38 protein-coding genes and 1 pseudogene are annotated in these 42,421 nt (G+C 66.1%); 21 read left to right on the forward strand and 18 right to left on the reverse strand.

Translation table 11 applies throughout. The features are described from left to right. Positions 1-6: 6 nt before the first annotated feature. Complete coding sequence (locus VGV37_RS06855; RefSeq protein ID WP_326878897.1) at positions 7-330, reverse strand: helix-turn-helix domain-containing protein; 324 nt, start codon at positions 328-330, stop codon at positions 7-9. A gap of 138 nt (positions 331-468) precedes the next feature. Between VGV37_RS06855 and VGV37_RS06860 the strand changes: the two genes are divergently transcribed. The 5 genes from VGV37_RS06860 (at position 469) to VGV37_RS06880 (ending at position 5,470) form a co-directional block, all read left to right on the forward strand. Further along, positions 469-963 (forward strand): hypothetical protein, encoded by a 495-nt coding sequence (locus VGV37_RS06860; RefSeq protein ID WP_326878898.1) that lies wholly within the window; start codon positions 469-471, stop codon positions 961-963. A gap of 725 nt (positions 964-1,688) precedes the next feature. Next, positions 1,689-2,264 carry a hypothetical protein gene (locus VGV37_RS06865; protein ID WP_326878899.1) on the forward strand — a complete coding sequence of 192 codons (576 nt, stop codon included), beginning with the start codon at positions 1,689-1,691 and terminating at the stop codon, positions 2,262-2,264. A gap of 1,072 nt (positions 2,265-3,336) precedes the next feature. Beyond that, positions 3,337-3,903 carry a hypothetical protein gene (locus tag VGV37_RS06870; RefSeq protein WP_326878900.1) on the forward strand — a complete coding sequence of 189 codons (567 nt, stop codon included), beginning with the start codon at positions 3,337-3,339 and terminating at the stop codon, positions 3,901-3,903. A gap of 57 nt (positions 3,904-3,960) precedes the next feature. After that, positions 3,961-5,040 carry a hypothetical protein gene (locus tag VGV37_RS06875; RefSeq protein ID WP_326878901.1) on the forward strand — a complete coding sequence of 360 codons (1,080 nt, stop codon included), beginning with the start codon at positions 3,961-3,963 and terminating at the stop codon, positions 5,038-5,040. Positions 5,041-5,182: 142 nt separating this feature from the next. After that, complete coding sequence (locus VGV37_RS06880; protein WP_326878932.1) at positions 5,183-5,470, forward strand: RidA family protein; 288 nt, start codon at positions 5,183-5,185, stop codon at positions 5,468-5,470. A 57-nt stretch (positions 5,471-5,527) separates the two neighbouring features. Here VGV37_RS06880 and VGV37_RS06885 read toward each other — a convergent pair whose 3' ends face one another. Further along, entirely contained in the window at positions 5,528-7,012 is a 1,485-nt protein-coding gene (locus tag VGV37_RS06885) for a PEP-CTERM sorting domain-containing protein (protein WP_326878902.1), read from the reverse strand. 118 nt (positions 7,013-7,130) lie between these two features. Then, positions 7,131-7,403, reverse strand: coding sequence for a hypothetical protein (locus VGV37_RS06890; RefSeq protein WP_326878903.1), 273 nt, complete (start codon positions 7,401-7,403; stop codon positions 7,131-7,133). Between the two features lie 313 nt (positions 7,404-7,716). Between VGV37_RS06890 and VGV37_RS06895 the strand changes: the two genes are divergently transcribed. Together VGV37_RS06895 and VGV37_RS06900 are read left to right on the forward strand one after the other, a co-directional pair. Next, positions 7,717-8,025 carry a putative quinol monooxygenase gene (locus tag VGV37_RS06895; RefSeq protein ID WP_326878904.1) on the forward strand — a complete coding sequence of 103 codons (309 nt, stop codon included), beginning with the start codon at positions 7,717-7,719 and terminating at the stop codon, positions 8,023-8,025. Beyond that, positions 8,022-8,309, forward strand: coding sequence for a hypothetical protein (locus tag VGV37_RS06900; protein ID WP_326878905.1), 288 nt, complete (start codon positions 8,022-8,024; stop codon positions 8,307-8,309). The genes VGV37_RS06895 and VGV37_RS06900 overlap by 4 nt, the downstream gene beginning before the upstream one ends. Positions 8,310-8,328: 19 nt before the next feature. Here the strand turns inward: VGV37_RS06900 and VGV37_RS06905 are convergent, their stop codons facing one another. Beyond that, entirely contained in the window at positions 8,329-9,474 is a 1,146-nt protein-coding gene (locus VGV37_RS06905) for a glycosyltransferase family 4 protein (protein WP_326878906.1), read from the reverse strand. Positions 9,475-9,699: 225 nt separating this feature from the next. Between VGV37_RS06905 and VGV37_RS06910 the strand changes: the two genes are divergently transcribed. Then, the gene (locus VGV37_RS06910; RefSeq protein WP_326878907.1) at positions 9,700-11,643 is read left to right on the forward strand and encodes a nucleoside-diphosphate sugar epimerase/dehydratase; all 1,944 of its coding nucleotides are present in this window, start codon (positions 9,700-9,702) and stop codon (positions 11,641-11,643) included. Positions 11,644-11,663: 20 nt separating this feature from the next. Continuing rightward, positions 11,664-12,029 carry a hypothetical protein gene (locus VGV37_RS06915; protein WP_326878908.1) on the forward strand — a complete coding sequence of 122 codons (366 nt, stop codon included), beginning with the start codon at positions 11,664-11,666 and terminating at the stop codon, positions 12,027-12,029. A 3-nt stretch (positions 12,030-12,032) separates the two neighbouring features. Here VGV37_RS06915 and VGV37_RS06920 read toward each other — a convergent pair whose 3' ends face one another. After that, entirely contained in the window at positions 12,033-12,656 is a 624-nt protein-coding gene (locus tag VGV37_RS06920) for a LysE family translocator (RefSeq protein WP_326878909.1), read from the reverse strand. A gap of 119 nt (positions 12,657-12,775) precedes the next feature. Here VGV37_RS06920 and VGV37_RS06925 point away from each other — a divergent pair, with 119 nt between their 5' ends. Continuing rightward, on the forward strand, positions 12,776-14,869 hold the full coding sequence (locus tag VGV37_RS06925) for a phosphocholine-specific phospholipase C (protein WP_326878910.1): 2,094 nt from the start codon (positions 12,776-12,778) through the stop codon (positions 14,867-14,869). 29 nt (positions 14,870-14,898) lie between these two features. Here the strand turns inward: VGV37_RS06925 and VGV37_RS06930 are convergent, their stop codons facing one another. From VGV37_RS06930 to VGV37_RS06945, 4 genes are all read right to left on the reverse strand, one after another. Beyond that, the gene (locus tag VGV37_RS06930; protein ID WP_326878911.1) at positions 14,899-16,074 is read right to left on the reverse strand and encodes a hypothetical protein; all 1,176 of its coding nucleotides are present in this window, start codon (positions 16,072-16,074) and stop codon (positions 14,899-14,901) included. Positions 16,075-16,170: 96 nt separating this feature from the next. Beyond that, positions 16,171-17,736 (reverse strand): cisplatin damage response ATP-dependent DNA ligase, encoded by a 1,566-nt coding sequence (locus tag VGV37_RS06935; protein ID WP_326878912.1) that lies wholly within the window; start codon positions 17,734-17,736, stop codon positions 16,171-16,173. Between the two features lie 9 nt (positions 17,737-17,745). Beyond that, complete coding sequence (locus VGV37_RS06940; RefSeq protein ID WP_326878933.1) at positions 17,746-18,165, reverse strand: nuclear transport factor 2 family protein; 420 nt, start codon at positions 18,163-18,165, stop codon at positions 17,746-17,748. After that, the gene (locus VGV37_RS06945; protein WP_326878913.1) at positions 18,165-19,184 is read right to left on the reverse strand and encodes a ligase-associated DNA damage response exonuclease; all 1,020 of its coding nucleotides are present in this window, start codon (positions 19,182-19,184) and stop codon (positions 18,165-18,167) included. Before VGV37_RS06945 ends, VGV37_RS06940 begins: the two co-directional genes overlap by 1 nt. A gap of 62 nt (positions 19,185-19,246) precedes the next feature. On the opposite strand from VGV37_RS06945, the gene VGV37_RS06950 reads away from it, so the two are divergent. Next, on the forward strand, positions 19,247-21,688 hold the full coding sequence (locus VGV37_RS06950; RefSeq protein ID WP_326878914.1) for a ligase-associated DNA damage response DEXH box helicase: 2,442 nt from the start codon (positions 19,247-19,249) through the stop codon (positions 21,686-21,688). Positions 21,689-21,709: 21 nt separating this feature from the next. Here the strand turns inward: VGV37_RS06950 and VGV37_RS06955 are convergent, their stop codons facing one another. Next, positions 21,710-22,516 carry an alpha/beta hydrolase gene (locus VGV37_RS06955; RefSeq protein ID WP_326878915.1) on the reverse strand — a complete coding sequence of 269 codons (807 nt, stop codon included), beginning with the start codon at positions 22,514-22,516 and terminating at the stop codon, positions 21,710-21,712. Between the two features lie 24 nt (positions 22,517-22,540). Between VGV37_RS06955 and VGV37_RS06960 the strand changes: the two genes are divergently transcribed. The 3 genes from VGV37_RS06960 (at position 22,541) to infC (ending at position 26,455) form a co-directional block, all read left to right on the forward strand. Then, entirely contained in the window at positions 22,541-23,767 is a 1,227-nt protein-coding gene (locus VGV37_RS06960) for a glycosyltransferase family 4 protein (RefSeq protein WP_326878916.1), read from the forward strand. Between the two features lie 113 nt (positions 23,768-23,880). Next, positions 23,881-25,818 (forward strand): threonine--tRNA ligase, encoded by a 1,938-nt coding sequence (gene thrS, locus VGV37_RS06965; RefSeq protein ID WP_326878934.1) that lies wholly within the window; start codon positions 23,881-23,883, stop codon positions 25,816-25,818. A 100-nt stretch (positions 25,819-25,918) separates the two neighbouring features. After that, complete coding sequence (gene infC, locus VGV37_RS06970) at positions 25,919-26,455, forward strand: translation initiation factor IF-3 (protein WP_326878935.1); 537 nt, start codon at positions 25,919-25,921, stop codon at positions 26,453-26,455. 641 nt (positions 26,456-27,096) lie between these two features. Here the strand turns inward: infC and VGV37_RS06975 are convergent. The 3 genes and pseudogenes from VGV37_RS06975 to VGV37_RS06985 form a co-directional block, all read right to left on the reverse strand. After that, positions 27,097-27,420: pseudogene (locus VGV37_RS06975) on the reverse strand (IS66 family transposase); the annotation flags it as partial. A gap of 473 nt (positions 27,421-27,893) precedes the next feature. Continuing rightward, positions 27,894-28,193, reverse strand: a complete 300-nt coding sequence (locus VGV37_RS06980) for an AzlD domain-containing protein (protein WP_326878917.1) — start codon at positions 28,191-28,193, stop codon at positions 27,894-27,896. After that, a complete protein-coding gene (locus tag VGV37_RS06985) occupies positions 28,186-28,824 on the reverse strand; it encodes an AzlC family ABC transporter permease (protein ID WP_326878918.1) in 639 nt (212 codons plus the stop codon). The genes VGV37_RS06980 and VGV37_RS06985 overlap by 8 nt, the downstream gene beginning before the upstream one ends. Before the next feature lie 98 nt (positions 28,825-28,922). Here VGV37_RS06985 and VGV37_RS06990 point away from each other — a divergent pair, with 98 nt between their 5' ends. Beyond that, positions 28,923-29,531 carry a CGNR zinc finger domain-containing protein gene (locus VGV37_RS06990; protein WP_326878919.1) on the forward strand — a complete coding sequence of 203 codons (609 nt, stop codon included), beginning with the start codon at positions 28,923-28,925 and terminating at the stop codon, positions 29,529-29,531. A gap of 7 nt (positions 29,532-29,538) precedes the next feature. Here the strand turns inward: VGV37_RS06990 and VGV37_RS06995 are convergent, their stop codons facing one another. Next, positions 29,539-30,348, reverse strand: coding sequence for an SDR family oxidoreductase (locus VGV37_RS06995; protein ID WP_326878921.1), 810 nt, complete (start codon positions 30,346-30,348; stop codon positions 29,539-29,541). 116 nt (positions 30,349-30,464) lie between these two features. Between VGV37_RS06995 and VGV37_RS07000 the strand changes: the two genes are divergently transcribed. Beyond that, a complete protein-coding gene (locus tag VGV37_RS07000) occupies positions 30,465-31,412 on the forward strand; it encodes a GlxA family transcriptional regulator (RefSeq protein WP_326878922.1) in 948 nt (315 codons plus the stop codon). Here VGV37_RS07000 and VGV37_RS07005 read toward each other — a convergent pair. From VGV37_RS07005 to VGV37_RS07015, 3 genes are all read right to left on the reverse strand, one after another. Continuing rightward, a complete protein-coding gene (locus VGV37_RS07005) occupies positions 31,399-32,631 on the reverse strand; it encodes an MFS transporter (protein WP_326878923.1) in 1,233 nt (410 codons plus the stop codon). The two genes, VGV37_RS07000 and VGV37_RS07005, sit on opposite strands and share 14 nt — an antisense overlap. Positions 32,632-32,752: 121 nt before the next feature. After that, positions 32,753-33,223 (reverse strand): DUF302 domain-containing protein, encoded by a 471-nt coding sequence (locus VGV37_RS07010; RefSeq protein ID WP_326878924.1) that lies wholly within the window; start codon positions 33,221-33,223, stop codon positions 32,753-32,755. Between the two features lie 111 nt (positions 33,224-33,334). Next, on the reverse strand, positions 33,335-34,921 hold the full coding sequence (locus VGV37_RS07015) for a peptide ABC transporter substrate-binding protein (RefSeq protein ID WP_326878925.1): 1,587 nt from the start codon (positions 34,919-34,921) through the stop codon (positions 33,335-33,337). Positions 34,922-35,234: 313 nt separating this feature from the next. On the opposite strand from VGV37_RS07015, the gene VGV37_RS07020 reads away from it, so the two are divergent. Both VGV37_RS07020 and VGV37_RS07025 read left to right on the forward strand, forming a co-directional pair. Then, positions 35,235-35,654: a VOC family protein gene (locus VGV37_RS07020; protein ID WP_326878926.1), complete on the forward strand. Its 420-nt coding sequence runs from the start codon at positions 35,235-35,237 to the stop codon at positions 35,652-35,654. 15 nt (positions 35,655-35,669) lie between these two features. Beyond that, positions 35,670-38,543, forward strand: a complete 2,874-nt coding sequence (locus VGV37_RS07025) for an ATP-binding protein (RefSeq protein WP_326878927.1) — start codon at positions 35,670-35,672, stop codon at positions 38,541-38,543. On the opposite strand, the gene VGV37_RS07030 is transcribed toward VGV37_RS07025, so the two are convergent. Continuing rightward, positions 38,540-38,947, reverse strand: a complete 408-nt coding sequence (locus tag VGV37_RS07030; RefSeq protein WP_326878928.1) for a VOC family protein — start codon at positions 38,945-38,947, stop codon at positions 38,540-38,542. The genes VGV37_RS07025 and VGV37_RS07030 overlap by 4 nt on opposite strands. Before the next feature lie 141 nt (positions 38,948-39,088). Between VGV37_RS07030 and VGV37_RS07035 the strand changes: the two genes are divergently transcribed. Genes VGV37_RS07035 through VGV37_RS07045 form a run of 3 tightly spaced genes read left to right on the forward strand, consistent with a single transcriptional unit; the run spans position 39,089 to position 42,232 of the window. Further along, entirely contained in the window at positions 39,089-39,823 is a 735-nt protein-coding gene (locus VGV37_RS07035; RefSeq protein WP_326878929.1) for a metallophosphoesterase family protein, read from the forward strand. Positions 39,824-39,858: 35 nt separating this feature from the next. Further along, positions 39,859-41,421 carry a flavin monoamine oxidase family protein gene (locus VGV37_RS07040; protein WP_326878930.1) on the forward strand — a complete coding sequence of 521 codons (1,563 nt, stop codon included), beginning with the start codon at positions 39,859-39,861 and terminating at the stop codon, positions 41,419-41,421. A 10-nt stretch (positions 41,422-41,431) separates the two neighbouring features. Then, the gene (locus tag VGV37_RS07045; RefSeq protein WP_326878931.1) at positions 41,432-42,232 is read left to right on the forward strand and encodes a PrsW family glutamic-type intramembrane protease; all 801 of its coding nucleotides are present in this window, start codon (positions 41,432-41,434) and stop codon (positions 42,230-42,232) included. The last annotated feature ends 189 nt before the right edge of the window (positions 42,233-42,421 follow it).

Here is a 42,421-nt window from a genome sequence, read left to right on the forward strand (position 1 = left end):
GGCTGTTCATGCGGCGCGCTCCCGTTGGACATTGTTCGGTTGGGAGGGCGTGGTATTCTTGTCCGGTCGCGTGTTGGGCAAGCGCTGGCCGTCCCTGTCGTACCGCTCCGCGAACAGCTTCGCCGGAGTGGTGCCGAGGGCATCGGCAATCGCTACCTCGATACGGCTGGACGGGGTCATCAGAGCGTTACTGACCGCCTGATGAGACACGTCGAGCTGTTGCGCGATCCGGCGGAGCGAGTTGCCCCGGAGCCGAAGCTGATAACAAACCCATGCCCGCCGTTCGGCGGGATTTTTTGGGATGTCAAAGGTTGACTGTGCGATGGACATGGCAGGGAAGGTAGCCCGGATTTGGGCCATACAGCAAGCCCAGATTTGAGAAATTCGGACTTCCAAGTTCACAAATGGCCCAATTTTGGGCTGTCAGAGATTTACTCAATTAAAACAATGTGTTGAAAGAACTTGGAGATGGATCAGAAACGCAGCGCAAAACCTCCCACTTCCCCCGGAGATCTGGGAAGGCGCTTGATCGCTGTTGCGCGAGCCTTTGGCGGTCAGGGGATCGTGGCAAGTGCCATGGGAATTTCTCTCTCCCAATTCAAACGATATGCCGCCGGAGAGAACCAGCCCACATTTGAATCGGTATCAAATCTGAGCCTCGACCTAGGGGTTCGACTTGAGTGGCTGGCGTCTGGCCAAGGTTCGATGATGGCTGACGACAAAGCCAGCGTATCGAGAACCGCGGAAGATGACGTCGAGCTGTCTTCGAAAGACGCGGAGCTGATCATCAGCTGCTTCATCGCCGTGACCGAACTGCTCGACGAATCGAACGTTGTCGTGGAGCGGGATCAGAAAATTGTGCTGGCCCACAACATGTTCCGACGCGAAAAAGCCCGCTTGGCCACTCAAAATGAGGAGCGGAAAGCCTCCCTCGTGCACGCTCGCGTCGAAAACCATTCGTAAAGTCTTCTGGGGGATTGTCACCCTGGGTTACGCCCGCTATGTTCTCTTTATGTTCTTTTCGCGTACGTTCGGAGCTTGCGTTGGACCTTGTTCGATCACTCAAGAATCTTCATTTTCCCGGCCTTTTCAGTGACTTGCACATGAGAAAGGCAGAGGCGCTCGACGGCACGATCGAGGACGTTTCTGCGGATTTCTATGGATGGCAACCTACCCGTTCGCCGGGTATTTTTCGGCGCACAGAGACGATGACCGCCACTGTTGCGCCAGCCTTCAGCGAGGCAGTGCCAAATTTCCCGTCAAATTGGACTGATCGGCGCCAATCGGTGCCAAATCGCCCGACGAGGGTCGGTCACATGGAAGTGAGCGTTCCTGCGGGGTGCGCGGTCATTCCGATCCTTCGCCCCTGTGTCATTACTGGCGTCTGCCCATAGTTTGGTACACAAACTGGTACACAGCGATGGCAAAGAGACGCATGAGTGTAGCGCGCCAATCGCTTTGGCACAAAATAGCGGTCGCTTTGACACAGCTCGGTTTCGCCCTGACATCAAGGTCCGGTGACGACCCAACAACGCCGTTCAGCAAGATTTTCACGCTCCCTGATTCCAGACGTTCTTTAGCTGCCGCTTGCACAGCTTTTCCGCGTACCCGCGCGCAGGTTGCGCTATTGTGGCTGGGAGAATATTTACGCTGCAACGCAGTCGATGCACAGCCAGGGCGACAATGTAATGGAAGGACAATCCCGAACCGTTTCGCCGCTCGCGTTTTACCTCGGAATATGGGCCTTCCCGCTGAGCATACCCTTCATCTTCGGCGTGCTGTTTATGGCGATGTCGCTGATTTTTCTCTTAGCGTATTCCCTGATGCTGCTCGTCCCGATCGCGCTTCTTGTTTTCGGAAACATTGTCTTCGAGAATATCAAGGCGCGACAGTGGCGAAGGTCATGCGCCACTATCCTGGCCGCGACATACATGCTTGCCGGTATATATTTTCAGTCCCTGCTCTGGGCACCACTCTATACGGCGGGGCTCTGGGCCGGTTTCTTGCCGCTTTATTGGGTCTACGACGGGAAGGTCCAGGCGATCCCTGACAACAAAAGCCCTCGCTTTCTGGTGATCCACGGCGGGGGCGAGGATGGGCTCTTTGGTCATGCGCTCATTTACGACGAGAGCGACCGGATCGCCAGACGGGGCGTTGACGGCTTACCAGTTGGATGGGCCGACCGTTGGAACATTGAGGCGTGCGACAGTACGACCCGTTTGGTCGGCCATTATTATACCTGCAGTTTTCACAACGAAATCTGACAGCTAGCGGTGAACGCGTTTCGAAAATGGGCGACACAAGGGCCAACATCTACGAATGGCTGGCCATCTTCACCGACAATCCGCCGGCCGGAATCGACCCAAGTAGGGCATACAGCGAGCTTTGACCCCGATCTCTGAAGCGGACATAGCCTTGCTTGATAGTTCCGGCTAGGCGATCACCGAATCCTTATCGGCCCCTCGGGAAGCGTATCGAGATATTCGGCGATGGCCGCAATCGTCGCCGTTGCTCTCGGAAGGGATGAGGTGGCAGGAGCGCTCCCAAGCCCCATGTGCACCGTCTCGATATGGATCAAATATGAAGCGATCTCGGAGGTCGGCTGCCCTCGTCTTAGTCGCCCGACCACCTGCAACAGATAAGCGTCGTATTCGTCGTCGCAGCCTTCATGCCGAACGTCCCGGAGCCCGATCGGGTCCCATAGTTCCCAGCCGATGTCGCGCAAGCGTGAGAGTTGAACCGCCGGAGCCGATGTCATGGCAAGAGGATGCCGAACGTGTCATCCCATTTCCATTAACATCGTGAGTGCGATGGTTCGCCCGCCCGCCCATGCTCGATAGCGACCATTCGCTCCCCAGCCCGAGCCGCCGGTCCAGTATCGACCCAACAACGCCGTTCGACCGACTTTGATGCTTCCTCGAAAGCCGACATAATGCTGACGGTCGCCGCAGTCCTGCCGGGGGAAGAAATGAAGGAAATCACGCTCGACGCCTCGACGTGGCGCCATCGAGAAGATTTCTACGATGCCCCTGCTCCCAGCTATCGGCGCGTCTGCTTGGCACGGTCGGAATCTCGATGCGCTCGCTGACAGCTTCGGCGGAGATGACATTCTCGCTATACGCGGGCCATTCCGAATTAAGATCGTAAATTCCCGTTCGGCGCCGGTAGAGCTACGTAGCTACCTATCCGAGTTCGAGGGCATGATGGCGGATCTTCGGAAGGACAGTGATCATGACTTAGTCCTCGAATAGCCGCTGACGACCCATTGAAGACGCTCCCCGTGGATTTCGCTCATCCAGATTGCAGACGTTCGCCCGCTCGCCATAGGATGTGGTTATGCCGAAGTATCAACCCATCAGCGTGCCTGTACCGTTAAAAGCGAGCGTGAGCGACCTCGTGGATTTTCGATGGGGCACGGCGGGCATCAGCGCGGATTTCATCATTCCAGGCAACAACACTCATCTGCTGCGCGTGGCGTTCGATCGGCAGTGCATCGTCAGGCTTTTGGACGAAATGCCGCTCAGTACCGAGAATGATGACGGTCCGACTGCGGGTTTGGTTTCTGAGAACTTCGCCTACATCGTCGAGGGAAGCGTCTTTTCGCGGATCCAATCGGATGCTTGGAAAATCGCTCTCCCGTCCGCAACGCACTATCGTTTCGTCACTGGCTGGGCATGCATGGACGTCTTGTCGTCGTCGGTCCCTTCGTTCGTGCTTGTTGCTCGGTCAAGCGTCGATGAGGTGCAGGCCGCAGCCCGCGTCCTTGATCGAGATGGTCGCTTTCATGGTTGGTGGCCCAAAACCACGGCCGCCTATGACGACCTAGATCCGATCGGAAAAGATGAGTTCGAATCGGTAGTTGAGCGAATGCTGATGGCAGCTGCTCGTACCCGAAACGGCTAGCCTCGCCGAAGAGGATCTACTTTAGATCCGAAGCAGGCCCACACACATGGGGCTTAAATGAGAATCAAAAGCAATTTGAGGAGCTACATTCGCTCGTATCTCGACAAGCCCTCGCGCCCCTTCGTTCCTGTGTTGGCGGCAACATTCCTTGGAGCGATCGCTGCGGCACTCCCAACCATAGTTCTCACACTGAACAGAATAGAAGAACCCTGGAACATTGTTGTTGCTTCCGATGCGCTTGCTCTCGCCGAACTGACCTACATCGGGACCTTGGCGCACGCTCTTGTGCTTGGTTTGCCGAGCTTTCTGCTATTGCGATCGAAAGGCCATATCGGAGTCGTCGCTTGCGCCTGTGCCGGGCTTGTCATCGGCGCGGCTCCATTCGGTGCCCTAGGATTGCTCTCTATGCTGGGCATGCAGAATGCGTCGAGCGGAGGCAAGCCAACCGTTGTCAATCATGTCCCGACGCTTGCAGGTTGGATCGAGTACGCCTCTGCCGTGGGATTTGCCGGTCTCATCGGTCTCGTCGGCGGCGTGACCTTCGGGGCCGTCATCCGGTGGTGTGGTGTACGGCCGTGTGCTGCGAACCGAGATCAAGCAATTCCGAGGACGCCCGCATGGCGCTCGCCGATCGTCTGCTCGATAGCAATCCTTCTAACCGTCACTATGTTCGCGCTACCGCACTTCGTGCGCGATACCAGCTGCCATAACCTCTTCCGCGATGGTCGGACTTCCGTTGGGCCGCAGATCGTTGCAGACGTAGATCTGGCACCCAATGACTGGTCCACGCTTCGGCAGACATTCACCGAGTTTGGCGGCGCGAATGGACTAGCATTTCGCAGCGACGAAGGTATTCGAGACGGGCGACTGATGTGGCGTACGCTGGGCCTCTGCAACGAGGCCGGCGTGACCATCGTTGCCAGGGATCAGCCATGGTTGAAAGATATCCATTCCCCCGCTGCTAAGCGCGGAATGGAACTTGAGATCTTCGAATTGAAGTCGGGGTCAGACTGGCGGGTCTTAACGCACGACCTCCTAGATAAGCTCGAAATGCAATGGCCTGCACGGATCAGCTATCGCGGACAGCATGGCAGCCCCATCCCAAGAGAGGAAGCGATGAAGGGGCGGGCAGAGTGACGCAAAAGGCCGGGGTACGCGTCGGACAGACCGGCGAGAAGCCTGCCGCTCGTCAGTAACCCTCGTTAAAACGAGGCAGGGAATGTCCATAATAGCCTCCGGCTCCTGAAACCGGACGGACTGGAATCCACCCAAAATCGACATCCAGCGGTCACGATCGCCCGGTGATGATCACCTTGAGGCGCAGACGCGGCTGGTCTATGCCAACATGAAGGCCGTGCTGGACGAAGCGGACATGGGTTTCGCCGACGTGGTCAAGACGACCATCTTCCTGGTTGATCCGAAAGACCGTGCCGCCTTCTCCGCCGTGCGCGCCGAGGCGACGGGCGGGATCAAGACCGCATCGACGCTCGTCTATGTCGCAGGCCTGGTGCTGCCCGACCTGCTCGTCGAAGTCGAAGCCGTTGCCGTCAAGGCAGTGACGGCGTAACGCCTACGCCTCCAGCGCAAGGAGGCGCTCCCTGCCTCGGCCCTGCCCATGTTGGCGTCAGGCCTGGCGACGGTTCCGCAGGCCCAGCAGCAGGACCAGCGATCCCCCTAGCAGCGCCAGGCTGCCCGGTTCCGGCACCGCCTGCGGCGCGAAGGAGACGCCGCGGATGTTGGTGTCCGGCGCCGCGGTGTCGAGTACCTGGAAGCTCTCCCCGGCGCCGGTGGTGCCGGTCAGGCTGTCGGTGATGCCGTAGAGGTAGGTCTGGTCCAGGTCGCCCAGGGTCGCGTTGGTCGCGAACAGCTCGACCGAATTGCCGATGACCTCGCCGGTCAGGCCGATCAGGCCGGTCGTGCCGCAATCGATCTGGTTCGCCCCGCAGGCCGTGGTGTCGGCGACGAAGTTCAGCAGGCCGGTCGACAGCGTATATTCCAGCACCCAGCCGGTGCCGTTGAAGATCCACTTCTGCAGGCCGCCGTCGCTCAGCCCTTGCGTAGCGCCGCCCGATCCGTTGTTGTCGCCCTTGGGATTGCCGCTGTCGGCGACATAGAGCGTGGTGGTGTTGGCGAAGAAATAATTTTCCGGGCTGAGGTAGATCTTGCTGCCGCCGAGGCCGGCATCGATGACGTTGAGCTGGGACGAGGACGTCGTCTGGTACTTGCTCTTGAGGCCGCCCAGGATCGATGCGGTCGCGGCACTGGTCGGCAGGTTACCGGCCGTGCCGTAGCTCGAAATGTTCTCGTGCACGCCGCTGCCCTCGGTCGAATCGGCCGACAGATAGAGCTGGCCCTTCTGGATCGAGACGGCCCGCGCGTCGAAGCTGGTGTCGATCGCGGTCGCCGTCGTGGCGCCGCGCTTGGCGAAGAACAGGCCCTGGGTCGTGGTGTCGGATTTGTTGAAGCCCTGGCCGGAAATATAGAAGGACGAGCCGTCGACCGTGGCCACGCTGCGCGGATTGTTCTCGTTGAACACGCCGGTCAAGGCGGTCGAGGTATCCACGCTGCCGTTGGCGCCGATCAGCGCCACAACCCGCGGGACGACCGTGGCGGTCGTGACGCCGGAGCCGGCCGAGCCCGGGAAGCCTGCCACGCTGGCGGTCTGAGCCAGCGGATAGCAGGCACCGGCATCGCCGATGCAGCCCTTGGTGCCGCCGCCGTAGCTCTGGGCATTCGCGTTGAAATTGGCGGCGTTCACGCCATAGCCGGCGATCGTCAGAAACTGCCCGTTGGCGGACAGCTGCAGCGTGCCTTCCGAGGACGAGCCATATTCGCCGGAGATCGCAGAGTTGGTGACGCCGTTGCTGGTGGTCGTGGTCTGCGGCAGCACCAGCTGGCCGACCGCGGCACCGGAGGTGGTAACTTCCTGCAGCGTGATCGGCGCGGCCTGGTTATCACTATAGGTCCCGGTGCCGCCGCCGTTGCCATAGACGCTGATGACGAGGTCGCCCGGCGTGAAGGAGCCGATCGTCTGGGCCGCTGCCGGCACCGCGCCCATCACCGCCAAGGGTGCCAAAATGCTCAAGCCCAGCCAGTGGGCATTCTTCATCCGCGACATCTTCGCCCCGCTTCAAATTGCTTGTCCCGTACAGGGGCAGCAACCTAGCGAGCGACCGCGAAGCTTTTATGACGAATTGTATGTTTTCCCCGGCCGGCGGACCGCCGCCTCAAGCGCTGCGCCGCTGATCCAGCAGGCTGCCGTCCATCAGTTCTACCTTGCCTGTAGGATCCGACGGCGTTTCCTTGGCCGGGTCCAAGGTGAACTGCGTGTCGGTCGGGCGCGTGGTGTCGAACGGATTGCAGACCCAACGGCGCCAGACCATCCGGCCCCAGGCCACGCCACGGCGACGGCGCCAGCCGAGTGCCACGGGATACCAGGCGAACCATCGTTCCCAGGGACCGGTCGCCCAGGGGCCGGGTGCGGGTGACGGACGTTTCATTCGATATCGCTCATCCTGCCACGAAGGTTCTGTCGAAATTCATCGCGAGCCGTCTAAACCGTCGAAGGATACGCGCCTTCGTGACAAACCCGTAGCAAATCCCGTCGGCCGGCCGCCGGTTGCAGATGGCCTCTCCCAAACTCTTGAAATTGAAGGCTCCGGCAGAACCGCTGGAACGACGGCTCCGTTCATTCCGGCCGGGCAGCGGTGGGACTCGGGGCCGCAGGCGCGATCGGACGGCTCGTCGCATTGCCGGATCGGACAGGGTCCGCTAGGCTCCGCCGCGTTCCATTCTGTTTCTTCCGAGGGGCTCATGCCGCAGATCGCCATCATCGTCGAGTTCGAGACCCTGCCCGGCCAACAGGCCGCCTTCGAGGCGATCATCCGCGAGCACGCTCGCCGTACCGTTTCGGACGAGCCGGGCTGCCTGAGGTTCGACGTCCTGCATCTGGTCGACGAGTCCGGCGCCCGCGTGCCGAACAAGCTGCTGGTCAACGAGCTCTATGCCGATCGCGCCGCCGTCGTGGCCCATCGCGCGTCCGAGCGCATGCCCAAGGTCGGCGCGGCACTGGCGCCGCTGGTCGCGAGCCGGCGGTTGATCGAGGCCGAGGTCGACGCGTGACATCCCGCTGGTGCGCGGCCCTGGCGGCGGTCTGGCTCGCCGGCACGGCGCTGCCGGCCGGCGCCGCAGCCCCGACCGACCAGGCGACGAAGCGCTGGAAGCAGTCGGACGCCTGCATCGCCGACGCGAATAAACAGGTGCCGGATCACAACGAAGCGGCACTGCGCAAGCGCGACACCCTGGTCGACGCCTGCTTCAAGGCCCACGGCCTGCCGCCCCGCTCCGGCCTCACGCCCTCGGATGAGACGAAGCCCCCGGTACCCGACAAGGCGCCGCCCGGCTGAACACCCGGATCCGTCTCGGCTATTTCGGCGCCTGGACCTGGTCGTAGACCCGGAGCATGCCGGCCTGGACCCGGGCGTCGGCGAATTCGGCGAGCGCCTTGGTGCGGGCGGCCTCGCCCATGCGGCGGCGCAGGTCCGGATCGCGGGCAAGCTGTTTCAAGCGGTCGGCGACCGCCGCATCGTCGTCGACCGGGACCAGGAAGCCCGTCACGCCATCGACCAGCGCCTCGCGGCACCCCGGCATGTCGGTCGTGACCACGGGGCGCGCGCACGAGGCCGCCTCCAGCAGGGTCTTGGGCACGCCCTCGCCATAGCGTGACGGATAGACCGCCATGTGGCTCGCCTGCCAGAACGAGGCGACGTCGGCGATATGGCCGACCCATTCGACCAACCCCTCGGCGACCCAGCCCTCGACCTCTTCCTGGGTGTGGGAATCGGCGCTGCCCTTGTCGGTGCCGCCGGCCAGCAGGAAGCGGATCGGCACGCCCTCGGCGCGCAGCCGGCGCATGGCGGCGACCGCGACCGCGGGCCCCTTGTCCCGCACCAGGCGGCAGGCCATGGCGACGATCGGCACGCCCTCGGGCTCCGGCACCGGGGCGAAGCGGTCGGTGTCGACGCCGCAGCTGCAGATCAGCGCCACCTGGTCCTGCCGGATCGCACCGCCGGCGGCCAGCCGCTCGCCGTCATCGGGATTTTCGAGCGTGACCAGCGACCCGTAGCCGCCCATGGCGAGGCCCAGGGTCGCCAGCACCGGGCGGCGCAGCAGGCGTGCCTTCAGGCGCTGCGAGGTGAAGACATAGCCGAGGCCCGCCACGGTCGAGACCCGCGCCCTGACGCAGGCCAGCCGCGCCATCAGCCCGCCGTAGATGATCGCCTTCAAGGCGATGGAATGGACGACGTCGGGACGCTCGCGCCGGAACAGGCGCCATAGCATCCACAGCGACTTCACCTCGTTGCGCAGCAGGCCGCCGCCCCGGCGCCAGGGCAGCGCCACGACCGTGAAGCCCAGTCGGCTCAGCACTTCGGCATGGGCCTGGACGCGGGCGCAGACAATGACGCGATAGCCCGCCGCCAGGGCCGCCTGACCGATCGCCAGGCGATGCAGCCAGAAATACCAATCCTCGGTCACGACATAGATGAGTGTTTTCTGGCGGTGCGGAATCATGAAGGCCTTGGTTTGGTGCGATACCGGCTAGACCATCCGGCCGAATTCCCGCCTGCGGACGCGTGACGGTGGAGGGGTGGCGGGAAAGGCGCGGGAGTATCATCGAACCGCCGGGCGAGATCAAGCCGCGCACCCGGCGCGGTCCTGCATTCTGCCGGGCTGTACCCGGCCCCCGCTTTTGCTATGGTCGCGCCCGTGTCGCGTTCGGCGTTTTGGACATCTCGGGTGAAGCGGATCAATCGGACCCTTTTGGCATTGCTGCACGACGCCGTCATGACGGCGCTGTCGCTCGTGCTGTCGCTCTATCTGCGCCTCGGCGACGATGTGGCGCTGCTCGACCAGGGCATGGTGCTGCAGGACATGGCGCTGTTCACGGTGATCGTGCTCGTGTTCCTGCGCGTGACCGGGCTCTATCGCGGCATTTGGCGCTACGCCTCGCTGAACGACCTGTTCGCGATCGGGAGGGCTGTGACCGTCTCGGTGTTAGTCTATACGCTGGTCCTGTTCCTCACGACCCGGCTGCAGGGCCAGCCGCGCTCGACCCTCGCCATCAACTGGTTCGTGCTGATCGGCCTGCTGTCCGGCCCGCGCATCCTCTATCGCCTGTTCAAGGACGGCCGGCTGGACCGGATCTTCGAGCGCGACGCCCATCGCCGGGTGCCGGTGCTGCTGGTCGGTGCCGGCGACGGGGCGGAGCTGTTCGTGGCCGAGATGCATCGCGACCGGCGCTCGAACTACGACCCGATCGGCATCATCGGCCTGAACGACGGCCGGGTCGGGCGCTCGATCCACCGGGTGCCGGTGCTGGGCACGATCGACCAGCTGACCCAGGCGGTGGAAAAGCTGACCGATACCGACCGGCGGCCCCAGCGCATCATCCTGACCAACGACCTGATCGACGGCGCGCTGATCAGCCGGGTGGTCGAGCAGGCCTCGGCCCTCGGCCTCGACATCGCGCGCATGCCGCGGGTGACCGAGTTGAAATCCGGCGCCGGCCAGGAATTGGAGATCCAGCCGATCGCGATCGAGGACCTGCTGGGCCGGCCACAGCGCGTGCTCGACCGCGAGGCGATGGCCCGCCTGATCCAGGGTCGCCGCGTGCTGGTGACCGGGGCCGGCGGCACCATCGGGTCCGAGCTGGTGCGCCAGATCGCGGCTTTGGCACCCACGCACCTGACCCTGGTCGACAGCGCCGAGTACCAGCTCTACCTGATCGACCTGGACCTGGCCGAGAATTTCCGCGCCCTGCCCCGCACCGCCAGCCTGGGCGACGTGCGCGACCGGCGCCGGCTCGACGAGATCATGGCCGAGGCCCGGCCGGAACTGGTGTTCCACGCCGCCGCCTACAAGCACGTGCCGATGGTCGAGGCCAATCCGACCGAGGGCGTGCTGACCAACGTCATCGGCACGCGCAACCTGGCCGAGGCCTGCCGTACCGCCGGCGTCGCCGCCATGGTGATGATCTCGACCGACAAGGCGGTGCATCCGACCAACGTCATGGGGGCGACCAAGCGCCTGGCCGAATGCATCTGCCAGGCGCTCGACCTCGCCGGCCGGGCCAACGGCCAGTCTCCCAAGACCCGCTTCGTCACCGTCCGCTTCGGCAACGTGCTGGGCTCGACCGGCTCGGTCGTGCCGCTGTTCCGCCGCCAGCTGCAGGCCGGTGGCCCGCTGACCGTGACCCACAAGGACGTGCAGCGCTTTTTCATGACCGTGCGCGAGGCGGTCGAACTGGTGCTGCAGGCCTCGACCGTCGCCGTGTCGGACCATCCGCCCGAAGGGTTGGAGCGCGGCGGCATCTTCGTTCTGGAAATGGGCGACGCGGTCAAGATCGCCGACCTCGCCCGCCAGATGATCCGGCTCGCCGGCCTGGTACCGGACCGCGACATCAAGATCGAATATGTCGGCCTGCGGCCGGGCGAGAAGCTCTATGAGGAGCTGTTCCACGAGGCGGAGCCGCCGGTCAGGACCGGCGCCGACGGCATCCTGCTGGCGGCACCGCGCACCGCCGACTACGCGGTGCTGGCGCGTACCCTGGACGAGATGGAAGAAGCCGCCCGCGCCCGCGACGGCGCGCGCGTGTTGGCGCTGCTGGGCCACCTGGTGCCGGAACTGCAGCGCGAACCCGGACAGCAGGCACTGCCCAAGCTGACCGCCGGCCCCACCTGAACCCAACGACGGATCGTTTCATGCAGAACATCGATCGGCTGTTCTTCGGCACCGCCATCCTGCTCGGCCTCGCCGGCATGGCCATGGGCATCGAGATGGGGATCCGCCAGGATTTCACCCTCACTCCCGTCCATGCCCACATCAACCTGCTCGGTTGGGTCTCGATGGCACTCTATGGTCTGGCCTATCGCACCGGGATGGTCCGGCGCGACCGCTGGGCGGCCGTGCAATACGGGCTGGCGCTCGCCGGGTCGATCCTGATGCCCGCGGGCCTGTATTTCGCGATCGTTCAGGACAATCACGCCGTGATCGCCGCGGGCTCGCTGCTGGCTTTCGCCTCGCTCGCGTTGTTCGGCATCAATTTCCTGCGCACTCGCGCCGAGTAAAGCTCAGGCCGCCTTCTTCCACGCCGCCGCGAACAGCCCGGCGCCGATCAGCATCGAGCCGCCGACGCGGTTGACCCGGCGCTGGATCTCGGGCCGGCGCACCGCCCGGCGGGCCGCAGCGGCGAGCAGCACGTACCCGACGGAGTTCAGGGTCGCCAGCACCAGGAAGGTGATCTCGAACAGCACCATCTGCGGCACGACCGGGGCGGAGGCCACGAAGAACTGCGGCAGGAAGGCGACGAAGAACAGGATGCTCTTCGGGTTGAGCGCCGTCACCGCATAGGCGTGCAGGAACATGCGCCAGGACTTGGTCTCGGCCGCCGCGGCCGTCGCCATGTCGCCGACCGGCATGCGCCACAGCTTGACGCCGAGGTAGATGAGGTAGGCCGCGCCGATCCAGCGCAGCCCGGTGAACAGCGCCGAGGAGGTCGCGAGCAGCACGCCCAGACCCAGCATCGAGGCGGTCATCGCCGTGAAATCGCCGAGCGCCACGCCCGCCGTGGTCGCGAGCCCCGAGCGGCGCCCCTGGCCCAGGGCATAGGAGACGACCAGCAGCACGGTCGGCCCCGGAATGGCCAGCATGATGGCGGAGGTGACGGCGAAGGCGAGCCAGTGATCGAACGACATCGGAGGATCCATCTCTAGGAAGCGGCCGGTCGATCAATCCATGGGTGCCGACCGAGCGCAACCGGTTTCCACGGGCTCGAAATCCGTTAGGGTCAGTCGCGTGGCAAAGCGGGGCGACGATGGCGAGGAAGACGCGGCGGGGATTTCTGAAGCTGACGGCCGGCGGTGCGCTGGCGGCCAACCCGCTGCCGGGCGCGATCGCGCGCGCTCTGGCGGTGCCGGCGACCCGGCGCACCGGTACGATCGCCGACGTCGAGCATATCGTGGTGTTCATGCAGGAGAACCGTTCGTTCGACCATTACTTCGGGCACCTGCGCGGGGTGCGCGGCTACAACGACCGCTTTCCGATCCCGCTGCCGGACGGCCGGCCCGTCTGGTTCCAGCCGCGCCAGATGCAGCCGGACGAGACCGTGCTGCCGTTCCATCTCGATACCGGCAGCACAAGCGCCCAGTGCCTCGAGTCGCTCGATCACGGCTGGACCCGGACCCATAGCGCGATCGACGGCGGCCGGTACGGACGCTGGCCCTCGTTCAAGACCGACATGACCATGGGCTACCACCAGCGCGCCGACATCCCGTTTCACTATGCGCTCGCCGACGGCTTCACGGTCTGCGACCAGTATTTCTGTTCCCTGCCCGGCCCGACCCATCCGAACCGCATGTACCTGATGACCGGCATGGTCGACCCGACCGGCACCGGCGGCGGCCCGCAGATCGACAACAACGACATCGTGCAGGCGCCGAAACTGCCGCCGCTCGGCTGGACGACCTATCCGGAACGGCTCGAAGCCGCCGGCATCTCCTGGCAGGTCTATCAGCAGGGCCTCGACCTCAACGACGATTTCGACGGCAATTACGGGCTGAACGTGCTCGCGAACTTCCGGCAGTTCATCGAGGCGCCGCCCAATTCTCCGCTCCGTCGGCGCGGCCTGACGACCCGCCGGTTGGAGGCGTTCACAGAGGACGTGAGGAGCGGCAGGCTACCGCAGGTCTCGTGGCTCCTGCCGCCGGCAGCCTTTTCCGAGCATCCCCATTTCATGCCGGCCTATGGCGCCAACTATACCGCGCGGATCCTCGATGCGCTGACCGCCAACCCGGAGGTCTGGAGCAAGACCGTGCTCCTGGTCATGTATGACGAGAACGACGGGTTCTTCGACCATGTGCCGCCGCCGCAGCCGCCGACGCCGGTGCTGCCGGGCAAGAGCACGGTTGCGACCACGGGCGAGATCCACGACCGGGTCAATCCGGCCCATCGCCGGCGCGAGGAGGTCGACCTGCTGCCCTACGGCCTCGGGCCGCGCGTGCCGATGACCGTGGTGTCGCCGTGGAGCAAGGGCGGCTTCGTCTGCTCCCAGGTGTTCGACCATACCTCGGTCATCCGGTTCATCGAGGCGCGGTTCGGCGTGATGGAACCGAACATTTCGCCCTGGCGCCGTGCCGTCTGCGGCGACCTCACTAGCGCCCTCGATTTCGCGACGCCCGACCAGGCCCGCCCCAGCCTGCCCGACACCGGCGGCTATCGGGCCGCCGCCGACGAGAATTGCCGGCGCCTCGCGAGACCGGTCGCACCCGGCCTCGGCCAGACCGCCGACAGCATCGTGCCGCAGGAGCCCGGCACGCGGCCGGCGCGGGCCCTGCCCTATGATCTGGCGGTCACCGACAGAATCGATCGCACCGCCGGAAGCGTAACGCTGCAGTTCGTCAATACGGGCGCACAAGGCGCGCATTTCCTGGTCTATGCGTCCCAATCCCCCGACGCGCCACGGCGCTATACGGTCGAAGCCGGCAAGAGTCTCGACGACACCTGGCCGATCACCGGCGACGGCTACACGCTCGCCGTCTACGGACCGAACGGCTTCTTTCGCCGGTTCGCGGGCGGTGACGATGCGCAGCATCCGGGCCTGGATCTGCAAACCCGGAGCGACAAAGCAACGGGCGATCTTGTGCTGAGACTGACCAATCCGAGCCAGACGAAGATCATTTGTCAGATCAGCGATCGCGCTTACGGCGCGCCACGCCGTGTCCATCGGATAAATCCTGGCGAGACAATCGAAGATCGCCATACGCTCGGCGACAGCGGCCATTGGTACGATCTCGCCGTCACGGTCAACGCGGCAGCCTCTTGGCTACGCATCCTCGCCGGCCATGTCGAGACCGGCCACCCCAGCATCAGCGACCCAGCCGCCACGGCGCCGATGCTGACGGTCTCGTAAGCTTCAGTCGATCGGCGTCAACAAGATAGTCATAACTGCGGATGGTCGCGTACTCGCTCCCACTTCTCAATCTCGATACCATCAAGTGATCGGCTATAGTCCTCGACTAAAATGACTCCCGATCGAGCGTCGAAATATTGGTTCATCACGATCTTGGGGTCCCCATTCGCTCGTCCCCACACTCGCATCAACGACCAGATCAGAAGGCCGTCGATGGAGCGGAAAAGCCTCATAAGACGCATCGCTTCTTCGCAATGACCCGGCACTGGCTCCTCGATGGGAGTCGAGGCGATTTGGGTGCTATCCAATATCTCGCGAGGCAATGGTTCCGGGGGCGTGCGATCGATGGCGTCCTCCGGTAGTCGATGCTTCCCGGCAAAATCGATGCGGCCAGGAAGAGCGGTCACTCGGCCATTACTCCGATTGACCCCCACCTTTATATAATCCGCCTTTTCAGAGCGTCGATAGGTGACAATCCACTGTCCACCCTCCGCAAGACGTCCACTCGCGTTGGTGACCGGCCAGCCGCCCTGGCTATGGATCTGTATGGCGAACCAGCCCGCTCCCGCCATCTTCATGAGTGAGTTGGTGGTGGCGAGAGCTTCTAGCGCGCTCAGATCCGGTCGCGGGAGATCGACGATGCGGCTGGGCGGACAGCGTATGAACTCCGTAACATCCTTGGGGCGGCGGCCAATCATCTTGGCGCCCTTCTGGATGAAGCTCTCCGGATCCTCCTGTGAGTATGCAGGCGAGACCCATCGATACGCCGGCAATCCCAGCAATTCGGCGAACCGGGATGAGTCGCCAGCGGATGGCGGTACCGAGAAGAATGCTTTTATCGCTTCAGATGAAACCTCAACCGCTTCAGCCAACGCCTCTAAGTCGAGCTCAACGGCGTTCGTGCTTGATTTCGGATCCCACCAGTGTTCGTAAGCGATGCGCTTTTCCCGGGGGCGGTGGAGACTGAAGGACCAGCCGTAGTCTGCGGCATAGCGGTGCTGGAGAACAGTTTCGCCGACCGCCGTCAGCAGACTGTCCGCACCACCTGCTTTCAAACAAGGTTTACAAAATGCGAAAGGAATGAAGGTCAACCAACCGCGCTTAGGTGGAAAGGCGAAGCCGGAGTAGCCAGCTTTTCGAAGACGAGCGAGAAATTCATCTGAAACCATTGTTCGGAAATGATAGCTTTCACTGAATTCACTCAATCTATCGCCCTCACCATCCCGGTCGCTGCATCCATCAATCCCCAAATAGCAACCTAAAGGCGTCGAATAGCCGTAGCAACGTGCAATCCGTCCCTCTCACACCACCAGCGCCTGCAGCGTCTCGACCCGATCCGCCTCCTCCGCCGGCTTGTCCCAGCGGATGCGGTGGACGCGGGGAAAGCGCATGGCGAGGCCGGATTTATGGCGGGTCGAGGCCTGCACGCTGTCGAACGCCAGCTCCATGACCAGCTTTTGCTCGACCTCGCGCACCGGGCCGAAGCGATTGGTCGTGTGGTGGCGGATCCAGCGGTCGATCTCGACCAGCTCCTGGTCGGTGAAGCCGGAATAGGCCTTGCCGACCGGCACCAGCTCGTCGCCGCGCCAGGCGCCGAATGTATAGTCCGAATAGAACGACGAGCGCTTGCCGTGGCCGCGCTGGGCATACATCAGCACGCAATCCAAGGTCAGCGCGCCGCGCTTCCACTTGTACCAAGGTCCTTTGGGCCGGCCCGCCAGGTAGAGCGTGTCGCGGCGCTTCAGCATCAGCCCTTCGATGCCGCGCTCGCGCGCCTCGTTGCGCAGGATCGAAAGCTCGCCCCAGCTGTCGAACGGGATGAGCGGCGACAGGTCCAGACGCGGCCGCGCCGTGCGGCGGAACCAGTCCTCCAGCAAAGCGCGCCGTTCGACCTGGGTCAGGCCGCGGATGTCCTCGCCCTCGATCCACAGCGCGTCGTAGAGCCGGACGAAGGCAGGATACTGGGCGATCAGCTTCGCGTCGGGCTTCTTGCGATTGAGCCGCTGCTGCAGGTCGTTGAACGAGCCGATCGCCTCGAAGCTGCCGACCAGCAGCTCGCCGTCGAGCACGACGCCGTCGGGCAGGGTCGCGACCAGGTCGGGAAACGCGGCGGAAACCTCGTCGCCGGTCCGGGAATAGACCTTGACCTCGCCGCCGCGCGCGGCGATCTGCACGCGGATGCCGTCCCATTTCCATTCCGCCAGATAGTCGCCTGGCGGCATGTGGTCGAGTTCGCCATCGTCGAGCGGCGTCGCCAGCATCAGCGGCATGAAGGTCGGCCGTTCGCCCGGATCGGGCTTCGGCGCGCGACCTTCGAGCCAGGCGAACAGCGGCTCGTAGGGCGCGTCGAGCCCGTGCCAGACCTCCTCGACCGCATCGGGGTCGACCGGCCCCAACGCCGCCACCGCGGTCTTGGCGAGCCGCGCCGACACGCCGATGCGCATGCCGCCGGTCATCAGTTTCAGCAACGCCCAGCGCCCGGTGGCATCGAGCGCATCGAGCCAGCCTTCGAGCAGGCGCCCGACCTGGGCGCGCCCGACGGTCGACAGGCCCTCGACGATCTCGGTCAGGTCCGGCACCCGGTTGGCGCCCGGCCGCTCCGGCCAGATCAGCGCCGCCGTCTCCGCCAGGTCGCCGACGAAATCATAGGACCAGCCGAACAGCTCCGCATCGACCCGCTCCAGCACCAGTGCCCGGATCTGTGCCGACTTGGCCTCGCGGAACGACAGCGCGCCGGTGAGCGCCGCCAGCGCCCAGCCGCGCTCCGGGTCGGGCGTGGTGCGGAAATATTCTTCCATCAGGCGCAGCTTGCCGTTGCGCGCGGGCGTGAACAGCAGCGCATCCAGCAGGCGGGCGAAGGCGATCATGGGTAAGCGCTACCGCGAGCTGGCCAGCAGGGCGAGCAGCGCCGGTCCGGCCCGTTCGGCCATGGTCTTGCCAAGCGCCATCAGCGCATTGCCCGGACGGATCATCACCTCGATCTCGAGGATCAGCCCCTCGTCGTCGAACCGGAAGATATCGACCCCCTTCAACGACTTGTCGCCGATGCGTGCGGAGAATTCCAGGACCGCGCTCTGCCCGTCGGGACTGTGGAAGGCACGGTGATAGACGAAATCCTCGAACACGGTGATGACCGTGCCGATGACCAGGACCGTCGCCTCCTTGCCCGGATAGGGCTTGAAGAACGCGGGCGAGCGGAGGACCACCGCGTCCGACAGGATCGACGGCAGCGCCGTGACGTCGCCGGCCGCGACGATCGCGTGCCAGGTCTCGAGCGTTCGGGCAACTTTGTTCATCACGTCTCTTCCTCCTCTCCCAAGCCGACCAGCCGAAGTGCCCGGGCGCGCCGCCCGGTCAGGGTCGCCTGGCGGATCAGCGCCTCCTCGGCGCCATGGGTCACCCAGATCTCGGGCGCGCCGACATCGTCGAAGGTCCGCAGCAGCTCGTCCCAATCGGCATGGTCTGAGATGACCAGCGGCAGTTCGACGCTGCGCTGCTTGGCGCGCTGCTTCACCCGCATCCAGCCCGACGCCATGGCGACGACCGGGTCGGGCAGCTTGCGCGCCCACAGATCGGCGGTGACGCCGGGCGGCGCCAGGATGATGTGGCCCTTGAACGCGTCTTTCGCCACGCCCTGCCACGGCCGCACGTCGCCGAACGTCTGGCCGAATTGCTCGTAGAGCCCGCACATGGTGGCGATCGCGCCATGCAGGTAGATCGGCGCATCGTGGCCCCGGGCGCGGATCAGCGACAGCACGCGCTGCGCCTTGCCGAGCGAATAGGCGCCGACCAGCACGCAGCGTTCGGGATAGAGCCGCAGCGCGTGGAGCAGCTTGTCGATCTCCTCGCCGTCCGGCGGATGGCGGAACACCGGCAACCCGAACGTCGCCTCGGTCACGAACACGTCGCAGGGCACCGGCTCGAACGGCGCGCAGGTCGCGTCCAGCCGCCGCTTGTAGTCGCCCGAGACGACGGCGCGGCTGCCCTTCCAGTCGAGCACGACCTGCGCGCTGCCCAGCACATGGCCGGCCGGCACCAGGCGGACCGCGACCTCGCCGATCGTGATCGTCTCGCCATAGGCCAGCGTCTGGTGGCTGGCGCCGGCACGCTCGCCCAGGCGGTGGCGCATGATCGCGATCGTCTCGGCCGTGGCCAGCACCGCGCCATTGTCGGCGCGCGCATGATCGGAGTGGCCATGGGTGATGATCGCCCGGTCGGCACGCCGCGTCGGGTCGATGAAGAAATCGCCCGGCACGCAATAGAGCCCGCCAGGGACCGGTTTCAGCCAGGTTTCAGGGTGCGGCGCGTGGGTCATTGCAGGAAGGATGGCCTCGGGAGGCTGGTAAAACCAGGGGCATGCCCCAAACTAAGCATGAAATGCTAGACGAGGTTCCCCCGCCAGACACGATCCTGCCCGAACGCTTCCGCGCCTGGTTTCGCGCGCGGGGCTGGCAGCCGCATGGCCATCAGCTGGCCATGCTTGCTGCGGCCGAGGCGGGACAGTCGGCGCTGCTGATCGCACCGACTGGCGGCGGCAAGACGCTCGCCGGTTTCCTGCCGAGCCTGACCGACCTGGCGCGCCACGCGCCGCCGGGGCTGCACACGCTCTATATCTCGCCGCTGAAGGCGCTGACCGCCGACATCCAGCGCAACCTCACGACCCCGGTCGACGAGATGGGCCTGGAACTGCGCATCGAAACTCGCACCGGCGATACCGGCACCAAGGAGCGGCAGCGGCAGAAGACCGATCCGCCGCACATGCTGCTAACCACGCCCGAGTCGCTGGCATTGCTGATCTCCTATCCCGAATCCCGCACCATGTTCGGCGGGCTCAAGGCCATCGTGATCGACGAGTTGCATGCGCTGGCCGGCAGCAAGCGCGGCGACCTGCTGGCGCTGGGCCTGGCGCGCCTGGCGAAGCTCGCCCCCGGCGCCCGCCGCATCGGCCTGTCGGCGACGGTGGCCTGGCCCGACGACCTCGCGGCCTATCTGGCGCCCGACGGCAGGCCGGTGGCCCGCATCCGCGGCGGTGCCACGCCGGAGCCCGAGATCTCGATCCTGGAGCCCGCGGCAGAGCTGCCCTGGGCCGGCCACATGGGCGTCCACGCCCTGCCCGAGGTCTATCTGGCGATCAAGGCGCACAAGACGACCCTGGTGTTCGTCAACACCCGGGCCCAGGCCGAAATCGTGTTCCAGGAGCTGTGGAAGATCAACGACGACAACCTGCCGATCGCGCTGCATCACGGCAGCCTGGCGACCGAACAGCGCCACAAGGTCGAGGCGGCGATGGCGGCCGGCAGGCTGCGTGCCGTGGTCGCCACCTCGTCGCTCGACCTGGGCGTCGACTGGGCCGCGGTCGACCTCGTCGTGCAGATCGGCGCACCCAAGGGCGTCTCGCGCCTGGTCCAGCGCATCGGCCGCGCCAACCATCGCTTCGACGCGCCGAGCCGCGCGATCCTGGCGCCGGCCAACCGGTTCGAGGTGCTGGAATGCCGCGCCGCCCTGGACGCGATCGCGGCCCACGAACTCGACGGCGATCGGCCGAAGCCGGGCGGGCTCGACGTGCTGGCCCAGCATATCCTGTGCCTGTGCTGCGCGGAGCCGATCACGGCGGACGAGCTCTACGGCGAGGTCGCGGGCGCCGCCCCCTATCGCCAGATCGACCGCAAGACGTTCGACGATTGCCTGGACTATGTCGCGACCGGCGGCTATGCGCTGGCCAACTATGAACGCTGGCACAAGCTGTTCCAGGATTCGCTCGGCCGCTACCAGGTCGCGGGCGAGCAGGTCGCCCGGCGCTATCGCATGAACATCGGCACGATCGTCGAGGCGACGACGCTCAAGGTCCGCCTGGGCGGCGGCCCGACCTTGGGCGAGGTCGAGGAATATTTCGCCCAGCAGCTGCGTTTGGGCGACTCGTTCCTGTTCGCCGGGCAATTGCTGAAGTTCATCGAGATCCGCGACATGGTCGTGATCGCCCAGCGCGCCGGCAGCGGCGTGCCGAAGATCCCGGCCTATGCCGGCGGCAAGCTGCCGCTGACGACCTACCTGGCCGATCGGGTGCGCGCGATCATCGCCGATCCCGGGCAATGGGACAGCCTGCCGGCCGACGTCAAGGAATGGCTGGGCCTGCAGCGTTGGCGCAGCCAGATGCCGCCCAAGGGCGGACTGCTGATCGAGAGCTTTCCGCGCGGCCCGCGCTGGTTCCTGGTCGCCTATTGCTTCGAGGGCCGCAACGCGCACCAGACGCTCGGCATGCTGCTGACCAAGCGGATGGAGCGCATGGGATTGCGCCCGCTCGGCTTCGTCGCGACCGACTATGTGTTGGCGGTCTGGAGCGTCGAGCCGCCAGGCCGGCACAAGGGTGAGCTCGACGAGCTGTTCGACGAGGACATGCTGGGCGACGACCTGGAATCCTGGATGGCCGAATCCTCGATGCTGCGCCGGACTTTCCGCAGTTGCGCGGTGATCGCCGGCCTGATCGACCGCAACATCCCGGGCCTGGCCAAGACCGGGCGGCAAGTCACCTTCAACACCGACCTGATCTACGACGTGCTGCGCAAGCATCAGCCGGACCATATCCTGCTGCGCGCGACCCGGGCGGACGCGGCGACGGGCCTCACCGACATCAAGCGGCTAGGCGAGATGCTGGGCCGGATCAAGGGCCGCATCACCCATCGTCGCCTGGACCGCATCTCGCCGCTGGCCGTGCCGGTCCTGCTGGAGATCGGCCGCGAAACGGTCTACGGCAACGAGGACGCACTGCTGGAGGATGCCGAAGCGCTGATCGCCGACGCGATGAGCCGCGAGGCGCCGTGACCGGCGTGGTTCGCAGCTATGTCATCGGCATCGATGAGCGCTCAGCTCCGCCACCGCCGCCGATATCCGCGCCAGATGTGCCGGCTCCGACAAGCGATGGTCGCCGTCCTTGATCAACGCCACCAGCACGTCGGAACTCTCCAGCGCCGCTGCGAGGTCGAGCGAGAGCGACCAGGGCACGTCCGGGTCGGCCAAGCCGTGGAGCAGCCGCACCGGGCAGCGGATCGGGATCGGCCCGGGCAGCAGCGCATGCCGCCGGCCGTCGTCGATCAGCCGGGCGGTCAGCATATAGCCGGCGGGATCGTAGAGCGACGGCACGGTCAGGAAGCCGTCGGCCGCGAGCCGGGCGTGCGCGGCGGCGTCGAGCCGCGGACGGATCAGGCGTTCGGTGAAATCGCTGGCCGTCGCAATGCCGACGAGGCCCACGACCCGGTCCGCCCGGGCGAGCGCCACATGCTGCATGATCCAGCCGCCCATGGACGAGCCGATCAGGACCTGCGGCCCCTGCGTCAAATCGTCGAAGACCGCGAGCGCATCGTCGATCCAGTCGCCGACCGTGTAATCCTGGAAATGGGCAGCATCGGCGCCGTGGCCGCGATAGTCGAACCGGACGAAGGCCTGACCCCGGTCGCGGGCGAAACCATGGAGGTGGGTCGCCTTGATGCCGGTCATATCGGAGCGGAAACCGCCGAGATGCAGCAGGCCGGGCAGCCCTGCGTGATCGGAATTCCCATTGCCCTGTTGTCTGACGTAGGCGATTGAAGCCCTGCCCTCGCGTGGTAGGATGCCGGCGTCCTCGGCGGTTTCCGGCATCGGTTCGTCTTTCATTCCTCGTTCCATCAGGCTGATCCCGTGAGCGCCGACCTTAGCATTCCCCTTTCCGACGTCCCAGCAGGCCGGCCGCCGGCCGTGCTGCAGGTGCTGCCCGCGCTGGTGACGGGTGGCGTCGAGCGGGGCACGGTCGAGATCACCCAGGCGCTGGTCCAGGCCGGGTGGCGCGCCGTCGTCGCCTCGGCCGGCGGCGGCATGGTGCGCGAGATCGAACGGGCCGGCGGCACCCATGTCACCCTGCCGCTCAAGACCAAAAGCCCGTTCGGCATCCGCCGCAACATCCGCCACCTGGCCGCCCTGATCGAGCGCGAGAACATCGACCTGGTCCATGCCCGAAGCCGTGCACCGGCCTGGAGTGCCTATTTCGCCGCCAAGCGCACCGGCAGGCCGTTCATGACCACGTTCCACAACGTCTATGGCGGCACGGGCCGGCTGAAGCGTTGGTACAATTCGATCATGGCGCGCGGCGTGCGCGTCATCGCCATCTCGCAATTCGTCGGCCGGGCCGCGACCCGGACTTATGGCGTCGAGGCGGACCGGCTGCGGGTCATCCCGCGCGGCGTCGATCTCTCGCGCTTCGATCCAGAGGCGGTCCACCCCTCGCGCCTGGTCCAGCTCGCGACCGAATGGCAGTTGAAGGACGGGTTGCCGGTCGTGATGCTGCCGGGCCGCGTCACCCGTTGGAAGGGCCATGTCGACCTGCTGCATGCCGCCCAGCGCCTGCCCCATCGCGATTTCCAGGTCGTGTTCGTCGGCAATCACGAACAGAAGCCGGCGTTCCGCGACGAGCTCATCCGGCTGGTCAAGCACTTGGGCCTGCAGGGTCACGTGCAGCTGGTCGGCGACTGCCGCGACATGGCGGCCGCCTTCATGCTGGCCGACGTCGTCGTCTCTGCCTCGACCGAGCCCGAGGGCTTCGGCCGGATCGCGGTCGAGGCCCAGGCGATGGGCCGACCGCTGGTCGCGACCAACCATGGCGGCTCGCGCGAGACGGTGATGCCCGGCGTCACCGGCTGGCTGGTGCCGCCGGGCGACCGCGCGGCGCTGGCGCACGCCGTGGGCGAGGCGCTGGCGCTCACGCCCGAGGCGCGCGCCGAAATGGCGGCGAGCGCGCGGGCGCTGATGGCCCGGCATTTCGACACCAAGCTGATGTGCCAGGCGACCCTCGAGGTCTATACCGAGATCCTGTTCCCCGACGCGGCCCACGAGCCTGTCGCCGAGGCGGCGCTCGAAGGCGCGCTGGGCTGATCTGCCCCGCCGCACGGTTGCGGCCTGCGGGAACCTGATATAAACCCATCAATCCCGGTATTTTCAGCTAGGAAACCCACGCCTTGGCTCTCGAGTCCGCCGCTCCGCATCCGATCACGGTGACCCTTCCCGACGGCGCCACGCGCTCGTTCGAGACTGCCGTGACCGGCGCCGAGATCGCGGCGTCGATCGGGGCTGGCCTCGCCAAGGCGGCGCTCGCCATCAAGGTCGACGGCAAGCTGATCGACCTGTCGCGCCCGATCGACCGCGACGCGCAGATCGCCATCATCACGGCCAAGCAGCCGGAAGGGCTGGAGCTGATCCGCCACGACACGGCCCACATCATGGCCGAGGCGGTGCAGGCCCTATATCCCGACGCCCAGGTCACGATCGGCCCGTCGATCGAGAACGGCTTCTATTACGACTTCGCCCGCGACAAGCCGTTCACGCCGGACGACCTGGTCGCGATCGAGGCGAAGATGCGCGAGATCGTCGCCAAGGACGAGAAATTCGTCCGCGAGGTCTGGCCGCGCGACGAGGCGATCGCGTATTTCGAAAAGATCGGCGAGAAGTACAAGGCCGAGCTGATCCGCGACCTGCCCGAGAGCGAGGACATCTCGGTCTATCGCCAGGGCGAGTTCCTCGACCTGTGCCGCGGCCCTCATGCGCCGTCCACCGGCAAGATCGGCACGGCGTTCAAGCTGATGAAGCTGGCCGGCGCCTATTGGCGTGGCGACCATCGCAACCCGATGCTGCAGCGGATCTACGGCACGGCCTGGGCCAGCGACAAGGAGCTGGCGCAGTACCTGTTCCAGATCGAGGAAGCCGAGAAGCGCGACCACCGCAAGCTCGGCCGCGAGCTCGACCTGTTCCACCAGCAGGAAGAGGCCGCGGGCCAGGTGTTCTGGCACGCCAAGGGCTGGACGCTGTATCGCATCATCGAGAATTACGTGCGCATGCGGCTCGACCGCACCGGCTACCAGGAAGTGAAGACGCCGCAGCTGGTCGACAAGTCGCTGTTCGTGGCGTCGGGCCATTGGGACATGTACGGCGACAACATGTTCAAGGTCGAGGCCGAGCACGGCGAGGACGGCAAGCCGCATCGTCATTTCGGCGTGAAGCCGATGAACTGCCCGTGCCATGTCCAGATCTTCCGCCAGGGGCTGAAGAGCTACCGCGACCTGCCGTTGCGCATGGCCGAGTTCGGCGCCTGCCATCGCAACGAGGCCTCGGGTGCCTTGCACGGCATCATGCGGGTGCGCGCCTTCACCCAGGACGACGCACATATCTTCTGCACGGAAGACCAGATCACGGCCGAGTCGGTCGCGTTCTGCGACCTGCTGCAGAGCATCTACAAGGATTTCGGCTTCACCGAGGTCTCGGTCAAGTTCAGCGATCGGCCCGACGTGCGCGCCGGCACGGACGAGACCTGGGACAAGGCCGAGGGCGCGCTCCGGACCGCGATCGAGGCAGCGGGCCTGCCCTACACGATGAACCCGGGCGAAGGCGCGTTCTACGGCCCGAAGTTGGAATTCGTGCTGCGCGACGCGATCGGCCGCGACTGGCAATGCGGCACCCTGCAGGTCGATTTCGTCCTGCCGGAACGGCTCGACGCGTCCTATGTCGGCGAGGACGGGCAGAAGCATCGGCCGGTCATGCTGCACCGGGCGATCCTGGGCTCGCTCGAGCGGTTCATCGGCATCCTGATCGAGCAGCATGCCGGCAAGCTGCCGCTGTGGCTGGCCCCGGTCCAGGTCATGGTCGCGACCATCACGTCGGACGCCGACGAGTATGCGTTGGAGGTCAAGGCGGCGCTCGTCAAGGCCGGGATCCGCGCCGAGGTCGATCTCGCGAACGACAAGATCAATTACAAGGTGCGCGAACATTCGCTCGCCAAGATCCCCGCGATGTTCGTCGTCGGCCGCCGCGAAGCCGACGAAAAGACCGTCGCGATCCGCCGATTGGGCGGCAAGGATCAAGAAGTCGTTGCACTTACCGACGCCATCACTAGATTGTCGGAAGAAGCCGCTGTTCCGTCCGCCCACTCGTGAGCGGACGGCATTGCATGCTCGATCGAATTGAACGGACCGGTGCCCGCGTGATGCCATCACGCCCGGCGCCCATGTCCATTGCACAATTAGGAGGCCGTACATAGCCAGACCACCCCTCAACCTCACGCCGTCCCGCGAGGGCCCGCGCATCAATGAGGAGATCAACGTCCCCAAAGTCCGCCTGGTCGATGAAAACGGCGAGATGGTCGGGGTCGTATTGAAGAGTGAGGCCATGGCGATGGCCGCCACCGCCGGCCTCGATCTGGTCGAAGTCGCCGCGGCGGCGGATCCACCGGTTTGCAAGATCCTCGACTACGGCAAGTTCAAGTACGAGGAACAGAAGAAGAAGAACGAGGCCAAGAAGAAGCAGAAGGTCATCGAGGTCAAGGAGATCAAGCTCCGCCCCGGCATCGATGATCATGACTACGACGTCAAGATGCGCAGCATGGTCAAGTTCGTCGAGGAAGGAGACAAGGTGAAGGTCACCATGCGCTTCCGCGGCCGCGAACTCGCCCATCAGGACATCGGCATGAACGTGCTGATGCGCGTGCGCGACGACCTGGACGAGATCGCCAAGGTCGAGCAGTTCCCGCGCATGGAAGGCCGGCAGATGACCATGGTGTTGTCGCCGCGCTGATCCGCCGGTGACCTCAAGGTCACCCAAGCGTTTGCGCTCGTACGAAGACCCGGCCGGGAAAACCCGCCGGGCCTTCGTCGTTTGCGCTATCGAATGGCGCAGGTCTCCCAAATTCCATACGACGAAGCCCAGAGATTGCCGGAGAAATCGGGGCTGGACAGCTCTCGTATATCGTAAGCGTCCGGTGGAGACCGCTGCCGCCAATCAGAATGCTCAAAGGTGTCGCGGTTCAAGGTCCAGTAGTGTTAGCGCAGTAGAGCAGACTGTTTTGGGGAAGGCAGTGCGCTCTGCCGCGAAGCTTGCCATCAAGCCGTCCGAGCTAAGATCATAGGATAATACGGGATCGTTATATCCTCGGCCCCCATGCTCGGTCGCAATGATCCATCGATTGCCACGATTCCAAACAAATATCAGCCGTCGGTTTAATCCCGTTGCGACGACATCGGTCGAATCGAAATCTGATTCGGGCGACGCAAGGGTTCCAAGCTTCTCGTTCAATGCCTTTGTCAGCGCGAGTGGTGCCACCTCCAGAGACAGTGTTTTCACGCCAGAGGGCGGAGAACAGGGCGATATTACGTCCCCGAGCGCGACTGCACTCATAAGCGCCGTGGAGAGCATGACACCAAGGATGGCGGTCATTTTTATGCCCATGGCATCAGTTCCATAATCCGGTTGATGGGATGGCCTTCGGCAATGCGCTGAAGCACCTCGCGCAGATAAGCTTCGGGATCGACCCCGTTTAGCTTGGCGGTCTCGATAATGGTGTACATTGCAGCAGCGCGTTCGCCCCCGGCGTCGCTGCCCGCGAAGGTCCAATTCTTTCGGCCGAGGGCAACGCCGCGCAGGCAATTCTCCGCACGGTTATTGTCCGTTTCAAGGCGGCCATCGGAGAGGAAGCGGGTCAGGGCTTCACGCCGCTTCAGGGTGTAGCGGAACGCCTCGGCCATCGCCGACTTGGCCGACAGGCAGGCCGGACGCATACCGTATATCGAAGGTGCTCGGATGATTTGCGATCTCCGCACGCCTGCCCACCTGGATGCCCAAGATCCTGATGTCCTGGCATTCATCGTCATCGAGAGCGAGACCGACACTCTTCCGATCGGTGACGTCCGAGATCTATGGGCACCTGACGCGCTGAAGGCCCTTGAGCCCAGAATGGCGGCCTCGGAGGCGTGGGCCAAGACGATCGGGGAAGCGCCCCGCCGAAACTTGATCCGGCGGTTTGGTCGGCGAGGCTATCCCCAGCCGGCGGTCGATGACTGAGGCGGGCAAGGTCATCGCACCAAACTGGTCGACATTCGCACCTGTGGGACTTGACCAGAAATAGGCACATCGAACGAGCTCGTCGAAAGTCGTCTTCGCGCCGGGTGGAATACTGCCATCGGAAAAGGGCGAGCGATCCTCGCAAGCTCGGCGGCGTGCCTCGCGTGGGCTTGGTTCACAGCAGCGCCGCCGTCACCGCCGCCGCCGTGAAACCCGCCGCGAGTGCCGCCCATTCTTTTTTCGTCGCGGCCATCGCGACCACGGCGGCGGCGCAGCCGGCGAGGCTGGGCCAGCCGCCTTCCAGGATGCCGGCGACGGAGAAGCCCACGAACAGGTTGCCCGGCGCCAGGCGCAGCAGCCGGGGCAACAGGCCGGTCTGCGGCAGCACGCCCATCACCAGATAGCCGCCGGCCCGCATGGCGTAAGCCGCGGCGCCGACCGCGAGGATGGCGAGGTAGAGGCGCCAGTCAGACATCGTCGCCCCTGAGCGCGCTGACGAGCGTGCCCACGCCGCCGCCGATCAGCATCGCCCAGCTCTGGCCGAGCGTGCTGGCCACCGTCGCCGCGATCACCGCGGACACGCCCCAGGGCAGCAGGCTGCGCAAGCCGCGCCATTGGGTCGGCAGCAGCGAGGCGATGAAGGCGAGCGGCAGGAACGCGGCCGCGACCGCCACCGGCCCGTGCGGGGTCAGGGGCAGGGCGTAGCCCAGCGCGGTGCCGCCGATCCAGCCGATCGCCATCGGCACGCTGCAGCCGAGCAGGTAGCCGGCATCGCGCCGCCCCTGCTCCGCCTCCGCCGCGGTCATCAGCCAGGAGGCGTCGCCCAGGATCAGCAGGATCGGCAGCATCAGCCGGCGCGGCAGGTCGTGGAACAGCTGGCGCAGGTGCGCGCCCATCACCAGGTAGCGCGCGTTGGTCGCGACGCAGGCGAGCACCATGGCCGTCACCGGCGGCGGCAGGGTCCAGAGACCGAGCGTCACCGCTTGGGCCGTCGCGGAATAGACCACGAGACTGAACAGCACCGCGGGCGCGAAGCCCAGGTTCAGGCCGCGATAGGCCACGCCCATGACCATGCCGGCGAGGCCGTTGCTGAGGATGAACGGCAAGGCTGCGATGAAGCCTCGACGGAATCCCGCACCGGTGAACGGCCGGGAAGATGAAGTTGTACTTCTCATGGTCACGACCATTAGATATGCTGGCGATCATGTCAAGAGATCCCCTGATCGCGGCAACTCAATTTTTCGGCGGTCGCGTCTGCCTCGATTTCGCCAACACGATGGACTGGCGCACGTCCGACGCGCCTCAGGAACTGATCCCCGGCTACCCGGCCCTGCTGACCTGGTGCGGCAACCGTCGCACCCTGCCCGCCGCGGCGATCGGCGCGCTTCGAGCGCGGGAAACCGAGCCGGAGGCGACGGCTGCGCTCGAACAGGCGCACGCGCTGCGTCATGAAATCTGGAACGTGGTCGAGGCGCTGTTGCATGGTCGGCCCGTGCCGCTGGCGCCGCTCAACCGGCGGCTCGCCGACGTCCCGGCCCAGCCCCGGCTGGCAGAAGAAGGCTCGGCCTATCTCTACGACCTGCCCGGCGCCCGGCTCGAGGAAACGCTGTGGCCGGTGCTCTGGTCGCTGACCGCCCTCATCGCTTCCGACGATGCCCGCCGGCTCGGCAGTTGCCAGGCCGACGGGTGCGGCTGGTACTTCGTCGACGAAAGCCCGAACCGGACCCGCGTCTGGTGTTCCAGCGAGGTGTGCGGCAATCGGGAACGGGCCCGGCGCGCCTATGCCAAGCGTCGGGCCAGGCCTGTCCCGTAGCGCCGGATCAGGCCGAGGGGGCTATGCCGTAGCGAGCCGCCGGCGTGGCGTTCGACAGCCGGCCGGACATCGCGCGCCGGGCGGCCTCGTAGGCATCCCATTCCGCCTTGTCCGGCAGCGCCGGGATGGTGACGACCTCGCCCTGGTCGAGACCAGCGAGCGCCGCATCGACCAGATCCTCCGCCGTCATCACGATCGATTGCGGCAGGTTGTGCACCGGCAGGCCGGCGATGTCCCAGAATTCGGTCGCGGTGGCGCCGGGCAGGACCGCCTGGACGCGCACGCCCTTGTCGGCCAGCTCGTGCTGCAGCGACTGGCTGAACGCCAGCACGAAGGCCTTGCTACCGCCATAGACACCGTTCAGCGTTTCGGGCGAGATCGCGACGATCGAGGCGATGTTGACGATCGTGCCGGCACCGCGGGCGACGAAGCCCGGTGCTACCGCATAGGTCAGGCGGGTCAACGCGCGGACGTTCAGCTGGATCATATCGTCCATCTTGTCGATGTCGGAGCCCAGCAGCGGTCCCGCCCCGCCGACGCCGGCATTGTTGACCAGCAGCGTGATGGCGCCGTCGGTCTTGAGCGTGGCCTCGATGCGGGCCAGATCGGCCTTGTCGTTGAGATCGGCCGGCAGCGTCTTCACGGAACGGCCGGTCTCGGCCGCAAGGCGCCGGGCCAGGGCGGTCAGCCGGTCCCGGTTGCGCGCGACCAGGATCAGGTCGTAGCCGCGCTTGGCCAGCCGGTCGGCATATACCGCGCCGATGCCCGACGAAGCGCCAGTGATCAGGGCCGTGCCCTTGGGGTCGTTGGTGGTCATTTTCCGTCTCCCGGACCGTCGACAGGATGTCGGCGTCTCCTGGGGCTAGAAGTGGCCTTGTCCCATCTCGTCTCAAATGTCATATAAACGGCGTTTTAGGACATCGGAGGGCGAACATGCAACGCATCGGATTCATCGTTTTTCCGGGCTATCAGGTCATGAGCTTCGCGGTCATCTCGGTATTCGAGTTCGCGAACTTCGAGATCGGCAAACCGCATTATGAGGTGCGCCTGCTGTCCGAGACCGGTGGGCCGACCCAGACCTCGATCGGCATCGACGTCGCAACCCATCCGTTCGACGACACCGCGTTCGACACGCTGCTGGTCGGCGGCGGCACCGAGATCGAGCCTTCGACACCGGGCCTGATCGAGTTCCTGCGCGAGGCGCCTGAGCGTTGCCGGCGGGTTGCCGCGACCTGCACCGGCGCCTTCGTGCTGGCCGAGGCCGGCCTGCTCGACGGTCGGCGCGTGACCACCCATTGGTTCCATGCGCGTACCCTGCAGGCGCTGTATCCCAAGGCGAAGCTGGAGGAAGACCGGATCTTCATCAACGACGGACCGATCTGGACCTCGGCCGGCATGACCGCCGGCATCGACCTGGCGTTGGCCCTGGTCGAGCAGGACCTGGGCGCCGAGGTGGCGCGCGCGGTCGCAAAGAAACTGGTGGTCTATCATCGCCGCGCCGGTGGCCAGTCGCAATTCTCGGCGCTGCTCGAGTTGGAGCCAAAGTCCGACCGGATCCAGAGCGCGCTCGCCTATGCGCGCAGCAACCTGCACGCTCCCCTGACGGTGGCGCGATTGGCCGACGCGGCCCGCCTCAGCCCCCGTCAATTCAGCCGCGCGTTCCATGCCGAGACCGGCCAGTCGCCGGCCAAGGCGATCGAGAACCTGCGCGTCGAGGCCGCGCGGCTGATGATGGAGCAGGGCCGCCATCCGATTGAGACGGTTGCCCGCCAGACCGGCTTCACCGACCGCGACCGGATGCGCCGCGCCTTCCTGCGTGCGTTCGGCCAGCCACCCCAGGCGATCCGGCGCAACGCGCGGATCGACGCTATGGCCGGATGATGGCCGCGGCCGGCCGCCGCGCCAGGATCAGGCCCAGGCCCAGCAGGCCGGCCGCGAAGGTGACGCCGCCCGACGCCATGATGACCGGCGCCAAGCCGAACCGGCCGAACAGGCTGGGCGCCACCAGGTAGGCCACGAGCAGGCCGGAGAAGACCGAGCACATCTGCAGCCGATAGACCTGGACCAGCCGCTGGGGTGGGAATCGGCTCTGCATCAGATGCAGCATGGCCAGGTTCTCCAGCGGGCCGTTGATGGCGGCGATGGCCGCGACCAGCATCAGCTCGACCCGACCGGGCATCAACGGCAGCAGGAAGACGCCTGCGCCGAAGATGAACTTGGCCACGATCAGCCGGACCGCCGGACGACCGGGACTGAGGCTGGCGAGGACCAGATTGGCCGTCAGGTTGCCGGTACCGTAAGCCGTCATCATCAGGCTGTAGTCGGTCAGCGGGTCGGCACTGGTCGCGCGCAGATACAGCACCATGCCCAGCAGCACACCCATCGCCCAGGTGAGGTTGGTCGCAAGATTGCCGACCAGGGCATAGAGCACCAGACCATGGCCGCGCGTTGCACGCCAACCGCCCAGCACACCCTCGATGACGGCGGCGGAGCCGGTCGCGGCATGGGGCTGCGGCGCGGCCGCCAGCTTGCCGGCCACGGCGCGCACGGCCAGCGCCGACAGCAGGAAGGTCGCGGCGGTCAGGGTGAAGAACTGCGCCTTTGGCACCAGGCCATTGACCAGCGCGATCAGCGACGGACCGAGAATGCGCGCCATGCGCTTGGTCGCGTCGAACAACCCGTTGGTCGCGTGACGCAAGGCCGGGTCGGTCCCGATCGTCGGCAGGGTCGCCTGCAGCGCCGGATCGAACCCGGAGGTCGCGAGCGCCACGCAACCGGCCACGGTGACCAGGAGGGGCAGGCTCATGGCATGCAGCATGCCGGCCACCGACAGGATCAGCACCAGGCCGGCGCGGATCAGATCGGCCGAAATCATCGTGAAGCCGTGGCGCCAGCGATCGGTCACGACACCACCGAACAGGCTGCCCAGCAGCAGCGCGCCCGCCTGCACCGCCGAGACGTAGCCCGCATCCGGCCCGATGAAATCGGCCGCGATCCAGACGACGGCGACCATGTAGAACTCCGAACCCGTCGCGGCCAGTACCTGGCCGGTCCAGAGGAGCGCAATCGGTCGCTGCGCCAGCGGCTTCAACACGAACATCGAACGGTCCCGGGCGAGAAGGGCAACTCCCTCAACCGTACAGGGCTTCGTTTCATCGGGACCCATCGCCGAAACGCAAGGCGGGGTTGCAGGTGATGGCCTGGGAGCGGAGAGGCGCGGGTCAGCCTTCCAGCGCGGCCGTGGCGATCGCGTCGCTGACAGCGGCGAGCTCCGCCCCGAGTTCGGCCAGCCCCGGGTCGCCGTAGCGGGCGAAAGCGGCGGCCGGGTCGATCCAGCGCACTTCGACCCCGCCATCGGGCCGTTCGAAGACCGCGAACTTCAGCGGCGCCTCCAGCAGCGCTGCCGGGTCGGCCGCGAGCAGGCGCACCATCAGGCGCGGATGAAAGAACAGGATCTGGCGGGCCGGACTGATCGCGTAGCCGCCGCGGCGCAGCAGCATCTGCGGATCGATCTCGTGCAGCACCCACAGGTCGGCCGCCTCGATCGCCGTGCGCAGCCGGGCGACCAGGTCGGCGACGGACAGCGTGCTGGCACGCGAGCGCTGAAACGCACCGGCCCCCGCACCCGGCTCGCCGAAGACGACCGACGGGTTCGCGGTGGCTTCGGAACGGTCGTCATTTCGGTCGGACATCATCATCTCCGTCAAGGCATCGGCCGTCGACCCGCCTCGCTCTGTTGGAAAGGTGACGCGCATCCGGATCGGCCGGCACCAGCCCAATCCATCGCCATTCCCCGGAAAACCCTACTCCTTGAACGCCAGATCCTCGGTCGGGTGGATGTCGAGCGGATTGGCGTGGTAGCCGTCGAGCCTGGTCGAGACCAAGTAGGGGCGCACGTCGTAATAGAGCGGGATCATCGGCATGTCGCGTGAGATCACCCGCTCCGCCGCCTCGAGCACCTTGAGGCGTGCCGCCGGCTCGATCGTCTGGGTCGCCTTGCTCAACAGCTGGTCGAATTCCGGGTTTTTATAGTCGAACGTGTTGAGATCGCCGGAGTCGGACTGGAGAATCGACAGGAAGGTCCAGGGATCGGGATAGTCGGCAATCCAGCCGTAGAGCGACATCTCGAAATCATGGTGCCGCGTCTGGGCGAGCGTGACCTGATTCTCCTCGTTGGTCATGACGATCTCGGCACCCAGCGCCTGTTTCCACATGCCGGCCATCGCGGAGGTCATTCGCCGCGCATTCTCGCTGGTCGGATAGATCAGCTCCAGCTTCAGCGGCTTGTCCGGCCCATAGCCAGCCTCGGCATAGAGCGCCTTCGCCTTGGTCAGCCGCTCGGCCTTGCCGAGCGCCATCCAGTCCGGCGGCTGCTGGGTATAGCCGGGCATGCCGGGCGGGACCAGGCCGTAGGCCGGCAGTTCGCCATGGGGATCGACCTTGTCCGCCAGGGTCTCGCGGTCGATCGTCATGGCCAGCGCCTGACGCAGGCGCACGTCGCTCAGGGGCGCCTTGCCAACGTTGAGAATAACGTACGCCGTCCACATGTTGACGTCCGGGTGCAACTCGGCGGCCATGTTCTTGCGCGCATAGGGGATTTCGGTCACCGGGATGCGAGAGAAATCGAGTTCGCCCGCCCGGAAGCGCTTGAACGCCGTCTCGTCGGACTCGACGACCAGCCAGCGCGCCACGTCGATCCTGACCGATTTCGCGTCCCAATAGTTCGGGTTGCGCGTCAGGCGGATCTCCTGCTGCGGCTCCCAATAGTCGAGCTTGTAGGCGCCGTTCGAGACCATCTTGCCCGGCCGCGTCCATTGCGTGCCATAGGCATCGACCGCCGCCTTCGGAATCGGATAGCCGATCGGCAGGGCCAGCACACCCGGCAGGAACGCCGTGGGTTCGGTCAGCGCGATCTTCAGCGTATGGTCGTCGGGCGCGGTCACGCCCAGCTTGGAGAGGTCCTTTTCCTTGCCGTCGCTGATCGCCCGGGCGCCGACGACCGCATAGAGGATCGAGACGTAGGGCGCCGCGGTCGCGGGATCGACCGACCGGCGGAAGCTGTAGACAAAATCGCCGGCCGTGACCGGCGTGCCGTCGGACCATTTCGCATCGGACCGGAGGTGGAACGTCCAGGTCAGGCCGTCGGGCGCCACGTCCCAGGATTGGGCGACCGCCGGGATGATCTCGCCTTTGCCGTTGATCCGGGTCAGGCCGTCGAACAGGTCGAGCAGGATGGTCGACTCCTCGGCGCTGTCGACCTTCTGCGGATCGAGCGACTCGGGTTCGGCCTGATGCCCGCGCCGAAACACCGTCTCGGCTTGAGCCGTGGCGCCCATCAGCAGGACCGCCGTCAAGGCGATGCCGCACACCCGTCCTATTCTGCCGACCACGCGAACCCCTCGATATGCCCTGGAAAATATCAGGCGGACCATGGCATGACGCAGGGGCGGCCTCGAAGGAAAAAAGGTCGCGGACCGGGCTGAACCCCGCGCGAAGCCAGATAGAGGCTTTCCGTCCGGAGCGCGGCAGGGCAAACTTGGCCTTCGACATTCGCCCTCGGCCCTTCCCTGGACGCCGGCCCGCAGCCCTCAGTGGCGCTGGCCCGATCCGATCATTCCACCGTCCGGCCCCACAACCCCACCCTGCGATACCATCCGCTCGGTGGCGGAAGGCCACGACGGCTTGCAACGGAGACGAGAATCGATGAAGTATCTACACACCATGGTCCGCGTCAGCGATCTGGAGGCTTCTCTGGACTTCTACTGCAACAAGCTCGGCCTCGCGGAGGTCCGGCGGACGTCGAACGAGCAGGGCCGGTTCACGCTGGTCTTCCTGGCCGCGCCCGGCGACGAGAACGCGCTCATCGAACTGACCCACAACTGGGATCCAGAGGCCTATACCGGCGGCCGCAATTTCGGCCACCTGGCCTATGCCGTCGACGACATCTACGCGACCTGCCAGCATCTGAAGGACAGCGGCGTCATCATCAACCGCCCGCCGCGCGACGGCCGGATGGCGTTCGTCCGCTCGCCGGACGGCATCTCGATCGAGCTGCTGCAGGCCGGCCCCGCCCTGCCGGCCGCGGAGCCCTGGTCTTCCATGCCGAACACCGGCGCCTGGTAGCAGGGCCGATCCAGGGTGACGCTCCGACCGCTTCGCCGAAGCCCGATCAGCGCGCCCGACCGTCTCCGGCGGAACGAGCGCTGGACGATCCTGGGCGGGGTCATCCTGGTCGCCCTGTTGTGGATCGGCATCGCGTTCCTGATCGAGGACACGAGCCGCACGATCCACAACGAGGCGGAGCGCGATGTCCACAACATCGCGACCGCGGTCGCCGAGCAGTCGGACCGGGCGGTCGACAGCGTCGACCAGATGCTGCGCACGCTGGCCTACCTGGTGCAGCGCGACGGCAACCGCTTCAAGCTGTCGGACATGGTCGACCGCGGCCTGCTGGTGAACGACCTGGTGCTGCAGGTCGCCTACACCGACGCCGACGGCACCATGCTCCAGAGCAGCATCGGCGATGCTCCAGCGGTCAACATCGCCGACCGCGAGCATTTCCGCGTGCATGCCGACCACAAGATCAACGGCCTGTTCATCAGCCGCCCGGTGTTCGGCCGGGCGTCCGGCAAATGGTCGATCCAGGTGACACGACGGATCGACCGGGCGGACGGCAGCTTTGGCGGCGTCGCCGTCGCCTCGGTCGACCCGGACTATTTCAAGCATTTCTACAGCGACCTCTCGCTGGGCAAGGACGGCGTCGTCATGCTGGTCGGCGAGGATGGCGGCGTGCGCGCCCGGTCGATCGCGACGGACCTCGCCACTGCCGACATCTCGGGCTCGCCGCTGCAGCGCTTCGTTCAGGAGGCGAGCGGCGGCGTCAGGATCCTGGACGACGCGCTCGACCATGTTTCCCGGTTCTATATCGCGGACCGGGTACCGCACGTGCCGCTGATCGTCGTCGTCGGCCTGGCCGAGGGCGAGGTGATCAGTGCCATCGAGGCGCAGCGCGCGATCTACCTGGGCGCCGGCATCTTCGGCTCGATCATGATCCTGGGCTTCACTCTCGCGCTTCGCTTCCTGCTGCGGCGCCAGGCCTCGGCCGAGCAGCGGCTGCGCCAGGCGATCGACAACATGTCGGACGGGCTGATCCTCTATGACAGCCAGGACCGCGTGGTGCTGTGGAACGACTGCTACACCGTGGTCTTCCCGCATCTGAAACCCCTGCTGCGGCCGGGCATCCGTTTCCAGGACCTGGCCCAGCGCGCCGCCCACAACGCGCGCGGCGTCGAAACGCTGGAGGCCCGTGAGCGCTGGATCCGCTGGCGGCTGGACCAGATGCGCTCGGCCCCGCAGCGCTTCCAGCAGGACCTGCCCGACGGCCGGACCATCGACACCGCCGAGCGGCCGACGGGGGACGGCGGCATCGTCAGCGTGTCGCGCGACATCACTCCGATGAAGGAAAGCGCCCGACGCCTGACCGAGAGCGAGACCCGGTTCCGCGATTTTGCCGAGGTCGCGTCCGACTGGTTCTGGGAGACCGACGACACCCATCGGTTCACCTATGTCTCCGACCGGGCCGAGGCGTTGGGCATCTCGACCGCCAACCTCACGACGCTCGACCAGCTCGGCGTCGAGAACGACCCGCGGCAATCCCAAGAGCGCCGGGTCCTTCTCGCCGCGGGCGACGCGTTCCACGACTGGCACGTCACGGTGACGCGCGCCGGCGCCACCTATAACCTGTCACTGAGCGGCAAGGCACTGCGCAGCCAGTCCGGCAGCTTCCTCGGCTATCGGGGCTGCGCGCGCGACATCTCGGTCCAGCTCGCCGCCGCCGACGCGCTGGAACGCGCGCGCCAGGCGGCCGAGGCAGCGAACCGGTCCAAGAGCGAATTCCTGGCCAACATGAGCCACGAGATCCGCACGCCGATGAACGGCGTGATCGGCATGACCGCGATCCTGCTCGAGACCCGGCTCGACAGCGCGCAGCTGCGCTACACCCGCGCGATCGCCATGTCGGCGGAGGCGCTGCTGGCGATCATCAACGACATTCTCGACTATTCGAAGCTCGAGGCCGGGCATGTGGCGCTCGAAGGCACGCCGTTCGCGACCGAGGCGGTCATCGACCAGGTCCTGTCGCTGACCGGCAACGCCGCGCGCGTCAAGGGCCTGGACCTGTCGGTCGATTTCCCGACCGGGCCGATCGGTGCCCTGATCGGCGATCCGACCCGGATCCGCCAGATCCTGCTGAACCTGATTTCGAACGCCATCAAGTTCAGCGACGCCGGCACCATTTCGCTCATCGTGTCGGCCACGCCGGTCAAGGATGGCAAGCGGATCCTGACGTTCCAGGTCCGCGACGAGGGCATCGGCATCGCGCCCGAAATGCAGGGACGCCTGTTCGACCGCTTCACCCAGGCCGACGCCTCGACCTCGCGCAAGTACGGCGGCAGCGGCCTGGGGCTCGCCATCAGCAAGCAACTGGCCGACCTGATGGACGGCGAGATCGGCGTATCGAGCGCGCCCGGCAGCGGCAGCACGTTCTGGCTGCGCCTGAAGCTGCCGACCGCCGACGAGCGCAGCCTGGTCGGCGCCGGCAGCGATCTGACCGACGATCAGGCGCCGCTGACGCTGCGCAGCCTGTCCGTATTGGTCGCCGAGGACAACAACATCAACCAGATGGTGATCGGCGGCATCCTGGCCGACGGCGGTCACCGGGTGCGCTTCGCCGGCAATGGCGTCGAGGCAGTGGACGCGGTGCGCAACGATTCCTACGACCTGGTGCTGATGGACATCTCGATGCCCGAAATGGACGGCATCACGGCGACGCGCCTGATCCGCGCCTTGCCCGACGGCAAATCCCGCATTCCGATCGTGGCGCTGAGCGCCCATGCCATGGCCGGCGATCGTGAGCGCTACATGGCCGCGGGCATGGACGACTACGTCAGCAAGCCGGTCGATCCGCCCACCCTGTTCCGTGCCATGGCCCGCGTGACCAGCGCCACGGATTAAGCCGGATCGTCGCCATCGGGGGACGACTTCCGCATCAGCCGAGACGGCCAGCCGATGCGGACGAGCATGCCGTCCGGTCCAGCGATCCCGACCTCATAAAGGCCCCACTCGCGATGGCGAAGAACGCCGCCCGGGCGGATGATCAGATCGTCGACCCGCGCCGCGATGGCATCCACCTCGGGCGTGCGGATGAAGACGCCGAAAGGGTTATGTTCCTCCGGCACCCGCCATGGTCCGGCCCCCGCTTGGGTAAGGTTCACCTCACAGCCCCAGCCTGTCATGATGACGTATTGGGCGTCGCCGCCGACGCGGGTGAAACCCAGCCGCTCCCAGAACGGTATCGCCGCCGGAAGGTCATTGTGCGGAACGATGGCGAACGCGCCTACTGTTGGAGGGATCGGCATTGGGCATCTCCTCGGCAGATCGAACGCGCTTTCTCTACACCAAAGGACGCCGCCGCGTCGCCACGTTCGTGCCCGGCCGACAACCTCCGGTAATCGACGGCGGGGGTTCCGCACCGGCCATCCGGTTGCTATCGTCACCCGATGAAAATTGCCATCCTCGCCGATATCCACGGCAACCTCCCCGCGCTCGACGCGGTCCTGGCCGACCTTGCGCCGCGCGGCATCGATCTCACCGTCAATCTGGGCGACATCGTGTCCGGCCCGCTGTTCCCGTGCGAGACGGCCGACCGCCTGATGCCGCTCGGACTGCCGACGATCCGCGGCAACCACGAGCGGCAGTTGCTGACTGAGGCACCGGAACGGATGGGTCCGTCCGACCGGTTCGCGGCTGGAGCCTTGCGCGCCGACCAGAAACATTGGCTGGCCGGCCTGCCCGCGACCCTGCGCATCGGCGACGACATCCTGATGGTCCATGGCACGCCCGCGAGCGACCTCGCCTATTTCCTCGAGACGGTCGATGCCGCCGGCGTGCGGGCGGCCAGTGCCTCGGAGATCGAGGCGCGTGCCGCGGACGCGCCGGCCCGGCTGATCCTGTGCGGCCATACCCATACGCCGCGGATCGTACGCACCGCCGACGGCCGCCTGATCGTCAATCCGGGCAGCGTCGGCGTGCCGGCCTACAGCGACGACGAGCCGTTCCCCCACGGCGTAGAGACCGGCGCGCCGCACGCGCGTTATGGCATTGTCGAGATCACGCCCGCCGGCCTTGCGGTCGACCTGCGGGCCGTCCCTTACGACTGGGAGGCCGCGGCCGCGGCCGCCGAAGCGAACGGCCGGTCCGATTGGGCACGGGCGCTGCGCACCGGGCGGGTCTAAGAAGCGCCCAACGCGCCGCATAGGAAAGGCCCGCCATGTTGAGCCGCCGCCATTTCATCAATCTGGTCGGATCCGCCGGCGGCGTCTCGGCCGCCTACGGCACCATGGCGGCGATGGGGCTGCTGCCGATCCCCGAAGCCTATGCCGGGCCGCCGCCCCTGCCGCCCGGCGCCGGCACCAAGGTCATCATCCTGGGTGCCGGCATCGCGGGAATGGTCGCGGCGCTCGAACTCGGCAGGGCCGGCTACGACTGCACGATCCTCGAAGCTCGGCACCGGCCGGGCGGGCGCAACTGGTCGCTGCGCGGCGGCGACGTGGTGGATGAGATCGACAGCCGGCAGAAAATCGGCTGGGACCGTGCCGACCATCTCTATCTCAATCCCGGGCCGGCCCGCCTGCCCCACCATCACCAGGGCATCCTGGGCTATTGCCGCGAGCTGGGCGTGCCGCTCGAAGTCATCGTCAACGACAACCGCAATGCCTGGTTCCAGGACGACCGGGCGTTCGACGGCAAGCCCCAGCGCGCCCGCGCCGTGATCAACGACAGCAGGGGTTACGTCGCCGAGCTCGCGGCCAAGGCGCTCGACAAGGCCCTGCTCGACCAGCCGCTGACCGCCGAGGACGGCGAGGGCATCCGCAAGTTCCTGCGCAGCTTCGGCTGGCTCGACAAGGACATGGCGTTCAAGCGCACGCCGCGCTCGGGCTGGGCCGAGGAGCCGGGCGGCGGTGTCCAGGCTGGACGTCTCAACGCGCCGCTCGACCTGCACCAGCTGCTGGCGGCGGGATTCTGGGCCGGCCCCAGCACGTTCGGGGAAGGTTGGGAGCAGGCCGCCACCATGCTGCAGCCGGTCGGCGGCATGGACCGCATCGGCGAGGCGTTCGGCCGCAAGCTCCGCCATCGCATCCGCTACGGCGCCGAGGTCACGGAACTGCGCCGCACCGCCCAGGGCGCGCGGGTGATCTGGCGCGACGGCCCGCGCGGGCCGACCCGGGCCAGCGAGGCGCCCTACGTGCTCGTGACCATCCCGTTTCCGGTGCTGAAGACCATCCCGGCAGATTTCTCGCCCGCGGTGACCGCTGCGATCCATGCCCTCGAGTATCAGGCCGCCGCCAAGATCGCGTTCCAGTGCGACCGGCGCTTCTGGGAACTGGACGACCAGATCTACGGCGGCATCAGCTGGACCAGCCGCGAGATCACCCAGATCTGGTACCCGTCCGCCGGCATCCACCAGGCGAAGGGCATCCTGCTGGGCGGCTATCTCTGGTCGACCGGCCTTGCCGACGCCTTCTCGGCCCTGACGCCGGCCGAGCGGATCGAGCACGCGCTGGCCAGCGGGGAACGGATCCATCCGACTTACCGCCGAAACGCGGCCCAGGGCATCTCGATCGCCTGGACCAAGATCCCGTTCAGCCGCGGCGCCTATGCCGGCTGGACCGCGGCGACGCTCAAGGACCATTACCCGACCCTGCTGGAACCCGACGGTCCGTTCCTGTTCGCCGGCGAGCATGTCAGCCACATCACCGCCTGGCAGGAAGGCGCCGTGCGTTCCGCCCATTTCGCCATCGCGGCGCTGGGCGAGCGGGTCAGGACGAAATGAGCGGCCGGGCGTGACCAGCGCCTCGACGGAGTTCGGCTACGCCGGCCTGGCGATCCCGCTCGTTCTCGGCGGGGTTGCGAGCCGCTGGCTGCGCGTGCGCGACGCCGCCGATTGGATGATGATCCCGGTCATCCTGGGCATGCTGTCCACCGTGCCGATCCAGTTGGTCGAGCATGCCGCCTGGGGCCTGATCGGTCCGGGCCCCTCGACCACGACGGATGTCTCGATCCGCGCCCTGGCCCCGAACGATCCGCCCTTCTGGATGGCGATGCTGCGCCAGGACATGCTCCGTGCCGGCCTGGGCGCGGCCCTGCCCGAGGAAGGATCGGCAGCGGCCTGCCTGTTCGGCTGGCTCTGGTGCGTCCGGCGACACTGCCCGCCGGCGAACGTCGTGATCCTCGCCGGCATCGCCATCGCGCTGGCATTCGGCGCGATCGAGAACATGCTGTTCCTGCAGGGTCCGAAAAACCCGTGGGCGACGCTGGCGCTGCGCGCCCTGTTCAGCACGCCGTCCCACGCGGTCGATGGCTTTGGCCTCGGCGTGTTCGCCGCGCTGGGCCGGCGCGCGGGTACGACGGGCACCGCCATCGCCTGGAGCCTGCTGGGCGTCGGGCTCGCCATCCTCAGCCATGCCGTGTTCGATGCGATCATCATGATCGACGACACCGTCGTGCGCGCGCGGATCGCTTTGCCGCCAGGCAGCGACATCCTGGTCTTCTGCGCATTGTTGCCCGCGATGGCTATCGTCGCGGGACCCGCGCTTTATGGGCTGCGGCTGTTGAAGCGGATGACGCGCGGTGTGACGGTGTAGCCCTCGCGAGCGTATCGCCTTTCCTATTGCGGAACAAAACAGGAACCACTATATTCATCAGGCTCGTGTCGTGCCCGTGGGATCGGTCCAGCCGCCCACCGGATGGCACAATCCCGGGCCGGCGGCTGGGCTTTCGTCCCAGGGCCGGCCCGGCAAAATTCCGTCAGGTTAAATCTTTGTCATGCGTGA

Source organism: Aliidongia sp. (assembly GCF_035943795.1).
Lineage (GTDB): Bacteria > Pseudomonadota > Alphaproteobacteria > ATCC43930 > CGMCC-115725 > Aliidongia.

What these genes read in the sequence shown, in the direction of transcription:
- VGV37_RS06855 (WP_326878897.1), bottom strand. Translation starts at nt 330, where the DNA reads ATGTCCATCGCACAGTCAACCTTTGACATCCCAAAAAATCCCGCCGAA.
- VGV37_RS06860 (WP_326878898.1), top strand. Translation starts at nt 469, where the DNA reads ATGGATCAGAAACGCAGCGCAAAACCTCCCACTTCCCCCGGAGATCTG.
- VGV37_RS06865 (WP_326878899.1), top strand. Translation starts at nt 1,689, where the DNA reads ATGGAAGGACAATCCCGAACCGTTTCGCCGCTCGCGTTTTACCTCGGA.
- VGV37_RS06870 (WP_326878900.1), top strand. Translation starts at nt 3,337, where the DNA reads ATGCCGAAGTATCAACCCATCAGCGTGCCTGTACCGTTAAAAGCGAGC.
- VGV37_RS06875 (WP_326878901.1), top strand. Translation starts at nt 3,961, where the DNA reads ATGAGAATCAAAAGCAATTTGAGGAGCTACATTCGCTCGTATCTCGAC.
- VGV37_RS06885 (WP_326878902.1), bottom strand. Translation starts at nt 7,012, where the DNA reads ATGAAGAATGCCCACTGGCTGGGCTTGAGCATTTTGGCACCCTTGGCG.
- VGV37_RS06890 (WP_326878903.1), bottom strand. Translation starts at nt 7,403, where the DNA reads ATGAAACGTCCGTCACCCGCACCCGGCCCCTGGGCGACCGGTCCCTGG.
- VGV37_RS06895 (WP_326878904.1), top strand. Translation starts at nt 7,717, where the DNA reads ATGCCGCAGATCGCCATCATCGTCGAGTTCGAGACCCTGCCCGGCCAA.
- VGV37_RS06905 (WP_326878906.1), bottom strand. Translation starts at nt 9,474, where the DNA reads ATGATTCCGCACCGCCAGAAAACACTCATCTATGTCGTGACCGAGGAT.
- VGV37_RS06915 (WP_326878908.1), top strand. Translation starts at nt 11,664, where the DNA reads ATGCAGAACATCGATCGGCTGTTCTTCGGCACCGCCATCCTGCTCGGC.
- VGV37_RS06920 (WP_326878909.1), bottom strand. Translation starts at nt 12,656, where the DNA reads ATGTCGTTCGATCACTGGCTCGCCTTCGCCGTCACCTCCGCCATCATG.
- VGV37_RS06925 (WP_326878910.1), top strand. Translation starts at nt 12,776, where the DNA reads ATGGCGAGGAAGACGCGGCGGGGATTTCTGAAGCTGACGGCCGGCGGT.
- VGV37_RS06935 (WP_326878912.1), bottom strand. Translation starts at nt 17,736, where the DNA reads ATGATCGCCTTCGCCCGCCTGCTGGATGCGCTGCTGTTCACGCCCGCG.
- VGV37_RS06940 (WP_326878933.1), bottom strand. Translation starts at nt 18,165, where the DNA reads ATGAACAAAGTTGCCCGAACGCTCGAGACCTGGCACGCGATCGTCGCG.
- VGV37_RS06945 (WP_326878913.1), bottom strand. Translation starts at nt 19,184, where the DNA reads ATGACCCACGCGCCGCACCCTGAAACCTGGCTGAAACCGGTCCCTGGC.
- VGV37_RS06950 (WP_326878914.1), top strand. Translation starts at nt 19,247, where the DNA reads ATGCTAGACGAGGTTCCCCCGCCAGACACGATCCTGCCCGAACGCTTC.
- VGV37_RS06955 (WP_326878915.1), bottom strand. Translation starts at nt 22,516, where the DNA reads ATGAAAGACGAACCGATGCCGGAAACCGCCGAGGACGCCGGCATCCTA.
- VGV37_RS06980 (WP_326878917.1), bottom strand. Translation starts at nt 28,193, where the DNA reads ATGTCTGACTGGCGCCTCTACCTCGCCATCCTCGCGGTCGGCGCCGCG.
- VGV37_RS06990 (WP_326878919.1), top strand. Translation starts at nt 28,923, where the DNA reads ATGTCAAGAGATCCCCTGATCGCGGCAACTCAATTTTTCGGCGGTCGC.
- VGV37_RS06995 (WP_326878921.1), bottom strand. Translation starts at nt 30,348, where the DNA reads ATGACCACCAACGACCCCAAGGGCACGGCCCTGATCACTGGCGCTTCG.
- VGV37_RS07000 (WP_326878922.1), top strand. Translation starts at nt 30,465, where the DNA reads ATGCAACGCATCGGATTCATCGTTTTTCCGGGCTATCAGGTCATGAGC.
- VGV37_RS07005 (WP_326878923.1), bottom strand. Translation starts at nt 32,631, where the DNA reads ATGTTCGTGTTGAAGCCGCTGGCGCAGCGACCGATTGCGCTCCTCTGG.
- VGV37_RS07010 (WP_326878924.1), bottom strand. Translation starts at nt 33,223, where the DNA reads ATGTCCGACCGAAATGACGACCGTTCCGAAGCCACCGCGAACCCGTCG.
- VGV37_RS07020 (WP_326878926.1), top strand. Translation starts at nt 35,235, where the DNA reads ATGAAGTATCTACACACCATGGTCCGCGTCAGCGATCTGGAGGCTTCT.
- VGV37_RS07030 (WP_326878928.1), bottom strand. Translation starts at nt 38,947, where the DNA reads ATGCCGATCCCTCCAACAGTAGGCGCGTTCGCCATCGTTCCGCACAAT.
- VGV37_RS07035 (WP_326878929.1), top strand. Translation starts at nt 39,089, where the DNA reads ATGAAAATTGCCATCCTCGCCGATATCCACGGCAACCTCCCCGCGCTC.
- VGV37_RS07040 (WP_326878930.1), top strand. Translation starts at nt 39,859, where the DNA reads ATGTTGAGCCGCCGCCATTTCATCAATCTGGTCGGATCCGCCGGCGGC.